Annotated in this window: 49 protein-coding genes, 1 tRNA gene and 1 pseudogene (2 of these 51 cut by a window edge); 35 read left to right on the forward strand and 16 right to left on the reverse strand. The window is 45.1% G+C overall.

Going from position 1 to position 57,671, the window contains the following annotated elements; genetic code table 11:
• On the reverse strand, positions 1 to 177 hold the 5' portion of the coding sequence (locus VCHENC03_RS24915) for a DUF1656 domain-containing protein (RefSeq protein ID WP_009704098.1). 36 nt of this gene lie to the left of the window's left edge; only the first 177 of its 213 coding nucleotides appear in the window; the start codon lies at positions 175 to 177; its stop codon lies beyond the left edge, outside the window.
• 426 nt (positions 178 to 603) lie between these two features.
• Here VCHENC03_RS24915 and aspT point away from each other — a divergent pair, with 426 nt between their 5' ends.
• The 7 genes and pseudogenes from aspT to VCHENC03_RS24885 all read left to right on the forward strand — a co-directional run bounded on the left by aspT (position 604) and on the right by VCHENC03_RS24885 (position 9,313).
• Entirely contained in the window at positions 604 to 2,319 is a 1,716-nt protein-coding gene (gene aspT / locus VCHENC03_RS24910) for an aspartate-alanine antiporter (protein WP_009704099.1), read from the forward strand.
• Between the two features lie 95 nt (positions 2,320 to 2,414).
• Positions 2,415 to 4,010: a bifunctional aspartate transaminase/aspartate 4-decarboxylase gene (locus VCHENC03_RS24905; protein ID WP_009704100.1), complete on the forward strand. Its 1,596-nt coding sequence runs from the start codon at positions 2,415 to 2,417 to the stop codon at positions 4,008 to 4,010.
• Between the two features lie 125 nt (positions 4,011 to 4,135).
• Positions 4,136 to 4,993, forward strand: coding sequence for a pyridoxal kinase PdxY (gene pdxY / locus VCHENC03_RS24900; protein ID WP_009704101.1), 858 nt, complete (start codon positions 4,136 to 4,138; stop codon positions 4,991 to 4,993).
• 226 nt (positions 4,994 to 5,219) lie between these two features.
• Positions 5,220 to 6,389, forward strand: a complete 1,170-nt coding sequence (locus tag VCHENC03_RS24895; protein ID WP_009704102.1) for a patatin-like phospholipase family protein — start codon at positions 5,220 to 5,222, stop codon at positions 6,387 to 6,389.
• 17 nt (positions 6,390 to 6,406) lie between these two features.
• Entirely contained in the window at positions 6,407 to 6,835 is a 429-nt protein-coding gene (locus VCHENC03_RS24890) for a hypothetical protein (RefSeq protein WP_032801931.1), read from the forward strand.
• Positions 6,836 to 6,977: 142 nt separating this feature from the next.
• A pseudogene (locus tag VCHENC03_RS0125155) lies at positions 6,978 to 7,888 on the forward strand (LysR family transcriptional regulator).
• Between the two features lie 258 nt (positions 7,889 to 8,146).
• Positions 8,147 to 9,313 carry a BamA/TamA family outer membrane protein gene (locus VCHENC03_RS24885; protein WP_009704106.1) on the forward strand — a complete coding sequence of 389 codons (1,167 nt, stop codon included), beginning with the start codon at positions 8,147 to 8,149 and terminating at the stop codon, positions 9,311 to 9,313.
• A 120-nt stretch (positions 9,314 to 9,433) separates the two neighbouring features.
• On the opposite strand, the gene VCHENC03_RS24880 is transcribed toward VCHENC03_RS24885, so the two are convergent.
• Positions 9,434 to 10,090 (reverse strand): NAD(P)H-dependent oxidoreductase, encoded by a 657-nt coding sequence (locus tag VCHENC03_RS24880; protein WP_005435698.1) that lies wholly within the window; start codon positions 10,088 to 10,090, stop codon positions 9,434 to 9,436.
• Between the two features lie 287 nt (positions 10,091 to 10,377).
• Between VCHENC03_RS24880 and VCHENC03_RS24875 the strand changes: the two genes are divergently transcribed.
• Positions 10,378 to 10,782 carry a hypothetical protein gene (locus tag VCHENC03_RS24875; RefSeq protein ID WP_009704107.1) on the forward strand — a complete coding sequence of 135 codons (405 nt, stop codon included), beginning with the start codon at positions 10,378 to 10,380 and terminating at the stop codon, positions 10,780 to 10,782.
• A gap of 89 nt (positions 10,783 to 10,871) precedes the next feature.
• Here VCHENC03_RS24875 and VCHENC03_RS24870 read toward each other — a convergent pair whose 3' ends face one another.
• From VCHENC03_RS24870 to VCHENC03_RS24845, 5 genes are all read right to left on the reverse strand, one after another.
• The gene (locus VCHENC03_RS24870; RefSeq protein WP_005435702.1) at positions 10,872 to 11,663 is read right to left on the reverse strand and encodes a slipin family protein; all 792 of its coding nucleotides are present in this window, start codon (positions 11,661 to 11,663) and stop codon (positions 10,872 to 10,874) included.
• Between the two features lie 9 nt (positions 11,664 to 11,672).
• Entirely contained in the window at positions 11,673 to 13,040 is a 1,368-nt protein-coding gene (locus VCHENC03_RS24865) for an NfeD family protein (RefSeq protein WP_009704108.1), read from the reverse strand.
• A gap of 402 nt (positions 13,041 to 13,442) precedes the next feature.
• Positions 13,443 to 15,110, reverse strand: a complete 1,668-nt coding sequence (locus tag VCHENC03_RS24855) for a response regulator (RefSeq protein ID WP_009704109.1) — start codon at positions 15,108 to 15,110, stop codon at positions 13,443 to 13,445.
• Positions 15,111 to 15,174: 64 nt separating this feature from the next.
• Positions 15,175 to 16,317 (reverse strand): EAL domain-containing response regulator, encoded by a 1,143-nt coding sequence (locus tag VCHENC03_RS24850; protein WP_009704110.1) that lies wholly within the window; start codon positions 16,315 to 16,317, stop codon positions 15,175 to 15,177.
• The gene (locus VCHENC03_RS24845; RefSeq protein ID WP_009704111.1) at positions 16,318 to 19,920 is read right to left on the reverse strand and encodes an ATP-binding protein; all 3,603 of its coding nucleotides are present in this window, start codon (positions 19,918 to 19,920) and stop codon (positions 16,318 to 16,320) included.
• A 301-nt stretch (positions 19,921 to 20,221) separates the two neighbouring features.
• Between VCHENC03_RS24845 and VCHENC03_RS24840 the strand changes: the two genes are divergently transcribed.
• From VCHENC03_RS24840 to VCHENC03_RS24810, 7 genes are all read left to right on the forward strand, one after another.
• Positions 20,222 to 21,157, forward strand: coding sequence for a cytochrome-c peroxidase (locus VCHENC03_RS24840; protein WP_009704112.1), 936 nt, complete (start codon positions 20,222 to 20,224; stop codon positions 21,155 to 21,157).
• Positions 21,150 to 23,513, forward strand: coding sequence for an ATP-binding protein (locus VCHENC03_RS24835; RefSeq protein ID WP_009704113.1), 2,364 nt, complete (start codon positions 21,150 to 21,152; stop codon positions 23,511 to 23,513). Before VCHENC03_RS24840 ends, VCHENC03_RS24835 begins: the two co-directional genes overlap by 8 nt.
• Positions 23,514 to 23,631: 118 nt before the next feature.
• On the forward strand, positions 23,632 to 24,099 hold the full coding sequence (locus VCHENC03_RS24830; RefSeq protein ID WP_009704114.1) for an OsmC family protein: 468 nt from the start codon (positions 23,632 to 23,634) through the stop codon (positions 24,097 to 24,099).
• A 76-nt stretch (positions 24,100 to 24,175) separates the two neighbouring features.
• Positions 24,176 to 25,057, forward strand: a complete 882-nt coding sequence (locus VCHENC03_RS24825) for a LysR family transcriptional regulator (RefSeq protein ID WP_009704115.1) — start codon at positions 24,176 to 24,178, stop codon at positions 25,055 to 25,057.
• Between the two features lie 151 nt (positions 25,058 to 25,208).
• Complete coding sequence (locus VCHENC03_RS24820; protein WP_009704116.1) at positions 25,209 to 26,219, forward strand: DUF2804 domain-containing protein; 1,011 nt, start codon at positions 25,209 to 25,211, stop codon at positions 26,217 to 26,219.
• Between the two features lie 9 nt (positions 26,220 to 26,228).
• Positions 26,229 to 27,086 (forward strand): sterol desaturase family protein, encoded by an 858-nt coding sequence (locus tag VCHENC03_RS24815; RefSeq protein ID WP_009704117.1) that lies wholly within the window; start codon positions 26,229 to 26,231, stop codon positions 27,084 to 27,086.
• A 103-nt stretch (positions 27,087 to 27,189) separates the two neighbouring features.
• Positions 27,190 to 27,597: a hypothetical protein gene (locus tag VCHENC03_RS24810; RefSeq protein ID WP_032801934.1), complete on the forward strand. Its 408-nt coding sequence runs from the start codon at positions 27,190 to 27,192 to the stop codon at positions 27,595 to 27,597.
• A gap of 186 nt (positions 27,598 to 27,783) precedes the next feature.
• Here VCHENC03_RS24810 and VCHENC03_RS24805 read toward each other — a convergent pair.
• Positions 27,784 to 27,858, reverse strand: a tRNA-Gly gene (locus tag VCHENC03_RS24805).
• Positions 27,859 to 28,186: 328 nt separating this feature from the next.
• On the opposite strand from VCHENC03_RS24805, the gene VCHENC03_RS24800 reads away from it, so the two are divergent.
• The gene (locus tag VCHENC03_RS24800) at positions 28,187 to 28,705 is read left to right on the forward strand and encodes a DUF4136 domain-containing protein (RefSeq protein ID WP_005435718.1); all 519 of its coding nucleotides are present in this window, start codon (positions 28,187 to 28,189) and stop codon (positions 28,703 to 28,705) included.
• Positions 28,706 to 28,787: 82 nt separating this feature from the next.
• On the opposite strand, the gene VCHENC03_RS24795 is transcribed toward VCHENC03_RS24800, so the two are convergent.
• The 3 genes from VCHENC03_RS24795 to VCHENC03_RS24785 are packed head-to-tail and all read right to left on the reverse strand — an operon-like array spanning position 28,788 to position 35,480.
• On the reverse strand, positions 28,788 to 32,351 hold the full coding sequence (locus VCHENC03_RS24795; protein ID WP_009704120.1) for a response regulator: 3,564 nt from the start codon (positions 32,349 to 32,351) through the stop codon (positions 28,788 to 28,790).
• Positions 32,351 to 33,403, reverse strand: coding sequence for a response regulator (locus VCHENC03_RS24790; RefSeq protein WP_009704121.1), 1,053 nt, complete (start codon positions 33,401 to 33,403; stop codon positions 32,351 to 32,353). Before VCHENC03_RS24790 ends, VCHENC03_RS24795 begins: the two co-directional genes overlap by 1 nt.
• A gap of 19 nt (positions 33,404 to 33,422) precedes the next feature.
• On the reverse strand, positions 33,423 to 35,480 hold the full coding sequence (locus VCHENC03_RS24785) for a hypothetical protein (protein ID WP_009704122.1): 2,058 nt from the start codon (positions 35,478 to 35,480) through the stop codon (positions 33,423 to 33,425).
• A gap of 503 nt (positions 35,481 to 35,983) precedes the next feature.
• Here VCHENC03_RS24785 and VCHENC03_RS24780 point away from each other — a divergent pair.
• The 5 genes from VCHENC03_RS24780 (at position 35,984) to VCHENC03_RS24760 (ending at position 38,948) form a co-directional block, all read left to right on the forward strand.
• Entirely contained in the window at positions 35,984 to 36,652 is a 669-nt protein-coding gene (locus VCHENC03_RS24780) for a winged helix-turn-helix domain-containing protein (protein ID WP_009704123.1), read from the forward strand.
• Positions 36,645 to 37,109 carry a hypothetical protein gene (locus tag VCHENC03_RS24775; protein ID WP_009704124.1) on the forward strand — a complete coding sequence of 155 codons (465 nt, stop codon included), beginning with the start codon at positions 36,645 to 36,647 and terminating at the stop codon, positions 37,107 to 37,109. The genes VCHENC03_RS24780 and VCHENC03_RS24775 overlap by 8 nt, the downstream gene beginning before the upstream one ends.
• Before the next feature lie 178 nt (positions 37,110 to 37,287).
• Entirely contained in the window at positions 37,288 to 37,671 is a 384-nt protein-coding gene (locus VCHENC03_RS24770) for a hypothetical protein (RefSeq protein ID WP_009704125.1), read from the forward strand.
• A gap of 142 nt (positions 37,672 to 37,813) precedes the next feature.
• The gene (locus tag VCHENC03_RS24765) at positions 37,814 to 38,221 is read left to right on the forward strand and encodes a hypothetical protein (protein ID WP_009704126.1); all 408 of its coding nucleotides are present in this window, start codon (positions 37,814 to 37,816) and stop codon (positions 38,219 to 38,221) included.
• Between the two features lie 49 nt (positions 38,222 to 38,270).
• Positions 38,271 to 38,948 carry a DedA family protein gene (locus VCHENC03_RS24760; RefSeq protein WP_005435728.1) on the forward strand — a complete coding sequence of 226 codons (678 nt, stop codon included), beginning with the start codon at positions 38,271 to 38,273 and terminating at the stop codon, positions 38,946 to 38,948.
• Between the two features lie 85 nt (positions 38,949 to 39,033).
• Here VCHENC03_RS24760 and VCHENC03_RS24755 read toward each other — a convergent pair whose 3' ends face one another.
• From VCHENC03_RS24755 to VCHENC03_RS24745, 3 genes are all read right to left on the reverse strand, one after another.
• Complete coding sequence (locus VCHENC03_RS24755; RefSeq protein ID WP_009704127.1) at positions 39,034 to 39,351, reverse strand: hypothetical protein; 318 nt, start codon at positions 39,349 to 39,351, stop codon at positions 39,034 to 39,036.
• 95 nt (positions 39,352 to 39,446) lie between these two features.
• Positions 39,447 to 39,854 carry a hypothetical protein gene (locus VCHENC03_RS24750; RefSeq protein WP_009704128.1) on the reverse strand — a complete coding sequence of 136 codons (408 nt, stop codon included), beginning with the start codon at positions 39,852 to 39,854 and terminating at the stop codon, positions 39,447 to 39,449.
• 209 nt (positions 39,855 to 40,063) lie between these two features.
• The gene (locus VCHENC03_RS24745; RefSeq protein WP_009704129.1) at positions 40,064 to 40,708 is read right to left on the reverse strand and encodes a murein L,D-transpeptidase catalytic domain family protein; all 645 of its coding nucleotides are present in this window, start codon (positions 40,706 to 40,708) and stop codon (positions 40,064 to 40,066) included.
• A 574-nt stretch (positions 40,709 to 41,282) separates the two neighbouring features.
• Here VCHENC03_RS24745 and VCHENC03_RS0125160 point away from each other — a divergent pair.
• From VCHENC03_RS0125160 to VCHENC03_RS24730, 4 genes are all read left to right on the forward strand, one after another.
• Positions 41,283 to 41,693: an NUDIX hydrolase gene (locus tag VCHENC03_RS0125160; protein WP_032801942.1), complete on the forward strand. Its 411-nt coding sequence runs from the start codon at positions 41,283 to 41,285 to the stop codon at positions 41,691 to 41,693.
• A 187-nt stretch (positions 41,694 to 41,880) separates the two neighbouring features.
• Positions 41,881 to 42,498, forward strand: coding sequence for an NUDIX hydrolase (locus VCHENC03_RS24740; protein WP_009704131.1), 618 nt, complete (start codon positions 41,881 to 41,883; stop codon positions 42,496 to 42,498).
• Positions 42,499 to 42,506: 8 nt separating this feature from the next.
• Positions 42,507 to 43,205, forward strand: coding sequence for an aspartate/glutamate racemase family protein (locus VCHENC03_RS24735; RefSeq protein WP_009704132.1), 699 nt, complete (start codon positions 42,507 to 42,509; stop codon positions 43,203 to 43,205).
• A gap of 357 nt (positions 43,206 to 43,562) precedes the next feature.
• Complete coding sequence (locus VCHENC03_RS24730) at positions 43,563 to 44,318, forward strand: 5'-methylthioadenosine/adenosylhomocysteine nucleosidase (protein WP_009704133.1); 756 nt, start codon at positions 43,563 to 43,565, stop codon at positions 44,316 to 44,318.
• A gap of 114 nt (positions 44,319 to 44,432) precedes the next feature.
• On the opposite strand, the gene VCHENC03_RS24725 is transcribed toward VCHENC03_RS24730, so the two are convergent.
• Positions 44,433 to 46,769 (reverse strand): EAL domain-containing protein, encoded by a 2,337-nt coding sequence (locus VCHENC03_RS24725; protein ID WP_009704134.1) that lies wholly within the window; start codon positions 46,767 to 46,769, stop codon positions 44,433 to 44,435.
• A gap of 532 nt (positions 46,770 to 47,301) precedes the next feature.
• Here VCHENC03_RS24725 and rbsD point away from each other — a divergent pair.
• The 9 genes from rbsD to VCHENC03_RS24675 all read left to right on the forward strand — a co-directional run bounded on the left by rbsD (position 47,302) and on the right by VCHENC03_RS24675 (position 56,399).
• A complete protein-coding gene (gene rbsD / locus VCHENC03_RS24720) occupies positions 47,302 to 47,721 on the forward strand; it encodes a D-ribose pyranase (RefSeq protein WP_009704135.1) in 420 nt (139 codons plus the stop codon).
• A 24-nt stretch (positions 47,722 to 47,745) separates the two neighbouring features.
• Positions 47,746 to 49,251 carry a ribose ABC transporter ATP-binding protein RbsA gene (gene rbsA, locus VCHENC03_RS24715; protein WP_009704136.1) on the forward strand — a complete coding sequence of 502 codons (1,506 nt, stop codon included), beginning with the start codon at positions 47,746 to 47,748 and terminating at the stop codon, positions 49,249 to 49,251.
• A complete protein-coding gene (gene rbsC / locus VCHENC03_RS24710) occupies positions 49,248 to 50,231 on the forward strand; it encodes a ribose ABC transporter permease (RefSeq protein ID WP_005435746.1) in 984 nt (327 codons plus the stop codon). The genes rbsA and rbsC overlap by 4 nt, the downstream gene beginning before the upstream one ends.
• A gap of 92 nt (positions 50,232 to 50,323) precedes the next feature.
• The gene (rbsB, locus tag VCHENC03_RS24705; RefSeq protein ID WP_009704137.1) at positions 50,324 to 51,202 is read left to right on the forward strand and encodes a ribose ABC transporter substrate-binding protein RbsB; all 879 of its coding nucleotides are present in this window, start codon (positions 50,324 to 50,326) and stop codon (positions 51,200 to 51,202) included.
• Between the two features lie 204 nt (positions 51,203 to 51,406).
• On the forward strand, positions 51,407 to 52,324 hold the full coding sequence (rbsK, locus tag VCHENC03_RS24700; protein WP_009704138.1) for a ribokinase: 918 nt from the start codon (positions 51,407 to 51,409) through the stop codon (positions 52,322 to 52,324).
• A gap of 283 nt (positions 52,325 to 52,607) precedes the next feature.
• The gene (locus tag VCHENC03_RS24695) at positions 52,608 to 53,621 is read left to right on the forward strand and encodes a substrate-binding domain-containing protein (RefSeq protein ID WP_009704139.1); all 1,014 of its coding nucleotides are present in this window, start codon (positions 52,608 to 52,610) and stop codon (positions 53,619 to 53,621) included.
• A 501-nt stretch (positions 53,622 to 54,122) separates the two neighbouring features.
• Positions 54,123 to 54,860, forward strand: coding sequence for a nicotinamide riboside transporter PnuC (gene pnuC, locus VCHENC03_RS24685; protein ID WP_009704141.1), 738 nt, complete (start codon positions 54,123 to 54,125; stop codon positions 54,858 to 54,860).
• Between the two features lie 4 nt (positions 54,861 to 54,864).
• Positions 54,865 to 55,596 carry a nucleoside phosphorylase gene (locus VCHENC03_RS24680; RefSeq protein ID WP_009704142.1) on the forward strand — a complete coding sequence of 244 codons (732 nt, stop codon included), beginning with the start codon at positions 54,865 to 54,867 and terminating at the stop codon, positions 55,594 to 55,596.
• A 122-nt stretch (positions 55,597 to 55,718) separates the two neighbouring features.
• Positions 55,719 to 56,399 (forward strand): Crp/Fnr family transcriptional regulator, encoded by a 681-nt coding sequence (locus VCHENC03_RS24675; protein ID WP_009704143.1) that lies wholly within the window; start codon positions 55,719 to 55,721, stop codon positions 56,397 to 56,399.
• A 76-nt stretch (positions 56,400 to 56,475) separates the two neighbouring features.
• On the opposite strand, the gene VCHENC03_RS26450 is transcribed toward VCHENC03_RS24675, so the two are convergent.
• Positions 56,476 to 56,640: a DUF3012 domain-containing protein gene (locus VCHENC03_RS26450; RefSeq protein WP_078609721.1), complete on the reverse strand. Its 165-nt coding sequence runs from the start codon at positions 56,638 to 56,640 to the stop codon at positions 56,476 to 56,478.
• Positions 56,641 to 57,151: 511 nt separating this feature from the next.
• Here VCHENC03_RS26450 and VCHENC03_RS24670 point away from each other — a divergent pair.
• Positions 57,152 to 57,671, forward strand: the 5' portion of a protein-coding gene (locus tag VCHENC03_RS24670; protein ID WP_009704145.1) for a siderophore ABC transporter substrate-binding protein. Its footprint extends 389 nt past the window's final position; the window shows 520 of its 909 coding nt (coding positions 1-520); the start codon lies at positions 57,152 to 57,154; its stop codon lies off the right edge, out of view.

The raw sequence follows: 57,671 nt of genomic DNA on the forward strand, positions 1-57,671 counted from the left end.
AAAAATCACAATTAGACTCAGCTCTGCGAGTGCAGGAAATGCAATGTATTTGTGGATACCTAGTTTTGTAGCAACGGTTCCGACCAAAATGGTGAGCATGTAAGCCAATGCAATAACCAGCAACAAGGGTGGGAAGTAAACTTCGCCCCACACAAGTTCATGTGGCATTGAGTTCATGGTGTTGTTCTCTATTAACTTGATGAATGGAAAGATAAGGCAAATGATGGCATCCGTGATAATCGCTTTTGGAGGATCTAATCCATCAAACGAAAGGTGCTATGCGCTATATAGAGGTAATGATGCAACCAAATCGTTTTTTGGAGAGCGAAAACAAAAATAAAATTATTTTGCGATTTATCTGGTGCCTATTGCAGAACACTAAGTTATTAAATTTTCGACAATTATTTTTCAATGTTTGCGTTTGAATATGCGAAGTGATGGTTTCATCCTTCAAATGGGATTACGAGTTGTGAGTTTTTGTTCTTAATATTCGCTTCGAAGCAAACGAGATGCTTTTTAAATTAAATAATCCAACAAATATGAGTGACAGATTATTCGTTAGATTATTTGAGTTTTATATTTATTAATAAGAGTAAAATTGTCATGGAAATTATTTCTAACCTTTTTGACATGGCACCATTTGTTGCTCTCTTTATTACGCTCTCTCTCGGTTATATGGTTGGTAAAATTACCATTGGTCGATTTGTTCTTGGCGGTGTTGCCGGAACATTATTAATGGGTGTAATTATTGGGCAATTTGGTGTTCATATTGATCCCGGCGTAAAAAGCATTTTCTTTGCGCTCTTTATTTACGCAGTAGGGTATCAAGGTGGTGCGCAGTTCTTCAAAGCATTGAACTTTAGAACCATCAACATTCTACTTTCTGCCGTGGTTATGACGGTTTCAGGTCTGCTTTGTGTGTTAGCGGCAGCTTGGATGTTTGATCTAGACAGAGGTACGGCAGCAGGTCTTGCAGCTGGTGGTTTGACTCAATCGGCAATCATCGGTACAGCGGGTGATGCGATCGCACGTCTTGGTGGTGTGACAGAAGAAGCGAAACACCTAATGCAGACCAACGTCGCAGTAGGCTACGCAGTTACGTACATCTTTGGTTCGCTGGGTCCAATTCTTATGGTGACATGGGTATTCCCAACACTGATGAAGTGGGATATCCGAGCAGAAGCGATTGCTCTAGAAGAGAAAAACTCAAACGGTAAGCGCGATCTTGCGCCGGGTGAATTCAACGCAGTAACCGCGCTGGTTACACGAGCATTTAAAGTGAGCAAAGATGGCGGGCTAGCAGGCAAAACCCTAGCTCAGTTAAACCAACACGCTCTAGCTGCTTGTATTGAATTGATTCAACGTGATGGCAAAGTGCTAGAAGTGGACAAATTCACAGCACTGAAAGAAGGGGATGTCATTGTTGTAACAGGTCGTCGTAATGCGGTACATCAGCTGCAGGATGGTTTGGCTGACAACGAGATTGCACTTCCAGAAGGCTATGAAGTTATAGAAGAAAACCGTCAACTGATCGCAGACAACCGCAAACTGATTGGTAAGTCGCTGCAAGAGATCAAAGAGGCTTCGAACCAAGGTTCAATGCGCGGTATTTATGTGACGGATTACATTCGTGAAGGCAACTCTATCGAAATGACGCCGGATCTTGTGGTGAAGAAAAACGACGTCATCCAGCTTACAGGTACAGCAAAAGACATTAATCGCGTTGAGAAAAACATCGGTCAACGCATGGGCTCTGCAACCATGACGGACTTTATTGTGCTTGGTATGGGTATGGTGCTTGGTCTATTGATTGGTCTCATCAGCTTTAAGATTGCAGGTATTCCCGTCACCATCGGTTCTGGTGCAGGTTGTTTGATCTCAGGTTTGATCGTCGGTTGGTTGCGTAGCCGCAATCCCCACGTTGCTCAGTTCCCAGAAGGTGCGGCGAACTTCATTCGAGATTTCGGTTTGGCAGCATTTGTAGGCATTGTTGGCCTAGAGGCAGGCCCTCAAGCGGTCGACACCATCAAAGAACACGGCATGTCTCTGTTGTTCCTTGGTATGGCTGTGACCATTATTCCTCAGTTTATTTCGTTCTTCTTCTCATACTTTGTATTGAAGATTAAGAATCCAGTTGAAGCGCTAGGTTGTGTCACAGGTGGACGAAGTGCAAACCCAGCATTCGCGGCTTTAATGGAAAAAACAGGCAACGCAACGCCAGTATTCTCATTCACCGTGACTTATGCAGTGGCTAATGTACTGCTTACCCTATGGGGTCCAATTATTGTCGGCATTATTACTTTAAACGCAGGCATGTAATTTAAATAAATTCGAACACGCTTATCGCCTAATTAAATAGGCGATAGGGGAAGTATTCTCAAAATTTAAGTAAATAATAGATTCAGGTAAATATTATGACTACGCAAAACACAACAATTGATTTTTCAAAATTTGCAGATTTAAGCCCATTTGAATTAAAAGATAAACTAATTGAAGTGGCACAAACTGTTCCTGACCGCGCCTTATTAGATGCTGGTCGTGGTAACCCTAACTTTCTAGCGACGCTACCACGTAAAGCGTTCATTCGTTTGGGTGAATTCGCAGTATTGGAAGCTGAGCGCACATACTCATACCTAGATGGTGGCTTCGGTGGCATTCCTGATGGTGTGGGCATTGTTGAGCGCTTCGACACGTTTGCAAGCAACAACAAACAAGACAAAGGCGTGCAGTTCTTGGAAAAGTCGCTGAGCTACGCAAAAGACCGTTTGGGTCTAGAGAAACAAGCTTTCTTGAAAGAACTGGTTAACGCATACCTTGCATGTAACTACCCTGTGCCACCACGTATGTTGACGAACATCGAAACCGTTGTGAAGCAATACATTGCAGAAGAAATGTACGGCCCAATGCCAATGACAACAGACTTCGATCTGTTTGCAACTGAAGGCGGTACAGCGTCTATGACGTACACCTTCCAAACTATGTTCAACAACGGTCTATTGAAGAAAGGCGACAAGGTTGCGCTAATCACTCCAATCTTTACGCCGTACCTAGAGATCCCAGAGCTTAGTGAATACGAACTGGAAATCGTTGAGCTACGTCTGGATGAGACAACATGGCAACTGCCTATGTCTGAAATCGAAAAGCTTGCAGATACAGACATCAAACTGCTTTGTGTCGTGAACCCAGCAAACCCAGCGTCTGTGAAGTTCTCGGACGAGACTCTGGATAACCTATCAAACTTCGTGAACAACGAACGTAGCGACCTGTTCATTGTGACTGACGATGTATACGGCACATTTGCGGACGACTTTGTCTCACTGTTCGCGAAACTGCCATACAACACGCTTTGTGTTTACTCGTTCTCTAAGTACTTCGGTGCAACAGGCTGGCGTTTAGGCTCGATTGCAATTCAACACAACAACGTGTTTGACGATGCAATGCGCAGCCTTCCTGAAGCGCGTCAACTTGAGTTGGACGATCGTTACAAAACACTGACTCCGGAACCTCGTGAGATTAAGTTTATTGACCGTATCGTAGCAGACAGCCGCAGCGTAGCGCTTAACCACACAGCAGGTTTGTCTCTTCCTCAACAAGTTCAAATGGCGTTGTTCTCATTGAACTGCTTGATGGACTCAGAACAAAACTACAAAGAAGCATGTAAACGCATCATCCGTGAGCGTTACAAAACTCTGTACAAAAACATGGGTGTAGAAATTGAAGAAAACAAAGATCGTGTGGACTACTACACACTGCTTGAGCTCGACACTTTGGGCGGCAAATTGTACGGACCAGCCTTCGTTGAATGGTTCAAAGCGAGCGAGAAGGGCAAAGACTTCCTGTTCCGCCTTGCACATGAAACCGGCGTTATCCTACTTCCAGGCAAAGGCTTCGATGTAGTGCACGCATCAGTTCGAGTTTCGTTAGCAAACCTTACTCACCACGAATACGAGCTTATCGGTCGTGCAACACGCAAAGTGTTGGATGAGTACTTTGCTGAGTTCCAAGGCTAATTAATCCAGCCTGATTAAGAATAGGCCTCGGCGTTGTCGAGGCTATTCCGACCAAATAAGCACAGTGCGCGGCATTGTGTTTATTTAGTCGCCAAGCTAACAAACTTCCCAATTAAGAGTGACTTATGAAAAGCATTATTTCTATTCAATCTCATGTGGTTTATGGCCACGCCGGAAACAGTTCTGCAGTCTTCCCAATGCAGAGAATGGGGCTTGAAGTCTGGCCAATCCACACGGTTCAGTTCTCAAATCATACGCAATACCAACAAGGCTGGACGGGACAACGATTCGGCTCTGACGATATTCGTTCATTAATGCGCGGTTTGGACAATATTGAAAAGCTCAGTGAATGCGGTGCGGTACTGTCCGGTTATCAAGGCAGCGCAGAGCAATGCCGCGCCGTCGCTGAAGCCGTCAGTTTAGTTAAATCGCGTAACCACAGCGCGCTTTACGTGTGCGACCCAGTGATGGGTGATCCAGATAAAGGCTGTATTGTAGAGGACGGCGTCAAAGAAGCGATCAGCCATAGTTTGTTGCCCATCGCTGATGTGATTGTTCCAAACCAGTTTGAACTGAGTGAGCTAACGGGCGTGAAAATTGACTCCCTTTATGATGCGGTCACTGCATGCAAAAAAGCCCTAGAGCTGGGACCAAAAATGGTATTGGTGAAACACCTGCATGCGCTAACAGATGATGCCTTCAGTATGATCTTAGCGACACCAAAAGCGTGTTATTTAGCTCAACGCCCAAGTATTGATTTTGACCAGCAACCCGTGGGCGTTGGGGATTTGATTTCTGCAATTTTCACTTCTTGTTTGGTGAAGAAGATGTCTCCTGTCGCAGCATTTCGTCATGCTCACAATGCGGTTTATGGCGTATTAGAGATCACCAAAGGCTATGGCACATGGGAACTGCAGACGATCAACGGCCAATACGAATTTGTCGAGCCGACGCATGAGTTTAATGTCGTGAAAATCGCCTAGTGCTACGGCGCAGATGGATACGTAAAGTGATGATTAGAAGCTAAGCGCGACGTTATGAAATCTGTGCGTCATTGCATTGATGGATAGCGTCCTACATCTGCGATTACAGCGTTTTGATGCGCTTAGATATAGTACTTCCACACAACGAAACGGACTTCATTTTGACCCAATTAACTTCAAACTGAGTCTCTGGTCATACGCCAGAGAACATTAAATGAGACTGACTATGAATCGTTTAATTTCCTCTGGTGTAACGATAGCACTCTCGCTCTTGGTAGCGGCTTGTAGTTCACCCCATACGCTGGATGTCCGTGTTTCTCCAAGCAACTACAAAGACGTTGAAATCGCAAATTCAACACCGAAAGAGCCGCTTCGAATGTGGGCCAATGAAGCGCCTGATTTCCTTTATTCGGCACACAATCAAACCACACCAATCAAAGTAGAAGGTGAACAGCTCAATATTTTGGCCTTATCGGGTGGTGGCGTAAACGGTGCGTATGGTGCTGGCGTTTTGATGGGCTTACAGGAAAAGGGTGAGCTGAAAGACTACGCCATCATTACCGGCATCAGCGCAGGTGCGTTAATTGCGCCATTTGTTTTCATCGGTGGTGATGCAATGCCAAAGATGAAAGAGGTCATGCTCAACATCAACGACAAAAGCGTTCTGGGTAAAAAGAACTTTTTAAACACACTGTTTAAGGATGCGTTTACTGATGGCGAGAACCTTTATGACTTCATTGCGGATGCTTACCCTGAGCCAATGATTGAGGCGATGGCACAGCAACATCGCAATGGTAAACGCCTCTTTATCGGCAGTACCCATTTTGATTCAGGTGAATTAGTAATTTGGAACATCGGCGCGATTGCGAACAGCGACTTAGCGGACAAATCAGAATTGATCTACAAAGTGCTTGCCGCAAGTGCATCGATCCCTGGTGTTTTCCCTCCACAATTTATCGATGTTGAACATGATGGGGAGGCACTTGAAGAGTTACACGTAGATGGTGGTCTCGCAGCTCAGGTGTTCTTTAATCCGTCTAACTTCGACTATCAACAAATCTCAGAGGCTCTGGGGTTAGAAAAAGCACCTCAGCTGGATGTGATTCGTAATGGTGCTTTGAAAGCACCGTACCGACCACTAAAAGACAAAGGTTTGGACTTGGTATCGAAAAGCGTCTCAAGCCTTACGTTAGCGCAAACTCGTGGTGATCTGTATCGAATGAAATACATCAGTGAAATCAACGATATTGAGATGCAGTTTACTTATATCGACCAAGACTTCGGATACGCCAAAGTGACGAAAGACATGTTCGACCAACATTACTTGCTAACGATTTACGAATATGGATTCAAAAAAGCTACCCAAGGACAACTTTGGGTGACTGAACTCCCTTAACACAGGAAAAAAACACAATGAAAAAAGCCGTTCTAACGTTAATGATGCTTACTGCTTCTGCGACTGCATTTGCACAAAGTGGTGCTCACCTTGACCAGCAAAAAGTCGACAGCGACATGCAGCAACTGTCTGCCATTAAAGAAGAAGGTGCAGCCTTTATCATGATTGATGAGAACTCGAGTTACGTGGCAGTCGAGTACGTGGGTAAGTGGGAAGAGATCAACAACTATGTCTCACACAAAGAAGCAAAGCAACGCAAATTGGAAAAAGTGAACAAGCAGTTTGTGTATTCGCAAACTGGTGAGACGCTAGCGTCACTAGAACAGAAGATCGTTGACCACATTCAAGCTGACCAACCTAAGTATTTTAGTGTGGATGTTTACCGCGATTACCATGGTGACTCGGGTGAATTTAACTATTTGGCTCGCGTTGTTGAGTACAACTAAGATGGAAGAAACCTACTGACTTTAGTAGGTTTTTTTATGTCGTCGAGAAGGAATTCAAACGCAGCTTGTTACCGTTACCGAGTAGCAATTCTACTATCTTGTGATAATTTAATTAGATAACTCTAAAAAGTAAGCACAACCTATGAATTTTAGTTTTGAACAACTTCTCGCGTTCGTGACCGTTTATGAACAGCTTTCATTCAGTAAGGCGGCGGTCAAACTCAATAAGCACCGAACCACAATAGGGCAGGTGATCACCAATCTTGAAGACCAACTTGCGGTTAACTTGTTTGAACGAGTCGGGCGATCGGTAGAGCCAACAGAAGATGGTCACCATCTGTACCACTATGCTAAACAAACCATCGAACAGGCTCGTACTTTCGATAAAGTCGCACTGAGTCTTTCTTACGGTGGATTAGAAAGCGTTAACATCGCCTATTCTAGTGTGATTCCGCATCGTGCTTTGGTTGAAATTCGCCAGCAATTATTACGTGACTTTCCGTTAATGCGAGTGAACTTCTTTGTCCGGAATAAACAGGACATCAAAAAAGGATCGCTAGTGGTGAGTTCCACTTCGGTATCGTGAATGTTCATGATAGTCAGGCGATGCACAGTTTTGATGCCACCTTCCTTGGGCATTTCGAGTTTTTCCCTTTTGCACAAAAAGGTGGAGAGCTGTCTAAGTTGAAGAAAGATGAAGTCTTAACCGCATTGAAAAGCAGCAAGCAATTTGTCTTACGCTCATTTATCGAAGAAGGCATGGCGGAGAAGATCATCGTTAGCTCTGATAACGAAGAAGTCGATCAGCTTGCCCTCGTGATAAAAATGGTCGAAGCGGGCTTGGGCTGGGCGCTACTGCCTAAAACCTTTGCTAACACTGAGTTTGCCAACCATTCGATTGAACCTGTCGAATCTGCCGAGATGCTTGAAGGGTTCAAGTTTGGTTTTGCGCTTTGGTGTCCGCATTCCAAACAGATTGGTGATATCAAGCAATCGCTAATGACCGTGATAAATAACTATCGTCAGCGATTCGAAGACAGCCTTCGTCGCTGATTCCAAAGGCTCATTTCATTCCAACAAGGTTCATTTCGAGCCTTGTTTTCGTTTTATCCGACTCAAAATATCCGTCTTCAAATTTTGAAGGATCACACCCTCTATACGAGAGTATGGGATATCACTATTTTGCCTTAATCTAGCCTTGCGAATGGGGTCACCCAGAGCAAAAAGTGTTTTATCTATATGTCTGCTGCACGGATGCAGAATTTTCAGCCGGGTCGTTACTGCCCGGCTTTTTTTATCTGAGGATTTTTTATGAATCGCCAACGCCAAGGTGCGTTACTTTCTACATCCGTCTTATTGGCATTTCCATCTTTCGCCTCATTTTATGACCCAATTGACGGACAATTTGATATGGGGCATTACATCGCAGAAAACGCCCACGGATTTTTGCCTATTCCCATTTTGATTACTGAACCTGCCGTTGGTTATGGTGGTGGCGTTGCAGGGCTGTTTCTCCATGAAACCGAAGAAGAGAAAAACAAGCGCAAGCAAGCGGCACTAGAAGCGATTGATGGTGGTGCACAACTTGTTCCTGCTGCAATGACCGTTGCCGGCGCTTTAGGGACAGAAAATGGCACATGGTTTGTCTTTGGAGGACACCGTCATTCATGGCTCAATGACCGCGTTCGTTATATCGGTGTTGGTGGCTTTGGGGTTGCAAATCTGGACTTGTATAAACAGTTATCGTTTGGCCCAATTCAAAAAGACTTAAGATTTGGCACCACCACCTCGGTTGCCGCGCTCTCACAAAAGGTGCAAGTGCGCATTGCAGACACGCCTATCATGGTTGGCGTAAAACAGTTATTGGCAAAGTCTAAGGTTGAGTCGGACAACCAACTCGTTGAAACCATAATGGAACTGACATTAGGGGACGAGAATTTCACATCGGGTTTGGGATTAGAGCTGGAATACGACACCAGAGATAACCTCTTTTTTCCAACCAAAGGCGCTAGGATCAGTGCCGATTATATGTTCTACGATGATGTCATCGGCAGTGATTACAACTATCGTAATCTCAACCTCGAAGGGGAAGGCTTCATTCCTTTGGCTGAGAAATGGACACTTGGTTTAGCAGGAAACTATCAGCGCTTCGAACAAGATGACCTATTTGTATCTCCAACGGCAAAGCCTTATGTATCGCTACGCGGTGTCTCCTCTTACCGTTATCAAGGGGATGAAATCGAAACGCTACAAGGTCAACTCACTTACAGCATTACTCACCGTTGGAAAGTCTCTGCTTTTTATGGCGAAGGCAAAGCGATTCAAAAAGAGTCTGAAGAAAAGGAAAACAAAGTAAAAGCGGGTGGCTTCGGCTTTCGTTATCAGATTGCTCGCCGCTATGGATTACATTTAGGAATGGACTACGCGATAAGCGATGAAGAAAGCGCAATCTACGTCAATGTAGGCAGTGGATTTTAGACAAAAAAAGAGCCGTACTCTTAGACTGAGAAACTAAGAAGTACGGCTCTTTCAATTTGAACAATGATTTAGATAGCTAAGCTCTAGGCTAAGAACCAAGGAGCTAGGAGACGATACTCGTTATAGAGTAGTAATTACGTCATCCATGTTTAGACGCGCTTTTGGTAGACCGTGGTTGTAGTCTTCGCCGTCTTTGTGGTAGCCGATTGCTAGTGCAACTTCACATACGTGACCGTCTAGTTCTGCTTTGAACTCTTCGCCGATCAGTGTTGGGTCAACACCTTCCATTGGAGTAGAGTCGATACCTAGACGCGCTAGTGTGTGCAGTAGGTTACCAAGTGCGATGTAAACTTGCGCTTTAGTCCAGCCGCCGTTGTAGCCGTTCTCATCTGTGTTTGCTTCAGCAAATGCGTATGCACCCATGAACATGTCGTACATGTCTGCTGGTAGGTGACCAGAAGTTACTTCAGCATCAACGCGCTTCGCGAATTTCTCTTTAGTGAATTTTGGATCGTACGCTAGCAGAATAGTGTGAGATGCTGCTTTAGCGTGCGGTTGGTTGAACTGGTGCATGTTAGCAAACGTGTCGTGGAAACGCTGTTTCGCTTCGTCGCTCTCAATTACGATGAATTTCCAAGGCTGAGAGTTGATAGAAGACGCAGATAGGCGGATTGCTTCTTTGATGATTGCCATATCTTCTTGAGAGATGCGTTTCTCTTCGTCGTATTTTTTAGCTGTGTAACGGTTGTTTAGGTCTGTAATGATTTGATGAGACACGTTTATATCCTCTTAATATTATTAGACAAATGAGGATGCGCTTAGCATCGACAACCATGCGTACCTCGAAAGTGAGTCCATAATATCGACTTTTATCGAATTGATAATACGTGTTTCGTTTAAATCACTTTCTATTTTTTATTGAAAATCGAATTTGAACGTCTAAAAGGCAGGTTGGCATTCTCCGTACGCCGACGTTCAGAAACCGCAGAAACCACCAACGAGCTTGGTAGGATTATCAAATTACATTCATAATAAAAATAGATAAGTTGGTTGGAGGCTAGGGTATGAACGTAATCGAGGTATTTAATGACAGCTACGAACGTTGCGTAATCCATGAGGACTTCTTTGATTTGTTCTATGAGAACTTTTGGTCGAAAGGTGAAAACTTCAGACAAAAGTTCGATGGCGTAGACATGAAGAAGCAAATCCGGATGCTTAAAGGATCTATCGTGTTTGTGATGATGGCAGCCACTTCAACAGACGCTCGTGACATGATGCGTAAATACGGCAATAAGCACGGGCATAACAATATTGGCGTCGCCCCTGAAGACATTGATGTCTGGTTTGAAAGCCTGTTAGAAACCGTCGCCCAATGTGATCCTGATTTTGATGAAAGGGTGGAGTACGCGTGGCGGCACTGCTTTGAAACTGGATTAGCAATTATGAAGAAAGAGTGTACCGACGCATAAGTTCAATCAATGTTGAATTCGTAAAGGGAGTAGCAAACGACTACTCCCTCTTTCCTTTTTTCTACTGGCCTCTATAGCGGCTACTAGGCTTACTCTTTCCCTTCTTCCGACTCTCCCTGATTCTTCTTCACTGCTTTGGCGATATCGGATACCGCTTCGACGAGATTAATCGGCATCGGGAAGATAATGGTTGATGTCTTGTCTGTGGTGATTTCAGTGAGCGTCTGCATGTATCGAAGCTGTAAGGCGTTAGGTGCTTCGTTAAGCATTTCTGCCGCTTCTTTTAGCTTGTTGGAAGCTTCCAACTCACCAGTTGCATGGATGATCTTCGCGCGGCGGTTACGTTCGGCTTCGGCTTGGCGGGCAAGGGCACGTACCATGCTGTCGTTAAGGTCGACATGTTTCACTTCAACCGTTGCTATCTTGATACCCCAATCGTCAGTTTGCTGGTCGAGGATGGATTGCAGATCTTTATTGAGGCGTTCACGTTCAGAAAGCAACTCATCCAGTTCATGCTGACCAAGTACCGAACGTAACGTTGTCTGTGCTAACTGGCTGGTGGCATCGCTGTAGCTTTCAATATTGTTGATTGCCATTTGTGGGTCCACAACTCGGAAGTAAACCACGGCATTGACTCTGACCGATACGTTGTCACGGGTGATCAAATCTTGAGTCGGAACATCCAAAACAATGGTACGTAAATCGACCCGAACCATTTGTTGAATGAACGGAATTAAGATGATCAAGCCCGGTCCTTTTACTTCTTGGAAGCGACCGAGGAAGAACACCACGCCACGCTCGTACTCACGCAGCACCTTGAACATTTGCGTTGCCAGTGCAACCAATAAAACAATGATAACGGCAACAGTGTAGAGCATCATAAGCGCCTCCTATTCCTTAGGGCGGTCACTGGGTTTCACGGTTAGGGTCAACCCTTTTATGGTTACCACGGTGACGTGGTCTCCTTGTTTGAGCTGTGCGTCAGCTTTGGCTTGCCACAAAGCACCATCCAGCTGGACAAGCCCAGTTCCATCAACAAAATCATCACTTACAACAGCGAGTTTGCCCGGGTAGGTTTCTAGTCCGGTGGTGGCTTTTTTACTGCGAATTTTAAGAAGCAAGCCAACGGTAATCACAATTAATCCGGCAGAGAAAACAGCGATACCAATGATTAGTGGCAGAGCGATTTGGAAGCCGGGGATGTCGCTGTCCATTAGGAAGATGGAGCCGAGAACAAACGCAACGACGCCACCTAAGCCGAGTATGCCAAAGCTCGGGTTAAAGGCTTCAGCAATCATCAGAGCAATACCGAGCAGCAGTAACCCTAAACCAACGTAATTCACAGGCATCATTTGTAGGGCATACATGGCGAGCAACAAGCATATCCCACCGAGCACACCTGGCAAGCCAATGCCAGGGTTATAGAACTCTAATAACAGTCCGTAAATACCAATCAGCATCAAGATGTAAGCCACGTTGGGGTTGGTAATTACCGCCAACATTTCTGCACGCCAGTCTGGGACACGTTCCACCCACGTTGGGTTATCTAACGCCAGCTTATACGGCTTGCCGTTCACTTTGATCTCTGTGCCATTGATGGTTGTGACCAAGTCTTCGGGCGAGTTAGCAATGTAATCAATAACGTTTAACTCTAGCGCTTCTGAAGCGTCTATGTTTGCAGCTTCGCTGACGGCTTTCTCTGCCCACTCTGCGTTTCTGCCATGCAAGCGAGCCAAACCTTTGATATATGCTCTGGCGTCATTAATGACTTTCTTTTCCATTGCGGTTTTGGCGGGTACTTTATCGGAGTTTTTACCTGATGATTCATCCTTCGATTCGTCATTGTCTTTGTCGTCGGCACTAGAAGGTTGCTGTGGTGCACCTCCAAGTGAAACAGGCGTAGCTGAGCCTAAATTAGTGGCTTCTGCCATCGCAGCGACATGACTAGCCAGCAGAATGTAGGTACCTGCGCTGGCTGCCCGAGAGCCTGACGGACCAACCCAAGTTGCAATGGGTACTGAAGAGGTTGTGATGGCGTGAATGATGTCTCTCATTGAGCTATCAAGTCCGCCGGGGGTATCCATTTTTAGAATGATGAGGTCGACGCCGTTTTGCTGAGCCTCTTCAATCTCTCGAGACAGATAATCACTCAGAGCAGGACCAATCGCGCCTTTGACTGGCAATACCCAAACGGTGCTCGCTAGCGCTTGGCTGGCAAACAAGAGTAGGGGAAGAAGCCACAATCGTATCTGTTTCATACAGCCCTCCTTGTGTTACCACTGGGACTTATTGAAAACGCTATTTAAAGTATAGATACGCGTGGACAAGAGAATGGATTTATCCGTCGCCTCCAAATGTATAAGCAAATGTACAAGGGGGAGGTGCTTAGGCTGTGATGCACACTTTCTCACGTAATCTGGGTTTTCATGCGTTGTGGTTCGTAAGAAAACCAGTAAACTGCGAGGAATCAACGACACTCTGACAAGAAGATAAGTGGGAAGTTATGATGTTAATTGCGATTCGATTGGTGAAGCTTGCCGTTATCTGTGCAGTGTTCTTCACTATCTACGATTTGATTGCGTTCGGTGAGGTGACTTGGATTAACCGTTTCTTCAACCTGTAATCCGAAATAAAAGGGGCATCGTGCCCCTTTTTGCTGTCTAGTTTGCCAGTTCTGGTTGCGTAGGTGGAGTGGTCACCACAGACATCTGTTGACATCGATCTTGAGCCAGAAAAAGAAACTTGTCGTAGCCGCTCTTCTCAAGCTCTTCACTAGAAACCAATTGCTTCACAATGTTATCGCAGCGCTTGATCAGTAGCTCAACCTCTAATGACGATTTGTTGCTCGGAAAAGCTCGTGTCAGCACTTTGATGATGTTAATACACACGGTTCTTAGCAGTGGACAACGAGCTTGAAGCTCAATTAAGGCATCGATCAGAGTTTGGTAATCTTGCTCGGCTGCACGAATCTTTTTGTACTGTTCTTGCATCCAAGCTTGGCGCTCCGCGTTGTCGGTTTCTAAAGAGCGACCAAGGGCAATTTTACTCGATAGAATCGTATCGCTTGAGTCGGTTTGTAGATTTTCAAAACACCAAGTGATGGCTTGAGAGAACTCAGATTCGAAGTTCATCTCATGCAATAACCAAGCGAGATGAAACTGCGCATAAAAGTGAGCGAAAGGCTTACGACGATACAAATCACTGAGCACTTTAAACGCTGCAACGTACTGGTTTTCCTCAATCGCAATGTGTGCGGCAATCAAATCCAACTCGTCTTTAATTGCCTTGTTTTCAGGACCATTAGTGATGGATTTAAACAGGCTTTTTGCCTGAGCCAGCAAATCCTCACGACCTTCTAGCTTTCGCACACAATAAAGCAAAATTCGAATCAAGTTCAGCTTAGAGAAGGTGTTGTTGCGATAGGTATCTTTGTTGATCTCCATGTACGCGTGATAGTGCTGCAATGCTGAGTGATAATCGTGCTCTGCAAGGCACAAGTTAACGACCACCAGTTCACGTTCTGAATTGCCTTCAACCAAGCTGTTTGCTAGCTCTAAGTGTCTGATCGCACTTGGCACTTCACGGTTAAGCATGTTGAAGTTCGCCGCACATTCACGGACTTCAACATTGTTCGGAGACTCTTCTAGCAAGGTACGTACTAGGCGTTGTGCTTCGTCGTTTTCACCCAGAGAAACCAGCGTGTTTGCCAAGCCGATTTTTGCCCAGTTAACGTCTTTGCGTTCAATGACTTGTTCGTAGACGATTTTGGCTTCGTGATGCAGCTTTAGGCGCGTTAAGAAATCGGCACGGAACTTCTCAATAATGAAGAAGTATTCTGGGTGGAAGGGTGCTAACTCGTCGCACGCTTCTAAGCCTGCATGAGCATCGTTCTTCAACTCAGCTTCGTAGATGGCTTGTAAGGTATTTTTACGCTTTACTGCGCCTGAAATACGCTCTTTTAACGTGATTGAGTTAAAGGGCTTAAGTAGGTACTCGTCGGGCTTGAGCTCAATGATCGCACGTACGATAGTGGCAGAGCTTTCCCCTGTTACCAGAATAAACACCGTGTCATGGCTCAAGAGTTTGAGATGTTTTAACTCTTCAAAGAGTTGTTTACCGTTCATGCCGCGACCAAAGTTATAGTCACAAATGATCAGATCAATTCGCTCTTGATGGGCGATTGAAATCGCACCCTTAGCAAGACGAGCGGTGAAAATGCGTTTGTCAGAGAAACCCAGTTTGGTCAGCATGTTTCGTAATGTGAGCACTACGATAGGCGCATCATCGACAATGAGCACATTGTATTGTGAGAAAGATTTGGTATTCATTTCAAAGTGATTCATCAAACAAAATCTAAGCGGCGAGGGCAGACCATATGCCACTTAGATTGAATTAGAACAAAGCTTCCAGTTGCTCAAATGGAACAGGACGGCTGCGCACAAAACCTTGATACAGGTCGACGCCAATTTGACGAAGGTAGTAAAGCGTTTCGTGGTCTTCGACGCCTTCGGCTACCGACTTTAATCCCAGTGATTTTGCCAGTTGTAAGCTAGAGATGGTCAGTTGCTGGCTCTTAAAATTGGTCAGCGCATTTTTGATGAATTGGCGATCAATCTTCAATTCAGTGTACGGTAAAATCGCCAGTTGGCTGAGAGAAGAGTAACCCGTACCAAAATCATCAATCGCCAAACCGACACCTCTTAGGCGCAAGTTAGCTAAGTTGGCTAACGAAACCACGTCTGAATCGTAGACCTCATCTTCTGTCAGCTCTAGCGTCACTCGTTCTGGTGCGATCTGGTATTGGTCGCACAAACCGAAAAATCGTTCGCTCATCGGTTGTTTAAGCGTCTTTTGGTTCATGTTGACCGACAAACTCACGCTGGTGTTGAGTTTTGCCAAATCCCGTAAGGCGTTTTCCAGAACCAGCCAAAACAGTTTATCCAGCTCATTACGGGCTTGGATCTCACTTAAAAACTGAGCCGGAGCTAACACGCCGTGTTCTGGATGAAAGCAGCGCACCAACGCTTCTAGCCCAACCAAACGGTTATCGACTACGGAGTATTGCGGCTGGTAGTAGTTATGAAACCAACCTTGTTGGAACGCGGTATCGATGTCTGTTGTGTTCATCAGCACAGGCAGGGCAACGACTTGCTCTTCGATGGTGTACTGCTGGAAAGCCGTCAATATCTGGCTTAGCTGTTCACAGGAAATCGGTTTAGTGAGTGCGCGTACAAAGTCATAGCCTGCCGACAAACACATGTTGTAAGTGATTTCGACCACATCCTGATTCATTGCACTCAAAATCACGACGCCTTTTGGACGCGTTTCTTCCGACAGCGTGCACAGCAAGTCCACACCATTGATATCGGGTAGGTCGATGTCGCAGAACATCAAATCTACTTCTTGGTTGGTGCAGATTTCGCTGACCTCAGACCCACGATGTACGATGGTGATTGAGCCATTAAAAAGACGATTAAGCAGAATCTTGAGATTGGTTGCTTGTAGTCGGTCATCTTCAACAATCAAAATGTTCAATTAGTTGTTCTCACTCAAATCTAGCCATTGTTTTGTGGTGGCTATGATGGTTTCTAATTCGTTAAGTAAAGCCGTGCGCGCTTGCTGTTCTTGCTCTGTACCTATCAGCGCTTCACATTGTTGGGCACTGTGCTTCAATTGAGTCAAATTCAATGCGGCTGCAGAACCTTTAATTCGGTGCGCGACAGACTTAAGACTCTCTTCGCCTGAATGAATCAATGCGATGTCGTTACTCAGCGCTTCGCACACCACATGTGCCATTTCTGCTTTTTCTTCATGGTGATAGGCATCCAACCAATCGCTTTGAGTTTCGCTAGAGAAGGACATCGCCAAATACTGCTCACACAAGGCTTTAAGATCGTCCAAGTTATAGGGCTTGAACAAGACTGACTCCATGCCGTTTTGCTCCGCTTTCTCAATCACATTACGAGAGTTTTCTGCGGTACAACCCACGACGGGCAGTGAGGCAAATTCGCTGCTTGCTTTGAGTTTTTGTGTGAGCTGATAGCCATCCATATCCGGCATATGGCAATCACTAATAATCAAACTGATAGGCGCGAAAGCATCATCGTGTTGAGCCTGCTTCAACAACTCAATCGCCTCACTCCCACTAGCCGCTAATTGACAACACACTCCAAGCTTTTCAAACTGGCGCTTAAACAACAGTCGGTTAATGGCATCGTCATCAACCACTAAAACTCGACCTTGCCATTGGCAGGCTGTCGGTTGTGTCCAATGATTTGGCATCGTAGAACTTGTGTTCAGCTTTTGCTGAATAAGGTCAGGATAAACATTGGAGTAGTGCGGTTCTGGCTCAATGACATGATGCTTGAGTTCAAACTCATCGAGCGTTACCTGCCAAGTATTTAGCCAACGTTGTATCTGCTTGTCTTCGGTGTAAATCGGTCCCATTCCCGTTAGGTCGAGAGGTTGGCTGGTCATTGGCAAGCGCACGGTAATCTCTGTCCCTTTGCCTTGTTTACTGTTCACTTCTATCGTGCCGGTCATGATGTCGACCAGTTTTTTCACAATAGACATACCAAGACCTGTGCCACCAAAGCGACGGCTGATGCTCTTATCACCCTGCACAAATGGTTGGAATAGGGCATCCAATTGAGCCTTGTTCATGCCACATCCGGTGTCTTGCATGGAGAACACAAGCTCGTTGGCATAGACGTGAATGTTCACGCTGATCTTGCCTTTGTCTGTGAACTTAACGGCATTACTCAGTAGGTTGTTGATGATCTGGTTAACGCGCAGCCAGTCGAGATTCACCAAAGCATAAGGTGTCGGTTGCCAATTTACTTCAAACGCTAAAGCCTTTTGTTCTACTGCTTTTTCAAAGCTGCGCAAACTTGAGCCAAGCTCTTCGTAAACATTGCCACTGTGCACATCCAACTGAAGCTGGTTCGCATCCACTTTAGAGAAGTCGAGAATGTCGTTTACGTGCAACTGCAAACGCTCAGCCGACAACATCGCACTTTTCAGTAGTTCTTTGCTTTCCGGACGGTCGAGGTCTTGTTCCAATAGTTCCATCAGTCCGAGCATGGCAGCGATAGGGGTTCTCAGTTCATGGCTGATCACCGCAAGAAAGTGCTCTCGTGCCTCAATCGCTTGCATGGCTTTGAGGTTGGAAGCTTTCAATGCACACTCTTTCTTTTTCAGCTCGGTGATGTCATCAAACACCGTCATATGGAAGCGTGTCCCTTCTTCTGGATGAAGGAGAGACTGCCTTCTTACTCGGTAATGCTTTTTACCAAGAGAGCAGAGTGTGGTGACGATTTCATCCGGTACTGGGTAGTCCGTATCCTTGGTTAGCTTCAAAACCAATTCGCGTTGTTCATCTGTGATGTTGCTGTCGGTATTACATCGTTGCAGCATCGACAAGTACGGCTTGTTGGCTAAGATTTGTTGGTGGTTATCATCCGAGATCAAAATCTTATTAGGGATATGATCAAGCACTGAAGACAACCATCGGTTTTGTCGTTGACGTACTTTGGTCTCGTACTCTTTACGCTTGATTTTGCGTGTCAGATGCCCGGTTCTCAGAATGTAAATCAACACGGCAACCAACAGCACACAGACACCGACTAGCGCCCAAATCACCACGATTTCTTTGTCGACACCATAGTGGACGGTGACTTTGTCATGACGCTCCATGAGCTGCTTTAACTCGGCGTCTGTGGTGATTTTCAACACGGTGTTCAGTACGCGGCGTAAGAACTCGGAGTCTTTTCTTAGCTCCATGCCCAGTCTTATTTTGAGCTGAATACCCGTTGGAGGTGTAACCGCTTCAAACGTCTTGCCTTGTCCATCGTAATAGTGATTATCGATTAGGCTCTGATTAACAAAAGCATGGGAAATCTCACCTTCTTCAAACGCTGCCATCAAGTTATCGAAATCACGATAAACTTCCGCAGAGGAATACTCCGAGTGATCGAGAAAATGCGGGTAAAAGTTACCTGAGCGATCCAAAATGGCCACGTTTTCTTCAGCGTTCGAATTGAGCGACTTAATGTAGCCAAACTGCAAGTAGCCCAGGGTTCTGGTCGTGATAAAGCGCTTCTTGTCGGTTAGGGCAATGTTGCGCGCAGGCAGTAAGTCGACCAGATTCTCTTGCAGCATCAAGTCAACATCGCGCCCATTAGCTGGCACGTATTCGAACTTGATCATGCTCTTTTGCTCCATCAGCTTAAGCAGATCATGAACATAGCCTTTTATCTCGCCCGTTTTTGGATCGAGATAAGACAGCGGATACACGTTATCTTGAATTGTGTAGCGAACCTTCTGGTGACCTTGTTGTTGTTCTAGAATATCGAGCATCAATTCGTTGTGCAGAATGTTGATGTTGGCTTCGATGTGCACACGACTGTGTTTCGATTCTTTCGAGTGTTTGATGTACTTAGTGATGATGTCCATCAACTGAGTGGACTCTTTTCCGGTAAAAATCGTTACTTCTCCCGGAGTGAGGGATTTGTTGTAAACGACTTTACCCGTCAGTTCACCTTTCGGGTTTTTGAATCCATAAGAGCTCAGTGTCGACAAACCGACCACGGCAGCATCAGCTGCACCACTATTAAGCGATGCCGTCATCATCATGTTATTACGCACAGAATGGACGTGCTTAAAGCCAAGTACTTCAATCTGATCACACGCACTTGAATCTTGCACACACACCCATTTGAGCTCGTCTAGCGGGGTGTTCTCTAATGCGCTGTCACGCAGCCAAACCAGTCTCAATGTGTGAAATATCGGATCGGAGTACAGGAAACGTTCTGCGCGCTTTTTGGTTGCAACAAAGCCAACGGTGAGGTCTATCTCTCCGTTTTCTAAGCCATCGAATAGTGTATTTAACGTTCTATACGGGACGTACTCTGCCTCGATATTTAAGTCGTGCAGCATGGTTTCTGCATACTCGATATTGATGCCTTCTTTTGAGGCAAGATCGCCCCAGTAAGGTAGCCAATCTCCCTCAAGTACACCGACTTTTAATGTGCTTTGATTGTCCAGAAATGTTCTGTCTTCTGCGTTTAAGAAATCACGAGCAGATGCATTGAATGACAGAGTGGTAAGTAGTGCAGCAATGAATGCGAACAGTTTCACTATTTTATGTTTTCCAGCCAAGAACCGAATTCAAAATGGGGCGGAATCGTATAGGTTTTCACCGCGTTCTCCAATCAAGGTTGTTTGTCTTGTCGACAACATACGCTTGATATACAACTCGATGAGTTCAGAGAGGATCAGGACGATTAATTATCAATAAGTTATGAGAGGAAGCTCAATATCCCCACGAGCCGCAATGGAAAAAAACTTAAAAGCAACTAAGTTCATATTAAGAGGCTAGGTAAGGATACCCAGAATTATGAACAAAAGGCTTACCACAAAAGGGTTATGTGGATGTTTGATGATAGGTTTTAGCGCTTCGGTTATTGCTGGTGCAACGCATGATGACGAAGTGAACTTTCAGTTGGTGCAACCAATTGATGGCGAGCCTAATATCGACATGGATCTAGCTCGAGTTGGTTGGCACTTGTTCCGAGATCCAAACTTATCTTCCAACGGGACTATCAGTTGTGAAACCTGCCATGATCTTTCAACTAACGGTGCAGAACCAACCGCGGTTTCTACTGGCGTGAATGGTGTCGGCAACCGTAACTCGATTACTGTTTTTAATGCGGCTTTAAATTATCGTTTTCTTTGGGATGGCACAGCTAACTCTTTGATGGCTCAAATCGATGGTCCGGTGCAAAACCCGTTAGAGATGGATTCGAACTGGCAGGACATAGAACAATATGTGCAATCGGAACCTTCTTACCAAGCTCTATTTAAGCAAGCTAACAATCGGGCGATCACAGTCAACAATATCAAAGGTGCCATTGTTGAGTTTGTTAAAGGACTACAAACGCCAGACGCGCCTTTTGATTCTTATTTACTCGGCTACTCTCACACTTTGGACGAACAAGCGATTCGGGGTTGGAATACGTTTCAACAAGTCGGTTGCGTTCAGTGTCATCAAGGTAAGAATGTCGGTGGTTCAATGATTCAGCGCTTTTCCTACTTCCGAACTCAAGGCGAAAACCTCGATACAGGGCGTCACTTAAGAACAACGGATGGTGAGGACAAGTTCTATTTCCGAGTCGCTAGCTTACGTAACGTCGGGCAAACCAGCCCTTACTTCCACAACGGGCAAGTCGATGAGCTTTCCGAAGCCATTCAGATCATGTCGCAAACCCAACTGGGAGTGACCATGAGTGACGACAAAGTGGCAGACATCGAGGCGTTCTTAAACACGTTAACGGCGCCGAGACCCGCGATTCTAGAGGTGTTTGAAAATGAATAAATTCCGATTACTCAACGCCTTTCTTTTCATCGTTATTGCTGCAATGATGGTGCTGGCGTACATGACGCATGTGAACTCCAAAAACACACATGGGCTACATGCTTCGTTATCTGAGATTGGTCACCATTTGATTGAATCTCGTGACAGTGTCGTGAATCGTTACTCTTTGGGAGAGCGAAAGAACTACGAAATCACCCAAAGTTTGGTCGATTTAGAGATTGCTGCCGAGAATTTGTGTACGGATTTCAAGCAATCCATTTGGTTTAGTTTCACCCCAACTAAGACGCGCGTGCAAAACATTGTCGCGCAATTCGATGGTAAAGTACGTGATGCGACGCAGACGTTAGACATGTTGGTAGGCGTTCAAGTGGCAAATCAATACGAAATGCACACTCTACACAATATCTACAAGCAGCAGTTTGAAGTCACCAATGAAGATGCCTGGCTTGAACAGCATTATTTTGAATTCTTGACCAATACCGCCCTAGAGGGGGATAACGAGCAAAGTCAAAATATCGCTCTGTTCCTTGGTCGTCTGCGAGAGAGTGAACGCAAAATTGAGCTGCTCACCAACAAGATTTTAGAGAGTCACTACTTTGAGTTTGTTGAATACTCGGAACATCAGCTTCTAGAGATAGCACAGCGTGAAGGAAGACTTACGTGGGTGTTCGTTCTATTATCCATTATCTCCTTGGTAGCGGTATTTGTGCTGCAAACTCAGCACCGTGTGAACAAGCTGAAGCAACTCAATGACGACTTAACCGAAGCCACAGAAAAAGCGGAACGTGCTGCAAAAGCCAAGTCACAATTCTTAGCTACCATGAGCCATGAGCTAAGAACGCCCATGAATGGGGTGTTGGGTATTTCGCAAATCATTGCCAGTGAGACCAAGGAGAGGGAGACGAAGGAGCACGTTCAAGTAATTTTGGATTCTGGTCAGCATCTGATGACGATTCTTAATGACATCTTGGATTTCTCTAAAGTTGAAGAGAACAAGTTGGAGCTTGAAGCCGCACCATTCAATTTACCTCAAGTGCTCACCCCAGTTTGTAGTGCGATTCAGCCTTTAATCGAAGAGAAAAACATTCAGCTTTATGTCGAGAACGAAGTGCCAGAAAACATCGAGTTTAATGGTGACTGTGCGCGCATTCGGCAGATCCTGTTTAATCTGGCAGACAATGCGGTCAAGTTTACCAGTGATGGGCATGTACTGATTCGAGCTGAACTCGACGAGCAAAGAAAGCGTTTGTTGCTGTCTATTAACGATACTGGCATTGGTATCCCGGCGGACAAGCAAGACCGTATCTTCAACTCCTTCGAGCAAGCAGATACTTCCACCACACGTAAGTTTGGCGGCACAGGGCTTGGTTTAGCTATTGTGAAAAAGCTAACGGAATTGATGGGGGGTGAGGTCAAGCTTAAGAGTGTAGAGAGCATTGGTACTCAGTTTTTAGTCGAACTCCCAATACCTTGGGAAGAGAAGGCGTTACCTAAAGCGGCGGATACCAAAGTCAAAGTTCAGCGCGAAAACAAACGTAACCTGCACATTCTTCTAGCCGAGGACAACCGAGTCAATGCGATTGTAGCGAAAGGATTCTGTGAGAAGCTAGGGCATACGGTCGAGATTGCTGAGAATGGTCTAATTGCGACTAAGAAAGCGCAAGAGAACCAATATGATTTGATTCTTATGGATAATCACATGCCGGAGATGAACGGGGTTGAGGCGACCCGCTTTATCCGCGAAAAACTTGGCGTGAATACCTTATTGTTTGCCTACACCGCCGATGTGTTTAGAGAAGCGCATGATAACTTCATTGAAGCAGGGGCGGACCATGTACTGACCAAGCCGCTGCAACGAGAGAGTTTTGCTGACGCACTCAAGCAGTTTGCCTCGCGTTTACCAACTCAAGGTGATGATGCAACAGAGCAAGCTGACAATATTGTTCAATTGCATCGTGAGCCGATTGAGAAGCTCAGACTGACCGAAGAGGAACTGACTCACTCAGAAACCGTCGAGATACTCAAACAGGAACCAGAAGCCTTGGTGGATTTACTAGAAAGCATAGTGAATGACTTTGAGAAGTCGGTCGACGAGTTGATTGAATTCTTTATGGCGGAAGATCTTGAAGCGCTCCACAGTACCTTACATACCACCAAAGGCATGGCGCTAAACTTAGGTTTGGATACACTAGCAAATCAAGCGCTTGAAATTGAAACCCAAGTGAAAAACAAACAAATTCCGGATATTGAACAACTGCAGAAGTTGATTAACCGATTGCAGGTGAATGTGCATCAAGGACAACGTCTGATTGACCAATCTCGCAAACAACAGGCAGACACAAATCAGGTGATTTAATGGCTTAGCGCACGTATTTCATCCCTGCTCTTGGGGCATGCTTTGCGCTGTGGTTTACTGGGGTCTCATTCATGGCGAGTCGCCTTATTAGGCAAAGCCTACAGCACAAGGGATGGTAATGAGTACACACACTGCAGTTATCCGATGGCAGCGTCAAACCAACGAAATCTTTAGCGACAATCAATACAGCCGAGCACACGTTTGGCAGTTTGACGGCGGCGTTACTGTTCCGGCATCCCCATCTCCTCAAGTTGTCCCGCTACCACTTTCGGTAGAAGAAAACGTCGATCCAGAAGAAGCGTTTATTGCTGCGTTATCGAGTTGTCATATGTTGGTTTTCCTTTCTATTGCCGCTAAGCGTCGCTACGTAATTGATTCGTACGTGGACGAAGCAATTGGGGAACTGACGGCAGGAGAAAACGGCAAAGAGTGGGTTTCTAAAGTTGTGCTGAGACCACGCATCGTTTTTTCTGGAGATAAACAGCCGACACGTGAACAGTTAGAAAAAATGCATCACCTGGCGCATGAGAACTGCTTTATCGCCAATTCCGTAAAGACCGAAGTCGTGACCGAAATTCTCGATTAGCGTCGTTTAGATTATTTCAATATTGACAAAAGTCTCTCCTCAATTATGGTTACAGCAACAAAAGTGAGGTAAGACGATGTTAACGCGTTCCGATGATCTAGAAATCCTATTAACGGTTGTAGACTGTGGTGGCTTTTCTGCTGCGGCAGAAGCATTAGATGTGCAAGTGGCGAGAGTCTCTCGTTCAGTCAGTCGTCTTGAACAGCAGCTTGGCGTTTCTTTACTAAACCGCACCACACGCCGCGTTGAGTTAACCGATGAAGGTCGCCGATTTGTCGAGCATGTGCGCACCGCAATGCAGTACATTCAGCAGGCGGAAGAGTGCATTCTTTCATTAGGAGAAACGCCTCAAGGGACACTGCGTGTGGATGCCGCAAGTCCATTCGTCTTCCATCAACTAGTTGACCTGATCAAGCCTTTCCGTGAAGCCTATCCGCAGATTGAATTGGAGCTGACGTCCAACGAAGGTTTTGTTGATCTATTAGAAAAGCGCACCGATGTGGCGATTCGTATCGGTAAACTGTCTGATTCTACTTTGCATGCAAGAGCGCTGGGTAAGAGCGAGTTGTATTTGGTTGCCTCACCGGATTACCTCAAACACAGAGGGATTCCACAAAAGCCAACTGACCTTGCTCATCACGACATTATCGGATTCACTGAGCCGAAGATCCTCAACAAACTGCCATTAAAAGGCGCACCAGAGATAGAGCCAAATTTGCTTTCCAGTAACGGTGAGACCATTCGCCAACTGGCGCTAGCAGGCAATGGCATTGCGTGTTTGTCCGGTTTTATGGTGCGTAAAGACATGGAAGAGGGGCGCTTGGTGCCGATATTGGAATCAGACAAAATCACTAATACTGGTCGTGAACAGATCAACGCGGTTTACTACAAATCTTCATCTGTCTCATTGCGTATTTCCGCTTTCCTTGATTTCATCCAACCCAAGTTAAAGCTCTAATTAACCGTTCAATGGTTTGAATATGGGTGACTGGTTTCACATTTCAGCTCATTTGAAGCCGAGAACTGAACCAATGTTGTGCAGTGGCGCAAACCGTTTGTTGTTAAATTAATGTTAATATCGAATGGTGTATCATTGATTAATAGCGAGCATGGATGTGCAGACGCCTTTGAATCCCTTTATTCAAGCGAATGGATTACCTCAATTTGGTCATTTAGCATCGATTCCCGAATCGCTTCAGTTGGATGCGTTTCAGTATCTTAATGAGATGGACCTGCCTGTATCGAGTTGGCGTAAACGATTCGACTATAAGCAGTTCCAGTTCGTCTCGATTGTGACAGAGAAACATATCATTGGTGTTGCGATTGCCGATATTCGCTATTTGGCGTCTGGCTTTTGCTATGTGTTTGACACAGAAACCCATGAGCTGGTGGAGCAGCAATGGCTAAAGCCGATCAACATGGGTTATCAAACACAACCTTCTAGCTGGAACAGCCACGCCTATCTCGCTAACGATGCCATTCAATTCAAGATTGAACATGGACTCTGGCACATACAGCTTTCAACAGACCTTATTCAAGCTGATTTGAGGTTAAAACCTGAGTCAGAAAGCTTGCCGTTGATGCTCTGCACGCCAACCGCGTATTCCGGTTGGACCTACACCCAAAAACACAACGCGCTCGCTGTTCAAGGTGAAATGAGTGTGAAAGGGCATCCACAAGATTTAACCAACGCAGTCGCTGGGTATGACTTCTCTGCCGGGTATATGCGACGGGAAACCAGTTGGCGATGGGCGAGCATTAATCATTACAGTGAAGACAAACGGATAGGGCTGAACTTTGCTGCTGGAGTCAACGAAACCGGACATTGTGAAAACGTGATTTGGATTGATGGCGAACGGCATTTGATGTCACCTGTCCAATTCGAATTTTCTCGCCTCCATCAAGAAGCGTCATGGCGAATTACTTCACAAGACAAGCGCATCGACTTGATCTTCAAACCTAAAAACCAGCGTTCAGAGAAAAAGAACTTCTGGTTTTTGAAGGGTAACTTTCGTCAGTTTGTTGGTTACTTTTCTGGCTATTTGATTGATGGCAATGGCATTAAACACGAACTTGAAGAGGTGATGGGACTCACCGAAGATCACTACGCGAAATGGTAGGAATAGACTATGGAATGGTCACAAATTACGGAACATCCTGATTTATTGTTGATGTTGCTCGCGCCAATATTCTTTCTCTGCATTGCTGCAGAATATTGGTTTGGACAGCGTGGCGGAAGATTACCTGAGAGTGCCCGATATTACTTACCCGAAGTGGTGTGTAACTTTGTATTGGCTGGGCTTCATCAAGCGACAGATATCTTAACTGGGCTGCTTATCGCCAAGCTGTACTTATGGTGGTTTGGTTGGCGTTTGTTTGATATCGAGATGACGGTTTCTACCTTCCTACTGCTAATGGTCTTGCAAGACTTTTTCTATTACTGGTTCCACCGAGCAAGCCATCGTATCCGTTGGATGTGGGCGGCACATGTGGTGCATCACAGTTCAGAGCGCATGAACTTCAGTACCGCATTTCGTCAAAGCCTAATGTACCCATTGGCAGGCATGTGGTTGTTCTGGTTGCCACTGGTCATTATTGGTTTTGATCCTAAGTGGGTGGTGTTTGTTGTTCTGCTCAATCTCGGTCTGCAATTCTTTGTTCATACTCAGTCGATTCGTTCTCTTGGCCCTTTAGAATGGGTCTTCAATACGCCATCTCATCACCGTGTTCATCATGGTGTGAATCGTCAATATATCGACAAAAATTACGCTGGCGTATTGATCATCTGGGACCGCATGTTCGGTACATTCGAGCCAGAAGTTGAGACGGTTCGTTATGGCATTTCAAAACCTGTTAATAGCTTTAACCCTATTACCGTGACGTTTGCGGAATGGAAAGACATGTTCAAAGAAGTGACTCGTCCTAATTTATCTTGGCGTCAGCGCTGGCGGTGTTTGTTTGCGCCTCCGTCTGACACCTTGGAATAGCTGTTTTTTATGATTAACTAAACGTCATACCATTTATTCTTGACAGCATTCGGTAATGTTGCTTTAATGCGTACGGTGTTTTGTAAGTTTTAAGGGACGGACGATGACATTTAATCGAGTTTTCTCAATTGTAACGATGACCGCCGCTATGCTCGGCTCTGGGTACGCATACGCAGCACCAGCTTTTAGTGCAGATCAGCTGTGTAAAGCAGGGTTAGCACTGGCGATAGATAAGCAGCCCCGCGGGATTAAAACGGCGGGAACGTCAGGTCAACGTATTTTGCTGGCTTTGAAAAATGGCAAAAATGATTGGGATTATCGCTGCACGGTAAATCGTCAAAATCGTACGTTAAAGATTGACGCTAGAGACTTGAAGCGAAATGACAAATACCTTGCTCAAGCCATACGTTATCGCGTCAATGAAGGGAAGCGATCGGTCGAAGTCACCATGAAGAAACGCGCTGGTGGCGGGCTGAAAAACGACACGTTCACGACACTTCAGTTGGATTAACCCCAAAGATATGGGGAACATTATAACGAAGACGCGCCCCTGTATTTTGCAGGGGCTTTTTTATGCCTGCAGTTTGGGGTAGCAAATACAAGAGATTGATTACAGCCACAGCGTGAAAGCAGTGAAGTAAGAATTTAAAGGATAGATTTGGGAAATCTGAGAAAAAGATTAGCTTAAGGGAAAGCTTGGAGCGGGCAGCGGGAATCGAACCCGCATCATCAGCTTGGAAGGCTGAGGTAATAGCCATTATACGATGCCCGCGCATCGATAGGACTTATTCAATATGCCAGATTAAATTCAAAAGAAAAGTCTTTTTTGCTCAATGAGTTGCTTAATGAGCAAATAAATACCAATTCGCTCAAAAAGCGCACGATGACCTTGGCGATAGGTGACTCCAAATATTGATCTGTTTTCTTTCTCAGGCAGTTATTTACTCTGTTCTTCGTCTCTCTCGCGTCTTGAATTTGAACACTTGGCATTCATGGTCAAGACTAAATGTTGAAATGATTCAATTTTTTCCCACACACGTAAAAACGAATACCACCACTTGCCGAGAGAGACCGGCACGATAAGACAGAGGAGAATGGGTATGTGGAAAGGTTTACTGGCAACACTGTTTGCTATCTCGGTAACGGCTTGTACAACAGTGACGACAGACGTCGACAAGCAAGCGGATTTCTCATCCTACAAAACGTTTGATTTTGGTGAGCAGTCTGAAACCCCAACCAGTTTGGACGCACGAAGAATCGAACAAGGATTGGCCGCTCAACTGGAATCTAAAGGGTTGTCGCGCGTGCAAAGTGGCGGTGACCTTTATGTGCATCACGACATCATCAAAGAGTCTGAATTGGTGTCATCGGGTTCTAGCTTTAGTGTTGGTTACGGATGGAACAGCTTTGGCGTGATCACTTCTAGCCCTGAGCGCTATAAAGAGAAGAAGTATGGCAAGCTTGTTGTTGAACTTGTCGACACCAAAGCCAATCAAGTGGTGTGGAAGGGTGTTTCTAGCCGCAAGTTAACCGAATCAATGAGTACGGAAAAGCGTGAAGAGCTAATCTCGGAAGAAGTGATGAAGATGTTTGAAAACTACCCTTACGGTAAGAAATAACACGGCTCGAATACTAACTAATAGCCCCGTCCGGCATAAGTCGAACGGGGCTATATTGATCGTGGGTTTCACCACAACTCCCTCATGAGTTACTCAAACCATCGGATGTATTGAGGATTTCAAGCGCGAGGGAGAAATCATATTGTTCCGCTGCTCTTTTAAATTTATCGAAACAAGAGGCCGCCAATCCGAGTTGTTTGCCGCTATGAACGCTACTCAAGTGATTAAGCACCTCGGTATCATCATTTAGCAGTAGGCGTTTCAACATTTCGAACGTCTCTGGATTGAATGATTCGTCAATATGAACAGGGTTTTCTTTTGTATTGCTTTCAATGGCTGACAACACCTGAGTACAGACGCTTGATAAGGACTGGACAAGAAGTGCTTTGTCTTTTGCACTGACGTTCTCTTTTTCTAATCGCGTGCATAGTGCTTGAATTTGCTTGAGTCCGACACTGCCACTGAGCCCTTTGATGGTATGAATGGCTCTGTCTACCTCAGTAGTACTCATTTCATCGAAGCTAAACGATTTGTATTGGTGAGCAAACTTTTGTAGTACCGACAGATACAGCGTGCTATTTCCTGCTGTGACTCTGATGCCTTGTTCAATATTCAGTTCAGGTATTTGAGAAAGCGCTTCTTTGATGGCAATTGGCATCTCATTTGTAGGCGTTTGCGTCTCAATACTATCGCCGCCATTAGTACACAGTAGCTTCGCTAATGTTGATTTCAACAATGGAATATCTATGGGTTTATGCAGCACACAATTCATGCCTGCATCGAGGGCTTTTTTCTCATCTTCAGCTAAGGTATTGGCCGTTAATGCGATAATTGGCAACTCGGTAAGCTTTAGCTTCTGTCGGATGTTTTGGGTCGCCTGATATCCATCCATAATTGGCATCTGGCAATCCATTAACACGGCATCGAAGTTGTGTTTAACCAAAAGCTCTAAGGCTTCTTTACCGTGGTTGGCAATTTGCACAACGCAGCCCACATTGACTAATACATCTCGCACTAACTCTTGATTAATTCGATGGTCTTCAACAACAAGAATTCGTTTTTTCGTCAAGCTTGAACCTGAACTTGTGGTGGCAGGAGAAGGCGCTTCACTCTCACTTTGGAAAAGGGTATCCAAGCACTCAGAAAGCACTGTAGTTGTGAAAGGTTTCCTGAGTAGCTCATCATATTTGACGTCAATAGAGTCCAATTGGTGTAGAACGTGCGCAACACTGGTATTAGTGACCAAAAGCACTTTGCTATTCGGCACATCAAGGCTTCGAAGCTGAGAGAGCATCTTGGTAATTAAGTGGGATTGGGCGGGTAGGGTGACCAAAAGGAGTGGAGGGAGCTTAAGTTCAGAATCTATCATGTCTTTTAGGTCAGCAAAGTCCTCGCATTGGATATTCAGTTGTTGCAATTGACCTTGTATGAGCAAGCGAGACTCTTTACAAGCATCGACCAAAAACGCGCGGTTAGGCACGTGGTCGAAGTTTGGACACGGAACGTCTTCATTGCAATATTCGAGTTCAAATTGAACTTTAAAGGTTGAGCCTTTTCCTAGCGTACTGGTCACTGAGATTGTCCCCTTCATCAAGTCTATGATGTTTTTCGTAATGGCCAAACCGAGCCCTGAACCACCGTATTTGCGCGTTGTTGAAGTGTCTGCTTGAGAGAAACTATTAAACAGCTTGTTGATCTGTCCGGGTGTCATGCCGATACCCTCATCCTCGACAACTAACTCCAAGGTACTGTATTGCTTGGTTTTACGAAGCAAATTCAAACGTAATGTGACTTTGCCTTGATGAGTAAACTTGATGGCATTAAACCCTAAGTTGAGGATGATTTGTTTGACGCGATAAGGGTCGCCTATCAAGGTTTGCGGTAAGTTCTGATCGACAGATAGTAATAGGTCGAGAGATTTATCCTGTGATTTGACGGACAAAATATCGATGGCTTGATCGAGTAATTCATCGAGGGAGAAGGGCGTACGCTCGAGCTCTAGTTTTCCTGCTTCTACTTTCGAAAAGTCCAATATGTCATTCAACAATCGTAACAAGGATTTCGCTGAGCGATGCACCTTCTCAATGTAGTTCTTTTGGTGTTTATTGAGCTCTGATTCAAGAACAAGATGACTCATGCCTATGATGGCATTCATCGGCGTTCTGATCTCATGGCTCATGTTGGCTAGGAAGCTCGATTTGGCTTGATTGGCAGATTCGGCATCATCACGTGCTTCTTGCAATGTAGCCGCCATCGCCTGAAGTTCGATTTGGGATCGGCGCATGGTATAGGCGAGTAAGATGATCGCCAAAATGAACACGAACGCCGAATAAATGAGATATTGCGACACTTGTTTGAATTGCGACACCTCTGCAAAACGCAGCTCTCTTAAATGATCAAGCTGGTCGTCTGCTTTGGTCGCGGCCATGACCATTTTGCCTGCAATGTCGTTCAGTTGTTGGGATACCTCGACGACATCTAAAAAGTGCAGCTTATAAGCCTCAATAGAGCTAGGCACAGATTCAAACAGCGCATTATTGCTCTCTTCAACCAAAAAAGATTGGATGCTACGTGTGTGTGCTTGTGCTTTCGCTAACGCCTCTAACACAATCAGTTTGTGTTTTTCCTTTTCTTCGGCTCGAGTCGAGATCATGAAGTCGCGATCTGCTTGTCTCGCCTTTCCGACTGATTGTTTAAGTAGCGTCGCTTGGATGCCTGCTTCAAGGCTCATGTTCATGTCACTTTCTAGGTCGGCAACATTGGCTTGCGCTTGAATCAGGTCCTGCCTGATGCGTTCACGCAATGCATCAACGCTCCGAGCGAGTTGTTCAGAAGAGGATCTCAGGTTTTTAGATGTGGCTTCGTTGTCTGCGCTTTGATTTACCAAGCTTAAGGCTGATGAGTAGCGCTTTTGCGAGTTCTTTAACGCTTGAACGAGGGTTAATTCGTATTTGTTGTGCAGCGCTTCAGAGAGCGTTTCTGTGAGCTGCTCAAGCTCGTCCGTGTACTTGATAGCATCGCTGAGGTCGCTGTCTCTGCCGAATAGAAGAAACTCTAAACTCGCAGAGCGAATGGACTGGGCGGTTAAGTTTATCTCGTAGCTGAGTGATTCGTGCTCGGCCACACGAACCATCATGTCTCGGTTTTGAAGTTCTTCCTCTTTGTCTGATACGACTTTCGAAGCGAGGCGTTTTTGTAACTCTCGGGTTTGTGTGGCAACGGTTGTCGCATCCTTTTCCATCACAGAAAGGCTTTGTTTCTGTTGTTCTGTGAGGGTTTTATATTGGGTGAAGAGCTCTTGATAATCTTCTACGTAGCTAAGTAAAGATTCATCGATGAGGTCGTTTGACACCGAGTTATCTTCAAAGCTCTGCGCGAGTTTTTTGGTCTCTTCGATAAAACGCTCTGCCTTAGCTGCGTCTTCCAACTGGCGATCGCGTGTGTAGGTGAGCTCATATAATCTCGCGTTATCAAGTGCTAACAAGAGTTGCCCCGCGAGACCGTACCTCTCGATTGAACCAAAGGTTTTATTGATACTGAAACCAGCGAACAAGCCCACGATACAAAACAGCGCAATAACGAACCCAAAACTCAATAGGGTTCGTTTTGCTTGTCTCGAGACTTTGCTTTCGCCTTCCCTAGTCATTACGCATTAACTCTTAAGGCCTGAGGCTCAATATCCGAATAACGCGCCATGATTTGTTTGATTTCGGGAATGAGAGAGATAAAAACAGGCACCAGTTTTGGGTCAAAGTGGGTACCCGATTCCTTAGTCAGAAGCGCGCATGCTTCGGGAATTGACCAGGCTCGTTTATAAGGTCGTTCACTGGTTAAAGCGTCGAACACGTCTGCAATGGCAACGATTCGAGCAGAAAGGGGAATCTGCTCCCCAGAAATACCTTTCGGGTAACCGCTTCCATCCCACTTCTCGTGATGCGCGATGACGACTTCTCTCGCAAGGTTCAGGAGAGGAGAATCGTGCTTGCCGAGGATTTCATAACCATATTCCACGTGTCGTTGCATCTCTTCCCACTCATCTTCATCGAGGCGAGAGGGCTTAAGTAGTACGGCATCAGGTGTTCCTATTTTACCAATGTCATGCATGGGGGCGGCAGTAAAGAGCAGCTCACACCATTCCTCATCAGCGCCAATGGCTTCTGCCAGCAATCGGCTGTAGTGACTCATTCGAATCACGTGCATGCCTGTTTCGTTGTCTTTGTACTCGCCAGCCCTTGCTAAGCAGTTGATGATCTCGAGTTGGTTTCGAGCAAGAAGGGCGGTTTTCTCTTTGACTTGAGCTGCTAGCATTCGGCTTTTACTGTAAGCCAGCAGCTGTGATCGCACTCTTACTCGAAGTATGGCTGGGCTAATCGGTTTGGTGATGTAATCCACCGCGCCAATATCAAAGCCGAACTGTTCATCATCGTCATCGGATTGCGCGGTTAGAAACATGACCGGAATCGCGCTAGTCAAAGGGTTCGACTTCAAACGCTTACATACCTCAAAGCCGTTCATTTCCGGCATGACAATGTCGAGCAAGATGAGGTCAGGTTTTGGCTCTTGAAGTGCAATTTGCAAGCCGCGTTCACCGTTGATCGCAGCTTTGACTTGGTATTCTTCGTTCAGCACTTTAGAGATGATCTGAATGTGCTCGGGCGTATCGTCAATGACTAAGACTGTAGGTTTAGTCGTTAGCATGGTTCATCTCCTCATATGTTTAGTAGATGTAAGCTGCGCCCGAACCCGAGCTACTGTTGTCGTTGAAATCAGACCCGTCAGACGCTTCGTCTTTTGCGCCGACGACCAAGGTATTACCATCACCACTGATGGCGATAGCACCGCCAAATCCATCGCCTGCATCCGTATTGCGGGATTTGATGTATTCTGTTTGCTGCCAAGTTCCTTCAACATCGGTAAAGAGATAAACTGCACCAGCTGTACTTGCGTCATTCAATTGCACGTCACCATCCAAACCTTGGCTAGATGAGGCTTCATCTGGGGCGCCAACAACAAGCGCTTTGCCATTGCTGCTCAGTTGAACATCGGAACCGAACTTGTCAGAAGCATCGGAGTTAACGGCTTTCATGTAATCTTCTTGTTGCCAACCCGCTTGCGATTTGTAGAAGAGGTAAGCGGCACCGGCGCCAGAAGCTGAGTTGTCTGATTCATTGCCGTTTATCTCACTGTCAGACGCTTCGTTGAAAGCGCCAATCGCTATCACGGTGCCATCTGAGTTTACGTCGACTGAGTGTCCAAACTGGTCTTCAGAATCCGAGTTTGAGGCTTTTAAATAGGAATCTTGAGCCCAAGTTGTACCGTTATGAACAAAGACATAGGCCGAACCTGAGTTATCACTGCTATTATCCATCTCGTCACCATTGACGCTGGTTGCATTTGAATCTTCACCCGGTGAGCCTACTACCGCGGTTAATCCGTCTTCGCTTAGGGCCACGTCGTAGCCGAACGAGTCAAGCTTGTCTGAGTTTGTTGACTTCAAGTACGCGGTTTGCGCCCACTGGTTGTTTTGCAATTCAAACACGTAGGCCGCACCAGACAAACTGCCTGTGTTATCTGTCTCGTCACCATTGATGGACTGAGCTGAAGAGCTTTCTCCAGGTGCACCAACAAGTAACGTCGTACCGTCTGAATCCAGTGATACTGAGAAGCCAAATGAATCAACAAGGTTGCTGTTTGAGGATTTAATGTAAGCTTGCGATTGCCAAGAAGACCCACTGTTAACGTATAGATAAACAGCACCGGACGCAGGCGCTAGGTTATCCAACTGGTTACCATCGATACCCGTTGCAGACGAGGCTTCGTTTATCGTACTGACAGCAAGCGTGTTGCCATCTCCGCTCAGAGCAATCGCGTAACCAAACTCATCTTTGTCATCGGCATTCGGCGCTTTAAGGTAAGCAACTTCATTCCAAATACCGTTTGTTTTTCGATAAACATATATGGCTCCAGATAGTGCAGCACTGTTTGCAGTAGGATCATTGGCTATGCCGCTCTCTTTGAAAGCACTCACTGCGATAGTCGAGCCATCGTTGCTCACCGCGACAGCGTTGCCGTAATTGTCATTACTGTCGGTGTTGGAAGCTTTCAACAAGCCAATGGCATTCAATAAAGCGCTTGGTTCAATAGATACTTCGTTACTTTTCTGGTCGCCATCTTTGTTGCTAGCCACCACAAAATACGTCTCGTTGGTGGATAACAAGCTGTTGAGCTCAACTTGTTTATTGGCCTCGGTTAATCCACTAGACAAGACGTCGCAATTATCCGTTGCTGTCGTGTTTTTTCTGCACAACGTGTACTCGTCAGCGTTTTGACTGGTTTGCCACTGAAACAAGAACGTTTTCCCAGTTACTAAAGTCGGAGCAGTCAGTGTAAAGGCACTTGGCGGCACAGGCACAGGTGTTGGGTCTGGCGCTACCACTGGTGGTTCTGGTTGTTTGTCTTGGTTTTGGTCAGGTTGCTGCGTTGTATTCTCGTCAGGTTGTTTGTCCTGGTTTTGATCAGGCTGCTTTTCTGGCACCGGATCGGGTTTCGGTTCGGCCTTTGGTGGCATAACTGGCGGCGTATCAACGGGCGGAAGTGGTGGTTTTTCACTCTCTGGCGGTTGAATTGGGTCTGGTGTCGGTTCTACATCTGGGGTTTTCGGCAGTTCAACTTCTTGTTGTTGCGGTGGCGTAACTAGCTCCGTGCCTGTTTCGGTGTCATTACAGGCAGTAAGAAAAAGCGTTGAGCATGTGACTAACAATAAAAGTGCTTTCATAAATGATTCCGAGTTGTGACTTATAAGCGACTGGATTCGTTTTTTGTTGCACTAGCCTTTAGCGGTTGTGTTGTTTTTATTGTTGGCTAACTCTTATTTCTGACGGGGTTACACACTGAAGAAGCATAAGGCGTACCAAGCGTGTATTTAGCGAGTGGACCAGTCATGAATCTCGCTGGGCACTAATGATTGATGAAAATCATCGGATAAAATAAGTAATTTATTGCTCATTTATCCAGCTAGGTTTCTTCTTTGAGACAAAAATTCTCTTTTTGACATTCAATTTGAGAACCCAGAACCCAGAACCCAGAACCCAGAACCTAGCGCCCAAGTAGGTGAGAGCAATCTCCCTCATGCTCATCTATTACTGAAGCAAGTTGACTGTTAGACAGCGACTTCAATAGACATGGCCTCAATGGATAAAGGTTGTCGCAGTGATACTTTTAGGGCTTGGCTTAGCTTTTGCTACTTACCAAACAGGATGAATAAAAGTGGGGGTCACAATGAAGATTACCAGCCCTGTATTCGAGGAATTTGAAGCGCACGAAGTTCAAGTGGGATCGTGTTTACTCAAGGTGCAACAGCACGCTTGTGAACTCATTGTGGAAAGCGGTAAACGCTACAACATTACAACGAAAGAAAGTGATGTCTTAAAAACGTTAGTTACCAACTTAGGTAAGGTGGTATCTAAAGATGCTCTAATTCGCGCAGCATGGGGAAACCCCGAGATCATCGGCTCCAACTCATTGCCCGTCGCGATTTCAAACCTGCGTAAAGTACTCGAACCGGAAAAGATCAAGATCGTTAATGTCCCCCGCCAAGGTTATCAACTGGAAGTAGAGTGTATGGGGTCTGGAGAGTCGCATTCAGAACAAGTTGAAGAAGTAACAGAGCAAGTCGTTGCATCCAAGCCTGAACGGAATATCAGTAAACGTATTGAAACAAACGTCAACAAGATTAGCGTCTTTTGCGCCTGGTTATCGCTGTTGTATGTGGTGTTTGTGGTGTCGTATTTCAGCTTTTCTTGGGTGCATGTTGATTGCGAGGTTGTCGGCCAATCCAAAGTCTGTGCAATTCGAGGGGATGTCGACTCTGAGGTGAAAGCAGGGCAAGGCTCATCCATTTTCGTCTCATCAAACGGCAAGCGTTATGAGGGGGCATATCATGACTAAGCTACTACAACGCGGCGCATTTCTTGGCTTCATCTTAACCACCGCTTTTCTTTTATATGGGCTAGTCAATGGTGCTGGTTGTCGCTATGACCTCTCGGTGGAAAATGCTGAACATCAAAAAACGTTTGTCACCTGCTACCGCGGCAAGGTGGTGGTGCTCCATTCTCTTCTCAACGAGCAAAATGAACTGGTTTCCAAGTGGCAGGTAATGGCAAGGCAAATGAAGTTTGGCAAGCAGGTGATATACATCATCTATGACCGAAACCGCATTGATGGTGGCAGCACGAACAACCTGACAGACAGATATAACGAAATCTTTTCGGGATATAACGTCCTCTTTTACCACGTAGAGCGGCTGGGCGATCGTGTCTTTATCTTCGAAAACTTCCCGGAAAACAACGTTATTGCAGGGCAGTTAGAAGGCGAGATGGATTTGTTTGCCATGGTGATGAGGTGAGTACCAAGAGTTCTCGTTTCATCAGTGAGTGAGCTAGTTCCTGAAGCATTACTTTTCGATGGGAACAAACAGTACCGCCATTATTTAACGCTAAATTACTCACTAAGGCGCGAACGTTATTTTTAAAGTAGCGACAGAAGTATTAAAGAAGCTGCTTTTGGATAGAAGGAACAAGACAATGCTAAGTGATGTTGATAATGCGAACTTGTTTGCGCGTTGCTTGATTGATGAAGGGCTTGAAGTTTGTAAGCTTAGAGATGAAAACGCGGAAGCGAATAAAGTGATGGTTAAGTGGCATCATGAAGAGGGTTCTGCATCGGCTTGTAATCGCTTAGCATCCGTTGGTATTTTCATTAACGTGGTTTCTCTGCCCGGGGATCAAAGTTCGCAAGAGTCCGGTTTATTGTTTGAGTTAAATGAGCTGACAAGGCTTGGTATCAACCCAAACGAAATACGTATGTTGGCAGAAGCTACGGCTGGTGCGTTACTAGGACGATGTAAACTTGAGTTTGTTGCTCAAGTTGTAGCTAAGATTGCTTCTCGGTTATCCGGTATCACTTAGAACACTTTTTGCGGCCTTTTGAACATGAAATGTACGGCCAAAGGTTTGCAAAACTCTCTTTTTACTATCAACTGAGAATTTAGATTGCAAATCAACACGCATGGAGTTACAACAGCGTATCGTTGTGGTTTAGGTGAATTCTGTGCGTACTTACCTAGTCAGTGTGTTAGGGCTTTTTGTTGCGCTGATGGCTTTTGGATTGAGTCAGGCTTCACCGTCACCAAAACTTTCCCACGCGGTCAGCTACACCTCTTCTTTAATTGATGGCGAAGCGCATCTTGAGAAAGCACCATTCTCACCATCTCGTAAAATTGCCGCCAGTTTATTCAGTCGAAACGCATTGCGCGTTAACCATTCCAATACATCACCAGAATCTGATGACTTTGATGTAGTACCTGCGCGTTGGCTAACGGTAGTTGCGGATTCTAATAAACGCTTTGTATCTAAAGTGGCCATGCCCGTTATTGATGTCTTTTATCCTCGCTCGAAATATCGACTTGGGACAGGACAAGAATCTAATCTCATATATCGCTTCATGCATGCTAGGTGATGCCTATTCATCCGTTTTTAAATTTGTTTGTGATGTTTAGGAGTTTGCTATGTTTGATTCGATTACTCAGGTGCTGTTTGCGTTGTGGCACCAAGACTTTACCGCGCTGATGGCGCCGGGTAGTGCAGGGCTGATTTACTTTGTAGTTGGTGCACTTATTTTCCTTGAAAGTGGGTTTATCCCTGCAGCCCCATTCCCGTGTGACAGCGTGGTCGTACTTTCTGGTACATTGGCAGCGGTTGGAGTGCTTGACCCAGTTATGATCATGTTGGTTATTGTAGTCAGTGCAGCAATGGGCAGTTGGGCAGCATATTTGCAAGGTAAATGGCTAAACCGCTTGCCGAAAGTACAAGGCTGGGTGAATGCAGTACCAGCGAAGCGTTTAGAACAAGTGGACATGCTGCTGGGTAAGCATGGTTTGATTGCGCTATTTTGCGCGCGTTTTATTCCAGTGGTGCGTTCGTTGCTGCCATTGATGATGGGATTACGCGTGAACCGTGTTAGCAAGTTCCATTACTTTGCGTGGCTGAGTGCGATTCTCTGGACACTGCTACTGTGCGGTCTTGGCCTGTTGTTACCATTGTTACCAGAAAAGCTAAACAAGATTGTGACCATGGGATTGATGGCTGCACCGGTGATTACCCTAACCATTGCCATCATGAGCTTTGTATTGGTGAAAGTGCGTAAGGCTTGGAGCAAATCAAAAACAACTCCACAACTGCCATAATTGTTCTGGTAAGAAATTTGAAAAGCAAAAAAGGCGCTATCACAGCGCCTTTTTCTGTATTTACATTGCTTGCAATGAGCGCGAATCAGTAACCGATATTGTAAAGGTATTCGCCTGCTTCCTTACACTCAGTTTTGTAGAACTGTTCCATCTTCGTTTCATCCATGCCTTGTGCTTTGAATTCGGTCTCCGCAGAAGAGAGCTGGCTGAATGTATAGCCGCGCTCAGCCATTAAGTAATGACGAAACATAGCACGATGCTCAGGAACGGCTGCACGAGCGTTAGAAGCATTGGCACACTCCAGAAGCGCACTATTACTCATATCTTCAGGTTTTGCTGCTTGTGACGTCGCAGCGAATAAGGTTGTTAGAGCCAAAACGGCGATAGTCGCGATTTTTTTCATAATCAGGATCTCGAGTTAATTCAGGGTAAAGATGAGATCATCCTTGGCTAGTACTGAAGGTATCCGTATTAATGTCAGTACAGTCAATGTGCGAGCTAAGCCTCGCGACTGTGTTTAAACACGTAAAGTAAATTGGCTTGCTTCCATCCCGGAAGATGAAACGCACTTTTGCTTGCCGATAACTGTGCACGATTTGGCAAAGGTGTGGCTTTGAGTGCGATATCCAATAAGGAAGGGGACAAAAAAGCGACCAGAAGGTGATACTCGGGAAGGACGCTCAATGTCAGCTCGCCATCGTTACCAGAAGCTCGACGGCAAGGCAGTAGACCCAACAGGTCGCGCTTTAAGTGGCGGTAGTAACCATCAGGGCTCCAAGCATCACGAGTATTCCAAGCTCGATAAGGGACTTTTAACGCATGATAGTCATGTTGTGTAAGTTTGTAGAACGTCTCGGAAGCTGTGTAGTTGGTATCTGCAGATTCATGATTTTGCGCAGCATACATCTGCCCTGAGAACAGGGAGAGTGACAACAAAAGCAGTAGGCGAAATACGTGAACCAAAACTAACCCTAACACAAGATGGAATCGACATTCGTTTGCTGCCAATTGGTGGCGCTTGCGTATACTAGCGACTTGTTAACAGGATGAACAGTTTTTTGTCTATTAAAAAAGGGAGCAAATCTGCTCCCTTTTTGAACTTGGTAAAAGCTACGTTAAGCACTTGCGTAGATAACGCTGCCACCTTTAATGGTGTCAATGATTTCTCGTGATAACTTTTGTGGCAGTGCTGGGCAACCCCAACTGCGGCCAAGATAGCCATTCTTCTTGATAAAAGAAGGGTTTGCGTAGTCTGCGCCATGAACCACGATGTAACGCTCACGTGCCTTATCGTTAACACCAGATGTTAATCCATCGAGTCGCAGCGAGTATCCGTTAGAGCCGTAGTAAGTGGTATCAGTTAAGAACGTACCTAAAGAAGTCTTACGGGAGTTCACTACGTTAGAAAACTTTGTCGCAGTCTTTTTACCACTATTTACGCCGTGAGAAACATAGGTATTAAAGATAAGTTTTTTCTTATCTAAATCGACCACATAAAAGCGTTTTTCTGTAGAGGGTTTACTGTAGTCGATGATGGTTAATACTGGCTTTTTACGGTCATGTGCTTTTTTGTAAGCTAAAAATGCATCGTTGAATAAACTAAAGTCGATGACTCCTTCCAAATTGGCTTCTTTAAATGTCTTTTCAACAAGTTGCTTGGTAGTTTTAGTTTCCGTTGCTTTTGCTGATGAGTGGTGAGCAAAGGCAAAAGGTGAAACCGTAAGCGATGTCCATATCAATAATAAAAATAGCTTTTTCATTTGTACTAAATAAAACTCTTGGTGTAGCAAATTCAGCGATTGCGTCTTGCAGTCGTTAATACAGCATGCACATCAATTTAATTCTATTCTCAACGTTTCCTATTATGCGTAGTGACACGTATTACCGAACCATTTTTGGTATTTGGTAGAGTTCTGCCAACTAACTCGCTGAAATTAATCAACATTGAGAGGTTAATCGATGACTTTAAAAATCTTCAAGACAAATACTAGCCGATTTGGGTAATTAATAAAACTGTGTTTACCGTGATTTACTAAGCAGTGGTGCTAATAAAACGTCGTTTAATTATAAATGAAATAAAAATACCGTTTGAATTCAATGTATTTATTTCAGACTTAGCATTAGACAAAAATTTTTTAGACTGTGATCCTAGTCGTAACAAATCATTACCCGGCTACAGACAATTGATAGATTAAGCGAATACCTAATTCCGCATATTCAACTAAGCGTGCAGCTAGGTTGTTGTATGTGGTCAATTTATTGACTATTGCTGTTCACATCATCGGAATGATTTATGTTAGTTTGCTAGAAAACAGTTATCAAAGGGCGATGAAGATGGAAGTTCATGAGTGTGTCTCATTTATCTTAGTTAAGGGCGATCAAGTGTTGCTGGAAACAAGAGCGAAGGACAAGGAATCTGACCCAGGGGCAATAGCAATACCCGGTGGTCATATGGAGTTTAACGAAACGCAACAACAAACGTTGTTTAGAGAATTGGAAGAAGAGCTCAATATCAAGCCACTTCAATTTGGTTATTTATGTTCTTTATATCACCCAACTACAGAACTGCAATTGATTCACTATTATGTGGTGACCAATTGGCAAGGTGATATCCAGAGCTTAGAAGCGGAATCTGTTAACTGGTATCCAATAATAAATGCACCAGTCTCGACGGAAGTCGATCGCGTCGCATTAAGTGAATATCTTCGATTAAATACTGCGCTAAGAACTGTGTTTAATAAATGAAGTTCCATAAATAACATTTGTGACGAGTAATAATATTTTTGATTGAATTTTAAATATCGAAAAGATTCGAATTATCTTATAAAAAAATATAGCGGATAAATACTTTGCGAAAACTTGATCAAAAATAAACTTTGCTTTCAGTTGGTTATGCTAGTTTCTGCAAAGGTAAGTTGAAAAAGGGAAGTGGATGTCGAAGTGGTTAGATTGGGCAAAGCAGCTGCAGGCGATTGCTCAAGCAGGGGAAGCATACAGTAAAGATGCTTACGATCTAGAGCGATTCAAAATGGTAGAAGACATCGCTCATCAGATGTTTGCTGACATCAGCGATAAGTCAGTTGCCGATATTCAAAACTTGTTTATCCCTGAAACGGGCTATCCAACACCCAAAGTCGACCTACGTGCTGGGGTGATAAAAGATGGCAAGATACTTCTCGTAAGAGAGCGCGAAGACGGAGGGTGGACGTTGCCTGGTGGTTGGGCTGACGTGTGTGAAACGCCAAGTAGTGGGGTGGTACGCGAAGTGTTGGAGGAGTCTGGCCTCGTGGTAGCAAAACCGAAACTGATTGCGATTCGTGACAGAGCGATGCATGACTATCAGCCGCCTTATCCATTCCACATCTATAAGATGTTCTTTTTGTGCGAATACGTTTCTGGTGAGCCTAAAGAGAACATTGAAGTTTCGGAAATCGATTTCTTCGCGCAGCATAAGATTCCACCACTTTCACAAAGCCGAGTTTTGCCAAGAGATATTGAAATGGTCTTCGATGCTTTTTACAGTGAAGATTTTCAAGTACACGTCGATTAAGGAAGAAAATGAAAACGATAGGTCTAATTGGTGGTATGTCATGGGAGTCTACTGCGAACTATTACCAAATAATTAACCGTGAAGTGAAATCGCGTTTAGGCGGTTTGCATTCAGGAAAAATCTGTTTGTACAGCGTCGATTTCGCCGAAATTGAAACCCTTCAACATCAAGGTCGATGGGACGACGCGGCCACGATTCTTTCTCAAGCAGCAAAATCGGTGGAAGCAGGCGGTGCGGACTTCATTCTGATTTGTACTAATACCATGCATAAAGTCGCGAACCAAATTCAGCAAGCTGTCAATGTACCGCTTGTTCATATTGCTGATGCGACCGCTGAGAAGCTGGTGGCGGATGGCATTGAGAAGGTTGGTTTGCTTGGTACACGTTTTACCATGGAGCAAGACTTTTATAAGCAGCGACTCATCGATAAATTTGGTGTTGATGTCGTCGTACCGAGTTCAAATGACCAAACGATTGTTCATGAGGTTATCTATAACGAGCTGTGCAAAGGAGAAGTGCGTGAGGATTCCCGTCAACAGTACCTCACTATTATCGATAAGTTAGTTGAAGAGGGCGCTGAAGCGGTCATTCTTGGTTGTACTGAGATTGCGATGTTAGTTGAACCTCAACACACAGAAGTGAAGCTTTACGATACAACAGAGATCCACGCTAAGGCCGCTGTGGAAGCCGCGCTGAATGAAGCGTAATTCTCTACAGAATTGATCGACAGGATTAAATCACTCAAGGAAGAGTTATGAATTATCGATGCGGGCAATGTCGCCAGTTTACGAGACAGAAGAGCAGCGCTGATGTTTGTGGCGCTTGGGGTCATCCAACGGACGCGAACCGTGCAGCTTGCGATTATTTTATGCCGACGATCCGGGTTAAAGATCGTGTGGTTTCTCCTTTAAAAAGTAAAAATGGCTAAGTTGTTCTCATTAATTGAGAATTTCTTAATCAATCAGTATTAGTTGATTGATGCAAACGATTGCTCCCTTGGGGATGTATTGTATAATTTGCGTCGCGTCACGCTTTGGTGGCGCGTATTACATTTCAGGATTCCCATGTTGAAGAAATCTCTTGCTCTAATGCTTGCTGCGTACTCACTTCCTTCCGTTGCAGGTTCGACCATCGGTATCGTCGGTGCGATGGATGTCGAAGTTGAAGCGCTATTACCAAAAATCCAAAACCAACAAGTAAAGAAAATTGGTAGCCATCGCTTTTACACGGGTGAGTTAGAGGGCAAAACTGTTGTCGTGACGAAATCTGGCGTAGGTAAGGTCAATGCGGCAATGACGACCACTCTTCTGATCGAATCTTTCGGTGTTGACCAACTGATCTTTACGGGTATTGCTGGTGCTAGCGACCCTAAATTGGACCCGTTAGATGTCGTGGTTTCTACGCGTTTGGTTCAGCACGATGTTGATCTAACCGCATTCAATATGCCGAAAGGTCTACTGCCTGATTACGAAGAGCGTTACTTTTACGCAGATAAAACACTGCAAAAATACGCATTTGATGCAGCCGTTGATACGCTTGGCAAAGAGAGTGTTTACCGTGGCGTTATCGCATCTGGTGACCAGTTCATTGCAAGCAAAGTGAAAGTGACGGGCATCTACCAAGAATACAACGCAATGGCTGTGGAAATGGAAGGTGCGGCGTTAGGCCAAGTAGCAGATGCGTTCAAAGTACCTTATGTGGTTATCCGTACGATTTCAGACAAAGCAGATGGCTCGGCAGATGTTGTCTATTCAGATCTTAAAAAAGCAACGGCCGACAACTCAGCAAACATTACCCTTAATATGCTAAAGCGCATGTGAGAAAGCGTTCACTAGGCTAAATAGTCTTTTGAGAACACGAAAAAGCAGCACACACGGTGCTGCTTTTTTTGTTGGATTTCAATTGCTCTGTAATGAATGATATAAGCCGTTAAGCTACGCAATATCAGAACGGCTAAAAGGTTGGTCGTTAGCTGATTTCCACCATTGATCAAGCTGCTCTTTGTTCATGGGCTTACCAAACAAGTAGCCTTGCATGAAGTCACAGCGATACGAAGATAGCCATTCGTGCATCACGTTATGCTCAATACCCTCTGCCGTTACCTTCTTATTTTGCGCATGGCACAGTTCAATGATTGGTTTGATGACGTGGCCGTTGTCAGTATTCATCAAGGTGAGCAGAAATTCTCGGTCGAATTTGATTTTCTGAACAGGGTACTGAACCAATTGTGTCAATGAGGTATAGCCTGAGCCAAAGTCATCAATTGCCAGCTTATAGCCAAGTTGAGCTAGTTCATCGAGCAGAGCAGTACCTTGTTGGTCTGCGGCGAAGGTTTCGGTGATTTCCAACTCAATACAGTGAGGGGGCACACCATTTTGCTTCGCTTTTTCGTGGATGAACTCGGCCATCGATAGGGAGTTCAGCTCTGCTGATGATAGGTTAATGGATAAAATGATGTCCTTGCCAAAAATACTCTTGAGTTGGTGGTATTCTTCCATTGCGTTAGCAAACACCCAGCGGTCGATTTTCTCGAACAACCCAGTTTGTTCCGCAATAGGGATGAATTCCTTCGGTGGAATCGACCCAATTCCTTCCGCTTCCCAACGTAAGAGAACCTCCAGCCCCTCGATTTCATTGGCGTGACTGTTCATGTATGGCTGGAAAACCAAATGGAATTCGTCTTCCACATTGGCTTTACGTAAAGCGCGTTCGATCTGGCTACGGCGCTGAGCTTCAATATTGAGCGCCGCCGAATAGTAGGCGTATTGGTTTTTGCCGCCGCGTTTTGCTTGGTACATCGCCGCATCTGCACTTGAAAGCAACTTGGCAATATCAGCGCCATCTCTTGGATATTGAGCAATACCAACACTTGCCGTCACCGGAAATGAATTTGTCGAAGATTGGCTCAGATTATGGATGGGTTTGAGCAACTCTGAAGCGAACATATCTGGTATGTCGGCTTTCTTTTGGTTTGTACTCAGTAGGATGGCAAACTCATCGCCAGACAAGCGAGCACCAAAGCAAGGGCTGTTGTGTTGTTGGGTAAACTTCTGGCAGACATTTTTTATATGACGAGAGAAGACTTGTAAAAGCTTGTCACCCAATTCGTGGCCGTATTTGTCGTTTACGTACTTGAAGTTATCTAGGTCGATGTAAACAACCCAAAGTTGCTCAGAGGGGTCGGCTAACTCACGAGTTGCCAATTCATGAAAACGATGACGGTTCGCGAGTTGAGTTAGGTGGTCTGTTTCCGCTAAGTGTTTGGTTTTATGATAGATGTTATTGAGTTCTTCATACATGTCGAAGAAACGCGAAGAGAGGCGACCAATTTCATCGTCACTGTTTAGCTTTTCAATATTAGTGCGCTTGTTTGCTTCTATTTCGCGCAGTTGTTTGTCCAGTTTCGATACCGGGCTGAGCACGTAACGATACAAGACTAAGACAATCAAAGTGATGGTACAAAACGACGCTATACCAAACGAAAGAGCCAGCTCCAACCAGACCTTATCGACCTTATTCCACATTAAATACTCTGCCGGTGACAAAATTGCGTGGAAATGGGGTAAGAGTTCAATAGTTTGGGCTAGGGGGATGTCGAGGTGAATCGGTTTGTCAGAAAATGTGATGACACTGTGGGTATCAAATTCGATTTCGTGTTTGATGTCATTAAAAGCTTCGAGAGAGACGGAGACGACAACAAAGAATGCGTTGTGCGGATCAAAGCTGGGTGGGTGCTCGCCCGTTCGCTTATCGAACAGTTCGTACTGCAGGAGTATGCTTTGGCCACTTGAGTTGTAAATAAAGCCTGTATGGCTGGTTTTACCATGCTGGGCATAGCTCTTTTCCACGTATTCGAGGATTTTAGGATCGACGCTGCCGTTGGACTCATAAAACTGATTCTCGGTGTAATAGAGTAGGTTTTGGTCGCCATCCAGTATTGCCATGTTTGCATCACCATTATAACCATGGCTTAGCACTTCCACTGTTTCATCCAATCGGTTAAATAGCTGTCGCTCTCGGTACGGGTCTTCGTGGTTAACGAAGTAATCCTGTAAAACTTCACTTTTCCCTAGGGTATAGGCGTAACTGTTGAGGAAGATATTGGCCTGACGAAATTGCCCTGCGAGCTTTTCCATTTGCAGCTGAATGTAGCTGTCTTCTCGCTTGATCAATGTGACTTTTTGAATGCTATAAATGATGTAACTCGACACCAACGCGCTAATAAGAATAACTGGCGCGACAAGCAAAACGACTCTGTTGCTTAATTTCATGTATTTCTTGCTTTCCGTTTGTGTCCTTACAAACGCTTCTAACCTAATGGTTTTTACCAGTTGGTTCTCACCTAAGGTATCGAACGGATGATGATACTTTCCTTGTATTCGGGAGAAATTGTAAAGGTGTGTTTTTCGAAAGTCAGTGAGGTTTCCGATATTTGTGATGTCGTGTGAGGTTTTTTCATGTTCTCAGGTACCACCGTCTCATAAATTGAACAGATTATTCTGTTCCAAAACACGCTTACTCATTTGTTCGGTTTATGAATTCAGATTTATAAAGAAGGGAAAGGTAATTTCTCTCCGTGTAGTAAATGTCATCGAAACGTTTCGATGGCGAAGTGTGACCTCAATATCTTTTTCTTAATCAGTTAGCTCTCAATTAAGGATCATTCTCACACCTTATCGATCTGTCACTAGCCAATTTTCATTGCCGTCCTATTATTGCATCGAAACGTTTCGATGAGTTTTCTGTCAATACTAAGAAATGAAACTCAAAGTTGTATGAACGTGTAACCGAAAGGTCGATGAGATGAAAAAAAGTACCCTAATTAACTCAGAAATTTCTTACTTGGTGGCGACGCTGGGTCATACCGACGAAATCACCATTTGTGACGCGGGTTTGCCAATTCCTGATCATGTACAGCGCATTGATTTAGCGTTGACGCACGGAGTCCCTGGCTTTCTAGATACCGTTCGCGTGATTCTGTCTGAGTCCCAAATTGAAGGGGTCATCATTGCTGAAGAATTCGCCAAAGTTAGCCCAGTTCACCATGATGCTTTAATCACTGAGCTAACCAAAGAAAGTGAGCATACAGGCAAACAAATCGCGATCAACTATGTGTCGCATGAAGATTTTAAAGCTCGCACAGAACAAAGCCGCGCTGTTGTTAGAACAGGCGAGTGCACACCTTATGCGAACGTGATTTTCCAAGCCGGTGTGGTGTTTTAAGCCACAACTAATTGAGGACAAATTATGACTCAAGCCATTCTACAACTGAGCGACATCGAGAAAGCATTCCCGGGTGTTAAGGCGTTGGATAAAGCTAGCCTTAACGTATACCCAGGTCGTGTGATGGCGTTGATGGGAGAGAACGGGGCAGGTAAGTCGACCTTGATGAAAGTGTTAACGGGCATCTATCACATGGATGCAGGAAGAATCAAATACCAAGGTCAGCCAGCGGCGTTTAAAGGTCCACGAGACTCACAAGAAGCCGGCATCAGTATCATTCACCAAGAATTGAACTTGATCCCTGAACTGACCATTGCCGAGAACATCTATCTAGGTCGTGAATTTACCAGTTCTATGGGACGTATTCAGTGGGGCAAAATGTATGAAGAAGCAGACAAGTTGCTTCAACGCCTTAACGTAAAGCACTCATCGAAAACGCTGCTTGGTGATTTGAGCCTTGGTGAGCAACAAATGGTGGAGATTGCGAAAGCGCTGTCTTTCGAATCCAAAGTCATCATCATGGATGAACCAACGGATGCGTTAACCGACAAAGAGACGGAATCGCTGTTTAAAGTAATTAACGAACTTCGCGACCAAGGCTGTGGCATCGTTTATATCTCACACCGCCTGAAAGAAATCTTCGAAATCTGCGATGACATTACTGTGTTACGTGACGGTAAGTTCATCGGCGAATGCCAAGTTAAAGACACCAACGAAGATGGACTCATCGAAATGATGGTTGGTCGTAAGTTGGAAGAGCAATACCCGCGTATCGATGTGACGCATGGTGATGTTTGTCTTGAAGTGATTGGTTTGACGGGTTCGGGGGTTCATGACATTAGCTTCACACTTCAACGCGGTGAGATCCTTGGTGTATCGGGCTTGATGGGCGCGGGGCGTACTGAACTGATGAAGGTGATTTATGGCGCGCTACCAAGTGAGCGTGGCGTTATCAACTTAGACAACAAGACCATTAATCCTGTGAGCCCACAAGATGGTTTGGTGAATGGCATTGCTTACATATCTGAAGACCGTAAAGGTGATGGCTTGGTGCTGGGGTTATCCGTGAAGGAGAACATGTCTCTGTGTGCACTGGATAAACTCACCAAAGGCTTCCAAATCCAACATGGCGAAGAAGTCGTGGCGGTGGAAGATTTCATCAAGCTTTTCAACATCAAAACGCCAACCCGAGACCAAATCATTGGCAACCTTTCTGGTGGTAACCAGCAGAAAGTGGCAATCGCAAAAGGGTTGATGACCAAACCTAAAGTTCTGATTCTGGATGAGCCAACTCGCGGCGTCGACGTAGGCGCTAAGAAAGAAATCTACCAGCTAATCAACAAATTTAAAGCCGATGGCATGAGCATCATCTTGGTTTCTTCTGAGATGCCTGAAGTGCTAGGCATGAGTGACCGCATCATGGTGATGCACGAAGGTCGTATTACTGGCGAATTCGATGCTAAAGACGCCGACCAAGAAACACTACTCGCTTGTGCCGTAGGCAGAAAGATCAATGAGGAAGCAGCATGAGTACTAAGACCATGAGCAAACCAACCGAAGCGAACAGTAAAAAGCTGTTCACCAAAGAATGGCTGATTGAGCAAAAGTCACTGATTGCACTGATTTTCTTGATTGTTGTTGTGTCATTCTTGAACCCGAACTTTTTTACGGTAGACAACATTCTTAATATTCTTCGTCAAACCTCAGTTAACGCAATCATTGCAGTAGGTATGACGTTGGTTATCTTGACTGCAGGCATCGACCTAAGTGTTGGTTCTGTACTCGCGTTATGTGGTGCGTTTGCCGCGAGCATGATTGCGTTAGAAGTGCCGGTGCTTATTGCGGTTCCGACAGCGCTGTTTGCTGGTGCGGCACTGGGTGCGATCAGCGGTATCATCATTGCCAAGGGTAAGGTTCAAGCCTTTATCGCAACACTGGTTACCATGACGTTATTACGCGGCGTAACCATGGTTTACACAGACGGTCGTCCTATCTCAACGGGCTTTACCGATACAGCAGACGCATTTGCATGGTTCGGTACCGGTTACGCCCTTGGTATCCCAGTTCCTGTTTGGTTGATGGTGATTGTCTTTGCTGCGGCTTGGTACCTACTGAACCACACTCGCTTTGGTCGCTACGTGTACGCACTTGGTGGCAACGAATCAGCAACGCGCCTTTCTGGTATCAACGTTGACCGTGTGAAAATCGGTGTATACGCCATCTGCGGTATGTTGGCAGCGCTTGCAGGCATCATCGTGACGTCTCGCCTTTCTTCCGCGCAGCCAACAGCAGGTATGGGTTATGAGCTAGATGCAATCGCAGCGGTTGTTCTTGGTGGCACCAGCTTGATGGGCGGTAAAGGTCGCATCATGGGAACCTTGATTGGTGCTCTGATCATCGGCTTCCTAAACAACGCGCTGAACCTACTCGATGTTTCTTCCTACTACCAAATGATTGCGAAAGCAGTGGTTATTTTGCTAGCAGTACTGGTAGACAACAAAAACAAGTAATTGATATTTAAAATAAAGATCTCCACTAAATCCTGAATACAAATCGAGCCAGAGGACGTGTGCTGGCTCACCCTACACAAAGGACTAGAACGATGAAAAAACTCGCAACTCTTATCTCTGCTGCACTTCTTTCTTCAACCGTATCGGTAGCGGCGCACGCTCAAGATACAATGGCGATTGTAGTTTCTACACTGAATAACCCTTTCTTCGTAACGATGAAAGACGGTGCAGAAGCGAAAGCGAAAGAACTGGGATACGACTTGATTGTACTGGACTCGCAAAATGACCCGAGTAAAGAACTATCAAACATCGAAGACCTAACGATTCGTGGCGTAAAAGCGATTCTGATTAACCCAACAGATTCAGACGCTGTGTCCAACGCGATTCGTATGGCGAACCGTTCTAAGATCCCTGTGTTGACACTAGACCGTGGTGCAAGCCGTGGTGACGTAGTGAGCCACATCGCTTCTGACAACGTAGTTGGTGGTGAAATGGCAGGTCACTACATCATGGAAAAAGTAGGTGAGAAAGCGAAAGTTATCCAACTAGAAGGTATTGCGGGTACGTCTGCGGCGCGTGAGCGTGGTGAAGGCTTCATGACAGCAGTGAAGGGCAGCAACATGGAGCTACTAGCAAGCCAACCTGCTGATTTCGACCGTACTAAAGGTCTGAACGTAATGGAAAACTTGCTTGCAGCGAATCCAGATGTTCAAGCGGTCTTTGCTCAGAACGATGAGATGGCACTGGGTGCGCTTCGCGCAGTACAAGCTTCAGGTAAAGACGTAATGATCGTTGGCTTCGACGGTACTGATGATGGTATCGCTGCTGTAAACCGTGGCAAGCTAGCTGCGACGATCGCACAGCAACCAGATCTTATTGGTGCGTTGGGTGTAGAAACTGCAGCGAAAGTATTGAAAGGCGAGAAGGTTGAGGAGTACATTCCTGTTCCGCTTAAAGTCGTGACTAAGTAAGTTTAACGTTCGACTCAGTGATTCTTCTTTGTTGAAGATAACGGAATGACCCAATGAATGTGTTGGGTCATTCCAAACAACGAAAGTGGTAAGTTACAAAATTAAATCTAGTTGAATCGTAATACGCTTACGTTTTTTCAAAGAGCGTAAACCTATTACTCCTGTTCAAATATAAAGGGTTCAATCAGAACCGAGGATAACCGTATGAATAAGTTAGTGGTGTTAGGTAGTGTAAACGCTGACCATGTTCTTCAAGTGCCTTCTTTCCCTCGCCCTGGCGAGACGCTGCATGGTCGTAACTATCAAGTTATCCCAGGTGGCAAAGGTGCCAACCAAGCTGTGGCGGCAGCTCGATTAAACGCAGACATCGGTTTTATTGCGTGTGTGGGTGATGATTCGTTCGGCATCAATATTCGTGAGAACTTCAAAATGGATGGCATCGACATCACTGGTGTGAAGATGCAGCCTAACTGCCCAACGGGCATTGCCATGATTCAAGTGGCGGACAGCGGCGAGAACAGCATTTGTATCTCCGCAGAAGCCAACGCAAAGCTGACTGCAGAGGCGATTGAGCCCGATCTAGAGCGCATTCGTCAGGCTGATTACTTGTTGATGCAACTAGAAACGCCAATGTGTGGTATCGAGAAAGCTGCGCGAATCGCGAAAGGTGCCAAAACCAACGTGATTCTTAACCCTGCACCAGCTCGCGAGCTGTCAGATGAATTACTGTCTTGCATTGATGTGATTACACCCAATGAAACGGAAGCGGAAGTGCTAACAGGTGTGACGGTAACAGACGATGACAGTGCACAAGAAGCGGCGAACATCCTGCATTCGAAAGGCATTGAAATCGTCATGATCACGCTGGGTGCGAAAGGGGTGTGGTTGAGTCAAAACGGTCGTGGTGAAATCATTCCTGGCTTCCGCGTAGAAGCAACAGATACCACAGCGGCGGGCGATACGTTTAATGGGGCATTAGTCACTGGTTTATTGGAAGACTTACCTTTAGAATCAGCGATTAAGTTTGCCCACGCAGCAGCAGCGATCTCAGTAACTCGCTTTGGCGCGCAAACCTCCATTCCAACCCGCAAAGAGGTTGAGGAGTTTCTGGCTCAAAAGTAGGGCCTGTTGACCTTTCGAGCTGATTTTTGCAGCGATTTGTGGGCAGTTTATACAAGGCAGAGGCTTTGAAATGTAGTTGGCCTACCTGATAAGCCGATAACGAAGTAGAAATAAGCCACAAATGCTGCCCGAAGGGTTCGGCTAAAAGCGTTTTACTCTTTGTTGAGAGGTATGTGCTTAGGATGACTAGGCTACAAACCTCTCGTCGCGATTAAAACGCTTTTATCTCGAACAAAACTTAACCACGAAAGAACAACAGACCCTAAAATCAAGGAGTAATAACATGGCAACGATGAAAGACATCGCAAAACTGGCAGGGGTTTCCACTTCAACTGTGAGCCATGTTATTAACAAAACTCGCTTTGTCAGCGAAGAGATCTCGGAACGAGTCAACAATGCTGCCAAAGAGCTCAATTACTACGCGCCGTCTGCTTTGGCGCGTAGCCTCAAAGTCAATCGCACCAAAACTATTGGTATGCTAGTGACCACCTCAACCAACCCATTTTTCGGTGAAGTCGTAAAAGGTGTTGAGCGAAGTTGCTACCATAAAGGCTATAGCCTGATCCTGTGTAACACAGAAGGTGATAACGAGCGAATGCGTGAATCTATCAATACGCTGTTGCAAAAGCGCGTTGATGGCCTGATTTTGATGTGTTCATCGTTAGAAGGGGAGCGCATTGATGTATTTGAGCGTTATCCTGACATTCCGGTTGTAGTGATGGACTGGGGACCTATGTTGTTCACCAGCGATAAGATTCAAGACAACTCACTTCGTGGTGGTTATCTTGCAGCTAAATATCTTATCGACTGTGGCCACCAAGAGATTGGTTGTATTACAGGTCCACTAATCAAGCATCAAGCGCAAATGCGTTATGAAGGCTACAAGCGAGCGATGATTGAAGCTGAGCTTGAGTTCAATGCAAACTGGATTGTTGAATCTGATTTTGAATGTGAAGGTGGTTATCAAGCCTTCAAGAAAATGGCGGAACGTGGTCCGCTCCCAAGCTCGATTTTTGTCTCCAACGACATGATGGCAATGGGCGCAATTAACGCAGCTAACGAGCTAGGCATTAAAATTCCAGAGCAGTTATCCATTATTGGCTATGATGACATTCATATCGCCAAGTTCATGTCTCCATCTTTAACAACGATCCACCAACCGAAATACCGTCTAGGGCAAGCCGCAGTCGAAACTTTATTGCGAAAACTGGATGATAAATCTGATGAAGCTCAGGTTGTACAGCTTGAACCTACATTGGTTGAGCGTAACAGTGTGAAGGTTGTGTCTAGTCAATAGCCCTCGCTTTCCGTTGTGACATTTTGCTAGAAATTAGTAATAAATTATTTCTCTTTGTATGAGAAAGGCTTAGTATTAACTTTCATTATAAATAGAAGTGTTAATTATATATTCGGTGGATTAGCAATATGTTGTCAAAGGGATACGCGAAGTTCTCGGTGAAACACCCTTGGTTTCATCGTTTGAATGTTACAGCGGTTGCGTTCATTTTTTTATTAAGTTGCTATCAACTATTAGTCAACGAAGCTTTTGAATTCTCAATCGGCTTTGTTATTACTCTTTTAGCAACATTACTCTTTGCTTCGGCATCGGCGTTTAAAAAACGTTATTCGGGTTTAGAGTCTTAAACCATTACTGCGTAGTGGGAACACTACAATATAAAACAATTATTGATCTGATTTATGATCGGATACATCAAAGGGAGGACAAATGTCCTCCTTTTTGTTTGCTGCGAGGCAATAAGATGAGCGCATCCCAAGCACAATAATAAAGGACATCTTCATGGACCTATTTGCCCTGTTAGACATCAACAACACCCTTGTTAATATTCCTATTGGTGGTGGCTATGCAATGAGCTGGATCGAAGCGTTTGGTACGGTTTTCGGTCTGCTTTGTATTTGGTTTGCGAGCCAAGAAAAAACCATTAACTACTTATTTGGTCTGCTGAACGTAACACTTTTTGCCGTTATCTTTTTCCAGATTCAGCTTTACGGATTGCTTCTGCTTCAACTGTTCTTCTTCTGCGCCAACATCTATGGCTGGTATGCATGGACAAGACCAAATGCACAAGGTGAGACACTTGAGGTACGTTGGTTAAGCAAACAGAAGCTGATCGCGACAGGTTCAGTAAGCATTGTTGCGATTGCGATGTTAACGATTTACATCGACCCATTCTTCTTTGCGTTGGCTAACATTGCCGTTGATACGTTAAATGTGTTTGGTGCAGGTTTATCTGAGCCTGTGTTGGAGCCAGATGCTTTCCCATTCTGGGATGCAACCATGACCGTGCTTTCTATCGTGGCGCAAATCTTGATGACACGTAAGTACGTTGAGAACTGGATTCTTTGGGTTGTAATCAACATCATCAGCGTTGGTATTTACGCGACACAAGGTGTGTACGCAATGTCGGTTCAATACGCGATTCTCATGTTCATCGCAGCAAACGGCACAAGAGAGTGGGCACGTAGCGCAAAACGCAACGGTGAGAAGACCCTAACTCAAGCGACAGCTCATGGTTAAGCCAATGATGAAACAACCTCATATTGGCGTAGACAGCACCCAGATAGCACCTCGAGTGATCGTCTGTGGTGAGCCAGATCGAGCAAACCGTATTGCCGCGTTGTTTGATAACGCAGAATTGGTCTCTGAAAACCGTGAGTATCGAGTGTTTACGGGAACATACCAAGGTCAGAGCGTATCAGTGTGCAGTACAGGTATCGGAGCACCTTCGATGATCATTGCCGTTGAAGAACTAAAACAGTGTGGTGTGACAGATGTGATTCGAGTGGGTTCTGCTGGCGCGATGCAATCCAACATCCAACTTGGTGAGTTGATTGTGGCTGAAGGCGCAGTAAGAGACGAAGGTGGCTCGAAAGCGTACGTTCGCTCTTCGTATCCGGCTTACGCAAGCTTTTCATTACTGAAAGCGCTGGACAGCTATTTAGCCGAAAAAGAGGCGCGCTATCATTTAGGTGTGGTTCGTTCCCATGACAGCTTCTATACCGACGACGAAGAAGCGATCTGCGAATACTGGAACAAGAAAGGTATTATCGGTGCGGATATGGAAACCTCAGCTCTGTTTACTGTCGGGCGCCTGCGTGGACTGAATGTTGCCTCCATTCTGAACAATGTGGTTTTGTATCAGCAGGATGTGAAAGAAGGTGTAGGGCAGTACGTAGACGAAGCGCAAGTGATGATGGAAGGGGAGCGTTTAGCGTCTTACGCTGCTCTTGAAGCCTTAATTGCACAGAGTTAACCAGCTCACAGCTTAGTTAATTTTATAAGCGGCACCTTGGTGTCGCTTTTTTATTGGCTGTCATCAAACGATTCTAGCGAGTACAATCTACTTGAGATTGTTGTCATTAAAGAGAAACTCACGTGAAAATAAGCCCTTATCCGACTGGACGTTTCAAAAGCTTTCTAGAACAGAAAAGTGCTGAGTTTCGTGACTTAATCTATCAATGCCAAATCGGCAGTCGATACTTTGACTCTGGTGAAGAGATCCTTCGCCAAGGTGAGCAACTTCAATATCTGTATGTTGTGCCAGTCGGGCGAGTTTCGATGAGCATCATTGCTGCTAATGGACGTCGTTTCCAATTGGGTGAAGCCAATTGCGATTATCATATCTATGGTGAAATGGAGTACTTCACACAAACGCCTTGCCAATGGAATGTTGTCGCAGATGAACACATGCAAGTGGATATCATCTGTATTCAAAAACTGACTGAGAGGTTGCATCAACAACCTGACATGATGTTCTTCTTTGCCTCTGCTTTGGCGGAGGATTATCAGGATTCAATGGACATCTACACCAATCGCTTGTTACACCCAATTACTTACAACATTGCTTATGATTTGTTGGTGCAAAAACAGACTAATACCTTGTTGGGTGGATTTGGCAAAGTAAACCAAGAAGCCGAAAGATTTGGCACTTCCGGGCGTGTTTATCGCCGAGCGGTGAAAGATTTAATGGACAAGGGGTTGATCAGAAAGGGCGAACAGGGGCTAGAGATTGTTGATGAACTTGCACTAAAAGCGTTTCTTGATGCCTATGAGTAGCCCGCACGATTCCATTTTAAAAATAAAAGCTGCGGGCTATCTGGTTTATCTGTTATTCAATCAGAACAATGTGTGTTTATTCTGATTTAAAAACACAATTTTTTGCAAAATCAGACGCTTCGTTAGCGGTCCATTCGCCTTTTGGTTTTTCTTTCATGTCGTTACACCACGCTTCACTGCCCACCTCTGTACAAGCCATCAGTTGCGCTGCGACAAAAACCATTAATGCTAACTTCTTCATTTTCTAATCCCTTTTGATAAGACTTGTTTTGAAGTATAAGCACTCGATCACGAGATAAACATGAAAATTATTATTTTGCGCTTACCGTCTCAAATCCGATATAGGTACAGTGTAATTTGTTGATTTATTAAGCCAATTTAGAAGTGTAACGAATGTATACCCAAGTGACTTCAAGATGCAGGATTCAGAGCGTTGTCATTGATTCGAGAGTAAGGAAAACAACGCAGTGTAATAGCTAGCTCTTTCCAAGTTGTTTGACGCAGCAATCGGGTCAATGACACGCTCCCAAAGGGCGAGCTGCCTTGGCTTGTATACTTTGTTGTCGATTCTTGATTTAGACCCACTAAACCTTTAAATCGCCGCCGCGTCTACAAACCAAGTCATTCTCGCTGAACCTAGCATCTCGAGGTTACTTGGGTATAAAGTTATTAAATAATCGGTTGAATGCCTATGTGAGTAACGATATATTGCGAATGCGCATGATAACGGATCTCATTTAAGGTTTAAAATAATGGAAAAACTCGTCAGTGCGGCTCTTGTTTCGCTGCTCACAATCTCACCTGCTTTTGCTGCAACCGTCAAAATCGATCACTACATGGGAACGACAGAAGTCGAACAATCACCAAAGCGTGTGGTTGTGATTGGCTTTGGCCCTCTTGATATGCTCGATAGCTTTAATATCGACCCTGTTGCAGTCTCGAATGCCTCGCATCTTCCTAAATACTTATCGAAATACAATAAAGACAATTACACCTCTGCTGGTAGTTTGTTTGAACCGGATTTCGAAACCATCTATATGCAAAAACCAGATTTGATTTTGGTTGGTCCTCGTGGTTCATCGAAATACGATGAGTTAAGTGAAATTGCACCAACAGTCGTTTTTGCATCAGGAGAGAAAGAAGATTACTGGCAGGGCACGAAAGCACAATGGCGCAATCTTGGTAAGATCTTCAACATAGAGGACAAGGTTGAGCAAAAGATCGAAAACTTGGATGCACAGTTCAAGGCGATTCGCGAATACAACCAAACCA

Source organism: Vibrio sp. HENC-03 (genome assembly GCF_000305755.2).
GTDB lineage: Bacteria > Pseudomonadota > Gammaproteobacteria > Enterobacterales > Vibrionaceae > Vibrio > Vibrio owensii.

What these genes read in the sequence shown, in the direction of transcription:
- aspT (WP_009704099.1), top strand. Translation starts at nt 604, where the DNA reads ATGGAAATTATTTCTAACCTTTTTGACATGGCACCATTTGTTGCTCTC.
- VCHENC03_RS24905 (WP_009704100.1), top strand. Translation starts at nt 2,415, where the DNA reads ATGACTACGCAAAACACAACAATTGATTTTTCAAAATTTGCAGATTTA.
- pdxY (WP_009704101.1), top strand. Translation starts at nt 4,136, where the DNA reads ATGAAAAGCATTATTTCTATTCAATCTCATGTGGTTTATGGCCACGCC.
- VCHENC03_RS24895 (WP_009704102.1), top strand. Translation starts at nt 5,220, where the DNA reads ATGAATCGTTTAATTTCCTCTGGTGTAACGATAGCACTCTCGCTCTTG.
- VCHENC03_RS24890 (WP_032801931.1), top strand. Translation starts at nt 6,407, where the DNA reads ATGAAAAAAGCCGTTCTAACGTTAATGATGCTTACTGCTTCTGCGACT.
- VCHENC03_RS24885 (WP_009704106.1), top strand. Translation starts at nt 8,147, where the DNA reads ATGAATCGCCAACGCCAAGGTGCGTTACTTTCTACATCCGTCTTATTG.
- VCHENC03_RS24875 (WP_009704107.1), top strand. Translation starts at nt 10,378, where the DNA reads ATGAACGTAATCGAGGTATTTAATGACAGCTACGAACGTTGCGTAATC.
- VCHENC03_RS24870 (WP_005435702.1), bottom strand. Translation starts at nt 11,663, where the DNA reads ATGATGCTCTACACTGTTGCCGTTATCATTGTTTTATTGGTTGCACTG.
- VCHENC03_RS24865 (WP_009704108.1), bottom strand. Translation starts at nt 13,040, where the DNA reads ATGAAACAGATACGATTGTGGCTTCTTCCCCTACTCTTGTTTGCCAGC.
- VCHENC03_RS24855 (WP_009704109.1), bottom strand. Translation starts at nt 15,110, where the DNA reads ATGAATACCAAATCTTTCTCACAATACAATGTGCTCATTGTCGATGAT.
- VCHENC03_RS24840 (WP_009704112.1), top strand. Translation starts at nt 20,222, where the DNA reads ATGATAGGTTTTAGCGCTTCGGTTATTGCTGGTGCAACGCATGATGAC.
- VCHENC03_RS24835 (WP_009704113.1), top strand. Translation starts at nt 21,150, where the DNA reads ATGAATAAATTCCGATTACTCAACGCCTTTCTTTTCATCGTTATTGCT.
- VCHENC03_RS24830 (WP_009704114.1), top strand. Translation starts at nt 23,632, where the DNA reads ATGAGTACACACACTGCAGTTATCCGATGGCAGCGTCAAACCAACGAA.
- VCHENC03_RS24825 (WP_009704115.1), top strand. Translation starts at nt 24,176, where the DNA reads ATGTTAACGCGTTCCGATGATCTAGAAATCCTATTAACGGTTGTAGAC.
- VCHENC03_RS24820 (WP_009704116.1), top strand. Translation starts at nt 25,209, where the DNA reads ATGGATGTGCAGACGCCTTTGAATCCCTTTATTCAAGCGAATGGATTA.
- VCHENC03_RS24815 (WP_009704117.1), top strand. Translation starts at nt 26,229, where the DNA reads ATGGAATGGTCACAAATTACGGAACATCCTGATTTATTGTTGATGTTG.
- VCHENC03_RS24810 (WP_032801934.1), top strand. Translation starts at nt 27,190, where the DNA reads ATGACATTTAATCGAGTTTTCTCAATTGTAACGATGACCGCCGCTATG.
- VCHENC03_RS24800 (WP_005435718.1), top strand. Translation starts at nt 28,187, where the DNA reads ATGTGGAAAGGTTTACTGGCAACACTGTTTGCTATCTCGGTAACGGCT.
- VCHENC03_RS24795 (WP_009704120.1), bottom strand. Translation starts at nt 32,351, where the DNA reads ATGACTAGGGAAGGCGAAAGCAAAGTCTCGAGACAAGCAAAACGAACC.
- VCHENC03_RS24790 (WP_009704121.1), bottom strand. Translation starts at nt 33,403, where the DNA reads ATGCTAACGACTAAACCTACAGTCTTAGTCATTGACGATACGCCCGAG.
- VCHENC03_RS24785 (WP_009704122.1), bottom strand. Translation starts at nt 35,480, where the DNA reads ATGAAAGCACTTTTATTGTTAGTCACATGCTCAACGCTTTTTCTTACT.
- VCHENC03_RS24780 (WP_009704123.1), top strand. Translation starts at nt 35,984, where the DNA reads ATGAAGATTACCAGCCCTGTATTCGAGGAATTTGAAGCGCACGAAGTT.
- VCHENC03_RS24775 (WP_009704124.1), top strand. Translation starts at nt 36,645, where the DNA reads ATGACTAAGCTACTACAACGCGGCGCATTTCTTGGCTTCATCTTAACC.
- VCHENC03_RS24770 (WP_009704125.1), top strand. Translation starts at nt 37,288, where the DNA reads ATGCTAAGTGATGTTGATAATGCGAACTTGTTTGCGCGTTGCTTGATT.
- VCHENC03_RS24760 (WP_005435728.1), top strand. Translation starts at nt 38,271, where the DNA reads ATGTTTGATTCGATTACTCAGGTGCTGTTTGCGTTGTGGCACCAAGAC.
- VCHENC03_RS24755 (WP_009704127.1), bottom strand. Translation starts at nt 39,351, where the DNA reads ATGAAAAAAATCGCGACTATCGCCGTTTTGGCTCTAACAACCTTATTC.
- VCHENC03_RS24750 (WP_009704128.1), bottom strand. Translation starts at nt 39,854, where the DNA reads ATGTATGCTGCGCAAAATCATGAATCTGCAGATACCAACTACACAGCT.
- VCHENC03_RS24745 (WP_009704129.1), bottom strand. Translation starts at nt 40,708, where the DNA reads ATGAAAAAGCTATTTTTATTATTGATATGGACATCGCTTACGGTTTCA.
- VCHENC03_RS0125160 (WP_032801942.1), top strand. Translation starts at nt 41,283, where the DNA reads ATGGAAGTTCATGAGTGTGTCTCATTTATCTTAGTTAAGGGCGATCAA.
- VCHENC03_RS24740 (WP_009704131.1), top strand. Translation starts at nt 41,881, where the DNA reads ATGTCGAAGTGGTTAGATTGGGCAAAGCAGCTGCAGGCGATTGCTCAA.
- VCHENC03_RS24735 (WP_009704132.1), top strand. Translation starts at nt 42,507, where the DNA reads ATGAAAACGATAGGTCTAATTGGTGGTATGTCATGGGAGTCTACTGCG.
- VCHENC03_RS24730 (WP_009704133.1), top strand. Translation starts at nt 43,563, where the DNA reads ATGTTGAAGAAATCTCTTGCTCTAATGCTTGCTGCGTACTCACTTCCT.
- VCHENC03_RS24725 (WP_009704134.1), bottom strand. Translation starts at nt 46,769, where the DNA reads ATGAAATTAAGCAACAGAGTCGTTTTGCTTGTCGCGCCAGTTATTCTT.
- rbsD (WP_009704135.1), top strand. Translation starts at nt 47,302, where the DNA reads ATGAAAAAAAGTACCCTAATTAACTCAGAAATTTCTTACTTGGTGGCG.
- rbsA (WP_009704136.1), top strand. Translation starts at nt 47,746, where the DNA reads ATGACTCAAGCCATTCTACAACTGAGCGACATCGAGAAAGCATTCCCG.
- rbsC (WP_005435746.1), top strand. Translation starts at nt 49,248, where the DNA reads ATGAGTACTAAGACCATGAGCAAACCAACCGAAGCGAACAGTAAAAAG.
- rbsB (WP_009704137.1), top strand. Translation starts at nt 50,324, where the DNA reads ATGAAAAAACTCGCAACTCTTATCTCTGCTGCACTTCTTTCTTCAACC.
- rbsK (WP_009704138.1), top strand. Translation starts at nt 51,407, where the DNA reads ATGAATAAGTTAGTGGTGTTAGGTAGTGTAAACGCTGACCATGTTCTT.
- VCHENC03_RS24695 (WP_009704139.1), top strand. Translation starts at nt 52,608, where the DNA reads ATGGCAACGATGAAAGACATCGCAAAACTGGCAGGGGTTTCCACTTCA.
- pnuC (WP_009704141.1), top strand. Translation starts at nt 54,123, where the DNA reads ATGGACCTATTTGCCCTGTTAGACATCAACAACACCCTTGTTAATATT.
- VCHENC03_RS24680 (WP_009704142.1), top strand. Translation starts at nt 54,865, where the DNA reads ATGATGAAACAACCTCATATTGGCGTAGACAGCACCCAGATAGCACCT.
- VCHENC03_RS26450 (WP_078609721.1), bottom strand. Translation starts at nt 56,640, where the DNA reads ATGAAGAAGTTAGCATTAATGGTTTTTGTCGCAGCGCAACTGATGGCT.